The 57671-nt window shown below is 60.4% G+C and carries 46 protein-coding genes and 2 tRNA genes (1 of these 48 running past the window's edge); 35 read left to right on the top strand and 13 right to left on the bottom strand.

Features of this window, described 5'->3' with window-relative positions:
- The first annotated feature begins 236 nt into the window (after positions 1–236).
- The 8 genes from acpS (at position 237) to I1969_RS02815 (ending at position 12099) form a co-directional block, all read left to right on the top strand.
- Complete coding sequence (acpS, locus tag I1969_RS02780) at positions 237–776, top strand: holo-ACP synthase (protein WP_195232659.1); 540 nt, start codon at positions 237–239, stop codon at positions 774–776.
- Positions 777–2393 carry an NAD(P)H-hydrate dehydratase gene (locus I1969_RS02785; protein ID WP_082222952.1) on the top strand — a complete coding sequence of 539 codons (1617 nt, stop codon included), beginning with the start codon at positions 777–779 and terminating at the stop codon, positions 2391–2393.
- A 2-nt stretch (positions 2394–2395) separates the two neighbouring features.
- On the top strand, positions 2396–3541 hold the full coding sequence (gene alr, locus I1969_RS02790; protein WP_035137770.1) for an alanine racemase: 1146 nt from the start codon (positions 2396–2398) through the stop codon (positions 3539–3541).
- An 8-nt stretch (positions 3542–3549) separates the two neighbouring features.
- The gene (locus tag I1969_RS02795) at positions 3550–4170 is read left to right on the top strand and encodes a uracil-DNA glycosylase (protein WP_006235848.1); all 621 of its coding nucleotides are present in this window, start codon (positions 3550–3552) and stop codon (positions 4168–4170) included.
- A 12-nt stretch (positions 4171–4182) separates the two neighbouring features.
- Entirely contained in the window at positions 4183–4689 is a 507-nt protein-coding gene (tsaE, locus tag I1969_RS02800; RefSeq protein ID WP_138113463.1) for a tRNA (adenosine(37)-N6)-threonylcarbamoyltransferase complex ATPase subunit type 1 TsaE, read from the top strand.
- Complete coding sequence (gene tsaD, locus I1969_RS02805) at positions 4676–7060, top strand: tRNA (adenosine(37)-N6)-threonylcarbamoyltransferase complex transferase subunit TsaD (protein WP_195232667.1); 2385 nt, start codon at positions 4676–4678, stop codon at positions 7058–7060. The genes tsaE and tsaD overlap by 14 nt, the downstream gene beginning before the upstream one ends.
- Before the next feature lie 790 nt (positions 7061–7850).
- On the top strand, positions 7851–9740 hold the full coding sequence (locus I1969_RS02810; protein WP_195232669.1) for a carbon starvation CstA family protein: 1890 nt from the start codon (positions 7851–7853) through the stop codon (positions 9738–9740).
- A 184-nt stretch (positions 9741–9924) separates the two neighbouring features.
- A complete protein-coding gene (locus I1969_RS02815; protein ID WP_195232671.1) occupies positions 9925–12099 on the top strand; it encodes a hypothetical protein in 2175 nt (724 codons plus the stop codon).
- A gap of 396 nt (positions 12100–12495) precedes the next feature.
- Here I1969_RS02815 and I1969_RS02820 read toward each other — a convergent pair.
- The 4 genes from I1969_RS02820 to I1969_RS02835 all read right to left on the bottom strand — a co-directional run bounded on the left by I1969_RS02820 (position 12496) and on the right by I1969_RS02835 (position 17242).
- Positions 12496–12570: transfer RNA gene (locus tag I1969_RS02820), tRNA-Gln, on the bottom strand.
- A 38-nt stretch (positions 12571–12608) separates the two neighbouring features.
- A complete protein-coding gene (locus I1969_RS02825) occupies positions 12609–13514 on the bottom strand; it encodes a peptidoglycan-binding domain-containing protein (protein ID WP_195232673.1) in 906 nt (301 codons plus the stop codon).
- 138 nt (positions 13515–13652) lie between these two features.
- Positions 13653–14666 carry a polyprenyl synthetase family protein gene (locus I1969_RS02830; RefSeq protein WP_271747976.1) on the bottom strand — a complete coding sequence of 338 codons (1014 nt, stop codon included), beginning with the start codon at positions 14664–14666 and terminating at the stop codon, positions 13653–13655.
- A 125-nt stretch (positions 14667–14791) separates the two neighbouring features.
- Positions 14792–17242: a PTS transporter subunit EIIC gene (locus I1969_RS02835; protein WP_195232677.1), complete on the bottom strand. Its 2451-nt coding sequence runs from the start codon at positions 17240–17242 to the stop codon at positions 14792–14794.
- Positions 17243–17471: 229 nt separating this feature from the next.
- On the opposite strand from I1969_RS02835, the gene I1969_RS02840 reads away from it, so the two are divergent.
- The 5 genes from I1969_RS02840 to I1969_RS02860 all read left to right on the top strand — a co-directional run bounded on the left by I1969_RS02840 (position 17472) and on the right by I1969_RS02860 (position 22863).
- The gene (locus I1969_RS02840) at positions 17472–18191 is read left to right on the top strand and encodes a GntR family transcriptional regulator (protein ID WP_055285612.1); all 720 of its coding nucleotides are present in this window, start codon (positions 17472–17474) and stop codon (positions 18189–18191) included.
- Between the two features lie 306 nt (positions 18192–18497).
- On the top strand, positions 18498–19814 hold the full coding sequence (locus I1969_RS02845) for an ABC transporter substrate-binding protein (protein WP_006235863.1): 1317 nt from the start codon (positions 18498–18500) through the stop codon (positions 19812–19814).
- An 87-nt stretch (positions 19815–19901) separates the two neighbouring features.
- The gene (locus tag I1969_RS02850) at positions 19902–20756 is read left to right on the top strand and encodes a carbohydrate ABC transporter permease (RefSeq protein WP_006235864.1); all 855 of its coding nucleotides are present in this window, start codon (positions 19902–19904) and stop codon (positions 20754–20756) included.
- Positions 20756–21595 carry a carbohydrate ABC transporter permease gene (locus I1969_RS02855; protein WP_195232678.1) on the top strand — a complete coding sequence of 280 codons (840 nt, stop codon included), beginning with the start codon at positions 20756–20758 and terminating at the stop codon, positions 21593–21595. The genes I1969_RS02850 and I1969_RS02855 overlap by 1 nt, the downstream gene beginning before the upstream one ends.
- 68 nt (positions 21596–21663) lie before the next feature.
- The gene (locus I1969_RS02860) at positions 21664–22863 is read left to right on the top strand and encodes an ABC transporter ATP-binding protein (protein ID WP_022095054.1); all 1200 of its coding nucleotides are present in this window, start codon (positions 21664–21666) and stop codon (positions 22861–22863) included.
- 376 nt (positions 22864–23239) lie between these two features.
- Here I1969_RS02860 and glgP read toward each other — a convergent pair whose 3' ends face one another.
- The 3 genes from glgP to galE all read right to left on the bottom strand — a co-directional run bounded on the left by glgP (position 23240) and on the right by galE (position 28422).
- Positions 23240–25507 carry a glycogen/starch/alpha-glucan family phosphorylase gene (glgP, locus tag I1969_RS02865; RefSeq protein WP_229028218.1) on the bottom strand — a complete coding sequence of 756 codons (2268 nt, stop codon included), beginning with the start codon at positions 25505–25507 and terminating at the stop codon, positions 23240–23242.
- A gap of 128 nt (positions 25508–25635) precedes the next feature.
- On the bottom strand, positions 25636–27153 hold the full coding sequence (gene malQ / locus I1969_RS02870) for a 4-alpha-glucanotransferase (protein ID WP_271747978.1): 1518 nt from the start codon (positions 27151–27153) through the stop codon (positions 25636–25638).
- 207 nt (positions 27154–27360) lie between these two features.
- A complete protein-coding gene (gene galE, locus I1969_RS02875; RefSeq protein ID WP_195232682.1) occupies positions 27361–28422 on the bottom strand; it encodes a UDP-glucose 4-epimerase GalE in 1062 nt (353 codons plus the stop codon).
- A 266-nt stretch (positions 28423–28688) separates the two neighbouring features.
- Between galE and I1969_RS02880 the strand changes: the two genes are divergently transcribed.
- Entirely contained in the window at positions 28689–29879 is a 1191-nt protein-coding gene (locus I1969_RS02880; protein ID WP_195232684.1) for a coiled-coil domain-containing protein, read from the top strand.
- A gap of 228 nt (positions 29880–30107) precedes the next feature.
- Here I1969_RS02880 and murB read toward each other — a convergent pair whose 3' ends face one another.
- Positions 30108–31070 (bottom strand): UDP-N-acetylmuramate dehydrogenase, encoded by a 963-nt coding sequence (gene murB / locus I1969_RS02885; protein WP_161144584.1) that lies wholly within the window; start codon positions 31068–31070, stop codon positions 30108–30110.
- 183 nt (positions 31071–31253) lie between these two features.
- On the opposite strand from murB, the gene I1969_RS02890 reads away from it, so the two are divergent.
- From I1969_RS02890 to I1969_RS02910, 5 genes are all read left to right on the top strand, one after another.
- Positions 31254–32282 (top strand): LacI family DNA-binding transcriptional regulator, encoded by a 1029-nt coding sequence (locus I1969_RS02890; RefSeq protein WP_006235873.1) that lies wholly within the window; start codon positions 31254–31256, stop codon positions 32280–32282.
- Positions 32283–32530: 248 nt separating this feature from the next.
- Positions 32531–33022, top strand: a complete 492-nt coding sequence (locus tag I1969_RS02895; RefSeq protein WP_161144583.1) for a hypothetical protein — start codon at positions 32531–32533, stop codon at positions 33020–33022.
- A 35-nt stretch (positions 33023–33057) separates the two neighbouring features.
- On the top strand, positions 33058–33825 hold the full coding sequence (locus tag I1969_RS02900) for a GntR family transcriptional regulator (protein ID WP_195232686.1): 768 nt from the start codon (positions 33058–33060) through the stop codon (positions 33823–33825).
- A complete protein-coding gene (locus I1969_RS02905) occupies positions 33810–34523 on the top strand; it encodes a GntR family transcriptional regulator (RefSeq protein ID WP_006235877.1) in 714 nt (237 codons plus the stop codon). Before I1969_RS02900 ends, I1969_RS02905 begins: the two co-directional genes overlap by 16 nt.
- Positions 34524–34798: 275 nt before the next feature.
- Positions 34799–35860: an SIS domain-containing protein gene (locus tag I1969_RS02910; RefSeq protein ID WP_161144580.1), complete on the top strand. Its 1062-nt coding sequence runs from the start codon at positions 34799–34801 to the stop codon at positions 35858–35860.
- 439 nt (positions 35861–36299) lie between these two features.
- On the opposite strand, the gene I1969_RS02915 is transcribed toward I1969_RS02910, so the two are convergent.
- Both I1969_RS02915 and I1969_RS02920 read right to left on the bottom strand, forming a co-directional pair.
- The gene (locus I1969_RS02915; RefSeq protein WP_148332609.1) at positions 36300–38729 is read right to left on the bottom strand and encodes a YhgE/Pip domain-containing protein; all 2430 of its coding nucleotides are present in this window, start codon (positions 38727–38729) and stop codon (positions 36300–36302) included.
- Between the two features lie 32 nt (positions 38730–38761).
- On the bottom strand, positions 38762–40888 hold the full coding sequence (locus tag I1969_RS02920; RefSeq protein WP_148332611.1) for an efflux RND transporter permease subunit: 2127 nt from the start codon (positions 40886–40888) through the stop codon (positions 38762–38764).
- Positions 40889–41283: 395 nt separating this feature from the next.
- Between I1969_RS02920 and hisG the strand changes: the two genes are divergently transcribed.
- The 9 genes from hisG (at position 41284) to hisE (ending at position 49390) form a co-directional block, all read left to right on the top strand.
- Positions 41284–42999 (top strand): ATP phosphoribosyltransferase, encoded by a 1716-nt coding sequence (hisG, locus tag I1969_RS02925; protein ID WP_195232688.1) that lies wholly within the window; start codon positions 41284–41286, stop codon positions 42997–42999.
- 106 nt (positions 43000–43105) lie between these two features.
- On the top strand, positions 43106–44542 hold the full coding sequence (gene hisD / locus I1969_RS02930) for a histidinol dehydrogenase (protein ID WP_195232690.1): 1437 nt from the start codon (positions 43106–43108) through the stop codon (positions 44540–44542).
- A gap of 1 nt (position 44543) precedes the next feature.
- Positions 44544–45659, top strand: a complete 1116-nt coding sequence (gene hisC / locus I1969_RS02935) for a histidinol-phosphate transaminase (protein ID WP_195232692.1) — start codon at positions 44544–44546, stop codon at positions 45657–45659.
- Positions 45660–46247 carry an imidazoleglycerol-phosphate dehydratase HisB gene (hisB, locus tag I1969_RS02940; protein ID WP_195232694.1) on the top strand — a complete coding sequence of 196 codons (588 nt, stop codon included), beginning with the start codon at positions 45660–45662 and terminating at the stop codon, positions 46245–46247.
- An 80-nt stretch (positions 46248–46327) separates the two neighbouring features.
- Positions 46328–47029, top strand: coding sequence for an imidazole glycerol phosphate synthase subunit HisH (locus I1969_RS02945; RefSeq protein ID WP_195232696.1), 702 nt, complete (start codon positions 46328–46330; stop codon positions 47027–47029).
- Entirely contained in the window at positions 47026–47769 is a 744-nt protein-coding gene (locus I1969_RS02950; protein WP_195232698.1) for a 1-(5-phosphoribosyl)-5-[(5-phosphoribosylamino)methylideneamino]imidazole-4-carboxamide isomerase, read from the top strand. Before I1969_RS02945 ends, I1969_RS02950 begins: the two co-directional genes overlap by 4 nt.
- Positions 47770–47772: 3 nt before the next feature.
- Entirely contained in the window at positions 47773–48555 is a 783-nt protein-coding gene (gene hisF, locus I1969_RS02955) for an imidazole glycerol phosphate synthase subunit HisF (protein ID WP_117654877.1), read from the top strand.
- 142 nt (positions 48556–48697) lie between these two features.
- Positions 48698–49027, top strand: a complete 330-nt coding sequence (gene hisI, locus I1969_RS02960; RefSeq protein ID WP_148332627.1) for a phosphoribosyl-AMP cyclohydrolase — start codon at positions 48698–48700, stop codon at positions 49025–49027.
- A gap of 45 nt (positions 49028–49072) precedes the next feature.
- Positions 49073–49390, top strand: coding sequence for a phosphoribosyl-ATP diphosphatase (hisE, locus tag I1969_RS02965; protein WP_148332629.1), 318 nt, complete (start codon positions 49073–49075; stop codon positions 49388–49390).
- A gap of 120 nt (positions 49391–49510) precedes the next feature.
- On the opposite strand, the gene I1969_RS02970 is transcribed toward hisE, so the two are convergent.
- On the bottom strand, positions 49511–50422 hold the full coding sequence (locus I1969_RS02970; protein ID WP_195232700.1) for a PHP domain-containing protein: 912 nt from the start codon (positions 50420–50422) through the stop codon (positions 49511–49513).
- A 331-nt stretch (positions 50423–50753) separates the two neighbouring features.
- On the opposite strand from I1969_RS02970, the gene larC2 reads away from it, so the two are divergent.
- From larC2 to I1969_RS03000, 6 genes are all read left to right on the top strand, one after another.
- Positions 50754–51239: a nickel pincer cofactor biosynthesis protein LarC2 gene (gene larC2, locus I1969_RS02975; protein ID WP_195232708.1), complete on the top strand. Its 486-nt coding sequence runs from the start codon at positions 50754–50756 to the stop codon at positions 51237–51239.
- Between the two features lie 60 nt (positions 51240–51299).
- Complete coding sequence (gene yfcE / locus I1969_RS02980; RefSeq protein ID WP_195232710.1) at positions 51300–51848, top strand: phosphodiesterase; 549 nt, start codon at positions 51300–51302, stop codon at positions 51846–51848.
- Positions 51849–51850: 2 nt separating this feature from the next.
- Positions 51851–52711 (top strand): nucleoside triphosphate pyrophosphohydrolase, encoded by an 861-nt coding sequence (mazG, locus tag I1969_RS02985; RefSeq protein WP_195232712.1) that lies wholly within the window; start codon positions 51851–51853, stop codon positions 52709–52711.
- Positions 52712–52903: 192 nt separating this feature from the next.
- The gene (gene eno, locus I1969_RS02990; RefSeq protein WP_195232714.1) at positions 52904–54193 is read left to right on the top strand and encodes a phosphopyruvate hydratase; all 1290 of its coding nucleotides are present in this window, start codon (positions 52904–52906) and stop codon (positions 54191–54193) included.
- 196 nt (positions 54194–54389) lie between these two features.
- Positions 54390–55151, top strand: coding sequence for a hypothetical protein (locus I1969_RS10990; RefSeq protein ID WP_229028219.1), 762 nt, complete (start codon positions 54390–54392; stop codon positions 55149–55151).
- A gap of 20 nt (positions 55152–55171) precedes the next feature.
- Positions 55172–56173 carry a Ppx/GppA phosphatase family protein gene (locus tag I1969_RS03000; protein ID WP_195232716.1) on the top strand — a complete coding sequence of 334 codons (1002 nt, stop codon included), beginning with the start codon at positions 55172–55174 and terminating at the stop codon, positions 56171–56173.
- A gap of 321 nt (positions 56174–56494) precedes the next feature.
- Here I1969_RS03000 and I1969_RS03005 read toward each other — a convergent pair.
- Positions 56495–56579, bottom strand: a tRNA-Leu gene (locus tag I1969_RS03005).
- A 31-nt stretch (positions 56580–56610) separates the two neighbouring features.
- Positions 56611–57234, bottom strand: a complete 624-nt coding sequence (locus tag I1969_RS03010) for a hypothetical protein (protein ID WP_148332640.1) — start codon at positions 57232–57234, stop codon at positions 56611–56613.
- A 163-nt stretch (positions 57235–57397) separates the two neighbouring features.
- Here I1969_RS03010 and I1969_RS03015 point away from each other — a divergent pair, with 163 nt between their 5' ends.
- A protein-coding gene (locus I1969_RS03015) for a PTS sugar transporter subunit IIB (RefSeq protein ID WP_195232718.1) crosses the window boundary here: on the top strand, positions 57398–57671 show its 5' portion. It continues 14 nt past the right edge of the window; 274 of the gene's 288 nt are visible here — the first part of the coding sequence; its start codon is at positions 57398–57400; its stop codon lies off the right edge, out of view.

Here is a 57671-nt window from a genome sequence, read left to right on the forward strand (position 1 = left end):
CCATCGCGCCGAGAGTACTGCGGGGTCAGCCCGTGGGAGGCCAGGGCGCCGCTGACCGGTGGACGGCACCGAGCCGTGCGCTTGAACTGAGAAGGGGGAGGCCTCGCGGCCTCCCCCTTTTTTGCGTTTACGGGCTTTTGTCTCACATAGTAGCTGTGTTTTATAACCCTCGTTTGTCGCATCTTCTGCGAACGGGCTACAATAACTTAGTCTGTGCGATATGGAGGTGAATGAACATGGCTGAAGCTGGTATCGGCGTTGATATCGTCGAGATTTCCCGCATGAAATCAATTCTTGAAAAGACGCCGTCGTTTGCTCGGCGTGTGTTTACCGAAGAAGAGCGTGCTTATTGCGATGCATCATCGCGTCCCGCTGCTCACTATGCCAGCCGCTTTGCTTCGCGCGAGGCGGTGCTTAAAGCTCTTGGCACGGGTTTTAGTCAAGGCGTGGGTCGCAAGGATGTTTCGGTAACGCGTGATAAACTCGGCAAACCGAAGGCGCTGCTTTCGGGCCGTGCACTCGAGATCGCTCAAGAGCTGGGTGTTGTTGAGGTCGCTCTTTCCATTACGCTTACAGGAGACCTAGCCGTTGCGAATGCCATCGCGATTACCGAAGATGCTCGACCTAAGCCTAAGGAAGAAAAGGTGAGCACCAAGGAACGCGTAGCGCAGACATTTAAAGAGGCTCGCTCTGTTTTAGATGAGCTTGAGCAGCTGCAGAATTCAGCATTGACGGAGCACCTGGGCGATGCTTCGCTAGATACGCTAGGAGCATAGATGAAACCGGTTTTGAGTACCGAAGAAGTCGTTCGTCTCGAGGATATCATCGAACGCGAAGGGACTTCGAAGGCCGAGCTTATGGAGCTAGCGGGTGAGTTTGCCGCCAACGAGGTCTTGAAGCTCAATCCCGATCGGGTTCTCGTTCTGGTCGGTTTTGGTAATAATGGCGGCGACGGTTGGGTTGCCGCCGATATCCTGAGCCATAAGGGTGTGGACGTGGATATCGTTTCTCCGGTTGAGCCGGATGAGATTCCTGCTGCTCTGGCACGTCATGTTGCTCGTCGTACTGCCGGCCGCGATGTGCACGTTTGCGTCGGCCCCTCGCGTGACGAACTCGAGGTTTTGATCGATAAGGCCGATGTTGTTGTCGATGCCATTTTTGGTACCGGTTTCCACGGAAATCTGCGTGCGCCGTTCTCCATCTGGATTCCTACGGTCAATGAATGCGCCGATTGTGTCGTATCCATTGATGTTCCCTCGGGCCTGAATGCCGAGACGGGCGTTGTTGATGACGACTGCATTCGTGCCGAGCATACGGTGACGATGATTGCGCCCAAGATTGGTCTGTATAGCGCTGATGGTCCTGAGTATGCTGGCGATTTGATCTGCGGCAATCTTTACGACCGTCTTGACGAGGTCATCGATGATGTCGACCACGCCGCCGAGATTGTCGAGCCCGGTGACTTAGTTGATTACTTTGCCCCACTACCTACGAATATCGATAAGTATTCCCGTGGCTCTGTGCTTATTGTCGCCGGATCTGCGCAATATCCTGGTGCTGCCATTATGGCGGCCAAGTCTGCAGCTCGCGCGGGTGCTGGTTACGTGGCAGTCGCGGCTCCTGACGCCTGCGCCAATCTTATTCGCATGGCACTTCCTTCGATTCCCGTCTTTGCTATTCCGTCTGATTCCCGCGGCTCCTTTGGCGCCGCTGCGCGCATGACGGTGTGCGAGATTGCAAAGAAGTACAGCTGTGTACTGTGCGGTCCCGGTATGACGACATCTGCCGGCGCTATGCAGGTGGTTTCGGGCTTGCTCGAGCTTGATGTGCCGCTTATCTTGGACGCCGATGCACTCAACTGCCTTGCTAAGATTGCCATTGACGGTATTGATAGTAATCCCGAGATGTATCGTCGCGAGCAGCCGTTGGTTATGACGCCGCACTATCGTGAACTTTCGCGTCTGGTTGCCGGTGACGAGGTGAACGACCTTGGTACTGCGATTGCAGCCGCGCAGAAGGTTGTCTGGGCTGCAGGCTCCGACAACCTGGTTGTCATTGCCAAGGGGCCGACGACGGCTATCTGTGGCGTTGAGCGTGTGCTGCTGCCGCTCTCGGGTCCGGCTTCTCTGGCAACTGCCGGTTCGGGTGATGTTCTCGCGGGTATTTTGGCCGGCACGCTTGCCACCATGCGCGACGAGATGGATCGTTGGGAGTTGCTGTATTCGTACGCCGTCGCACTTCACAGCTACGCCGGTTTTGCCGCGGCGACGGAGTATGGTGAGAAGAGCGTCATCGCGACCGATCTTATCGACTTGATCGGTCCGGCCATGGAACTGGCGGCAAAGGATGCGCTCGAAGATCTGGGAATCATGGACGAAGGGTCGGATGACTAATCATGAATAAAGCCGATTTGACGCGCTGGTCCTGGGTCGAGATCGACCGCGGGGCGCTCCGTCGCAACACGAGGGCCTATAAGAACTTGCTGAATCCACGTCAGCGCCTGTGCTGCGTGGTCAAGGCCGATGCTTATGGTCATGGAGCTGTTGAGTGCGCCAAGATCATGTATTCGGCCGGTGCCGACATGTTTGCCGTGGCGACGGTTAACGAGGGCGTTGAGCTCCGACAGGGCGGGATTACGAAACCCATCCTCATCCTAAGCGAGCCGCCTATCGAGGCCATTCCGACGTTGCTCGAGTTTGATATCATGCCTTCGGTCTATACGTCTGATTTTGCTCTTGCGTATGGCGAATGTGCCGTCGCGGCGGGCAAAGTGGGCAAGTATCATCTCGCCATCGAGACGGGCATGAATCGTATCGGCGTTCACTACACGCAGGTGCTCGACTTTGTCCGCGGTATAAATTTCCATCGCGGTATTCAGTGCGACGGCGTATTTACGCACTTCGCCACGGCCGATGAACCTTCGGGCTGGGACTACAAGCTGCAGTGTCAGCGCTTTACCGAGGCCGTTCAGGCCATTAAAGATGCGGGTTTTGAGTGCGGTATCGTGCACTGCGCCAACACGCCGTCCTCGATGCTCGACCCCTCGATGCATTTTGATATGATTCGCGCCGGCGTTGGCTTGTATGGCATGCAGCCGTGCGAGCTGAGTGGCCGCGTGATGCAGCTTGACCCCGTTATGAGCGTCCATGCGCGCGTGACGCGCGTGGCACACCCTGCGATGGGTGAGGGCGTGGGCTACGGTTTTACCTACCGCGTACCGCGTACGCGCGTTCAGATCTGCACGCTGCCGATCGGTTATGCCGATGGCCTATCGCGTACGCTTTCCAATCGTATGGATGTGCTGTATCGCGGCGAGCGTGTGCATCAGGTTGGCAATATCTGCATGGACCAGTTTATGGTCGCCATTCAGTCCAACCCGGCACACGAGATTCCCGAGGCCGAGTATGGTGACGAGATGATCATTGTCGGCCGCGATGGCGATGCCGAGATCACTATGGACGAGATGGCCCGACTGCGCGGAACGATTAACTACGAGGTCGCCTGCGGCTTTGGCATGCGTCTCGACAAGGTCTACGTGTAGGAGCCGCTATGGGCGTCATGCACATCCCCGGCCATACCCATCAGGCACCACGTGAGGTCGCACTCGAGGAAATTGAGGCCGTTCTGGGCGATTGTCACCTCTGCCAGCTCTACCAGTCGCGTCACAATATCGTGTTTGGCGTGGGAAACCCCCGCGCTCGCGTGATGTTTATTGGTGAGGCGCCGGGCCGCAATGAGGATTTGCAGGGCGAGCCCTTTGTGGGGGCGGCAGGCGAGGACCTCAACGGCATTTTGTCGCTGGCGGGGCTCAAACGCGAAGACGTCTACATTGCCAACGTGCTTAAGTGTCGCCCGCCGGGAAACCGCAATCCACGTCCCGAGGAAGTGCTGGCTTGCTCGCCGTTTTTGCGTGAGCAGATTCGAAGCATCTGGCCCGATATTATCGTGACGCTCGGCAACCCCGCGACGCACTTTGTGCTTAAGACCGAGATTGGCATTACTAAGCTGCGCGGCAGGTTCCACCAGATGGGGCATTTTGTAGTAATGCCCACGTTCCATCCGGCAGCAGCGCTGCGCAATCCGGCGTGGCAGGAGCTGCTGGAGGAAGACTTTAAGATGCTGGGCGATTATCTGGAGCGACATCCCGCACCAGAGGACGCCTCGGAATAATAAGGAGCATATATGTCCCTGGAGCGCCTGGGGGTAGGTACTTACAAAACGACTTGCGCTGCCGATACGGAGTACTTTGGCGAGCTAATTGCACCGTGCCTTGAGGACGGCGATGTGCTCATCCTGACCGGTGGCCTGGGAGTGGGCAAAACTCACTTTACCAAGGGCGTCTCGCGCGGGCTGGGCGATGGGCATATGGTTACGAGCCCTACGTTTGCGCTCATGGCCGTTCACGATCAAGGCCGTATTCCGCTGTTTCACTTTGATCTATACCGCCTGGAGCATGCCTACGAGCTCGAGGATACGGGCATTTTCGATGTGCTGGGCTATGAGGGTGCTTGCCTGCTGGAATGGGGCGAACAATTCCAGGACGAGCTGACGGATGAGTATCTTTCGGTGACGCTCAAGCGTGATGAGGGCGACAGCGATGTGCGAACGATAACGCTTGAGGCGCACGGTGACCGCGCAATGGAGCTTTCCCATTTGATTGATAGGGCTGTACAAGATGAGCTTGCATAACGACAACGCGCTGGTGGTGGCGCTCGATACCTCGACCGACATGCTTGCCTGCGCGGCAAGCTGGATTGATGGGCAGACGGGCGAGACGAAGCTCGTGAGTGGCGACCACATGTGTCGCCGTCACGCCAACGTTGAGCTCGTGAATACCGTTGATGGCGTGCTGGCTCAAGCCGGTCTGGATCGCAGCGATGTTGGTTGCTATGTGGTCGGCCGCGGCCCGGGGTCCTTTACGGGTGTGCGCATCGGCATCTCCACTGCCAAGGGCCTCGCGCGTGGTGCCAATGTTCCGCTGCTGGGCGTGTCGACGCTCGACGCCTGCGCTTGGACGGCGTGGAAGGCTGGCGTGCGCGGCAAGCTTGGTATCTTGGCCGATGCTATGCGCGGTGAGGTATATCCGGCGCTGTATATGCTGGTCGATGAGGGTCCCGAGCGTCAATTTGAGCGCGAACACGTGGTCAAGGCCGCCGTGGCGCTCGATGAGTGGCGCCAAGCAGCGGACTGGGACCAGGTTCAGCTGACCGGCGACGGTCTCGTGCGCTATGGCAAGCTGCTGGGTGAGGACGAGATCGCCCGCTGCGTGGAGCGCGACCTGTGGTGGCCTTCGGGCGAGGGCTTGCTGCTCGCGCACGCTGCGGGTGACGGCGATCCGGCTCGCGTCCTGCCGATTTACACGCGCCTTTCGGATGCCGAGGAAAACGAGCGCAAGCGTCTTGGTCTTGCCGAGAGTGCGCAGAGCGAAATTACGGGCGTTGCCGATGAGCTCGCCGGTCGTCATCTGCAGTTCCGTCCCATGGGCGCGGCGGATGCCGAGGGCGCGAGCGCGTTAGAGGCTGCCTGCTTTGAAGGTGCCGGACACAAGGCGTGGACGCCGGGCATGTTCCTGTCCGAACTGGGCGAGGACGTCGCTGCGCCGCGTAGTTGGTGGGTGGCACACGACGACGGCAAGCTGCTGGGCCTTGCCGGCGGTATGGTCGTGGACGGTGATGTGCAGATTCTGGATGTCGCCGTCGACCCGGCACATCGCCGTGAGGGCATTGCCCGCAAGCTGCTGTCGCATGTGAGCTATGATGCCCAGATGCTCGGCTGCACCACGGCTTCGCTCGAGGTCGAGGACGGCAACGAGGGAGCGATCGCGCTTTATAACGCTCTGGGCTTTACCGAGGCTGGCCGTCGCCGCGGCTACTATGGTGCCGGCAAGGATGCCATCGTCATGACGGCTCCGCTGCCCCTCGTGCTTCCGGTCGACAATGCTTCGCCCGAGCCGACGGCGGCAGAGCAGCGCGTATGGCCGCTGCCTGCGCCCGGGCGCTCCGAGGGGGAGCGTGCCGAAATTGAACGCCGCCGCCTAGTGCTCGCTATCGAGAGTTCCTGCGACGAGACGGCCGTGGCGATTATCGATGCGGATGGCAATATGCTGGCCAACCAGGTGTCGACGCAGATTGATTTCCATGCCCGTTTTGGCGGCGTGGTGCCCGAGATCGCCTCGCGCAAACACGTTGAGGTGATTGTGAGTGTCGTGGATGCGGCGCTCGAGGATGCCGCAGCATCGCTTGGTCTTGAGGGTGGAGCCATTGCCCCCAGCGAGCTTGCCGCCGTGGGCGTGACACAGGGTCCGGGCCTGGTGGGCGCGCTCGTGGTTGGCGTCGCCTTCGCCAAAGGCTTTGCCTACGCTGCCGGCAAGCCGCTCGTGTGCGTCAACCATCTGGAGGGGCACCTGTTTGCCAACTTGCTAGCGCAGCCCGACCTCAAGCCGCCGTTCATCTTCACGCTTGTCTCGGGCGGGCACACCATGCTCGTGCACGTGAAGGCATGGGGCGACTACGAGGTACTTGGTGAGACACTCGATGATGCTGTGGGCGAGGCCTTCGACAAGGTAGCCAAGGCGTTGGGTCTGGGCTATCCCGGTGGCCCCATCATCTCCAAGCTGGCCGAGACGGGCAATCCCCGCGCGATCGATTTCCCCCGCGCGCTTAACAGCAGGGGAGACTATCGTTTCTCGCTTTCGGGCCTCAAGACGGCGGTGACGCTCTACATCGAGCAAGAGACCAAAGCCGGGCGCACGATTCACCTGCCCGATCTGGCGGCTTCGTTTGAGGCGGCTGTCTTTGACGTGCAGTACAAGAAGGCCAAAAACGCATTGCACGCTACCGGATGTAAGGAATACTGCATCGGCGGCGGCGTCTCGGCCAACCCGCATCTGCGCGAGATGATGATCAAGAAGCTTGGACGTCAGGGGATTCGCGTAACGGTGCCGCCCTTGTCTGCCTGTACCGATAACGCAGCCATGATCGCGGAGGTCGCCCGCCGTAAATTCGACCGAGGTGAAATCTCGCCGTTCGACGTCGACGCCGATCCGAACATGACGCTGTAGCTGGTACGGCGCGGTCCCCGGACGGAGGGGCCGGATATAAGGTTTCCTGCTCTACAGTTCTGCGCAAGACGAAGGCCACATTAAGTGGCCTTCTTTGCGTGCGGAACTCGCGATAAACCTTATATCCGGCCCCTCCGGTCGGGGACCTTTCTGTATCGATGCGGCTTCTGAGCCGGATCGGCGTCGACAACGTTCGACAAGGTTAGCCAGCTGCGTCGAATTTCCGGCATGCTTTAGCTGAAAGAAAAGTTAGCGTGCGGAGCTTTGCTCCGCATTTGGGATGGGAGCCCCTCGGGAGCGGGCGGGCGTATACAAGGTTTATCGCGAGTTCCGCACGAGCCGGAGAGCACTTAATGTGCTCTCCGTGCGAGCAGGACTGTAGAGCAGGAAACCTTGTATACGCCCGCCCGCTCCCGAGGGGCAACTCTCATGCAAAAACTTTTGTCGGGTAAAGTCCGAGGTCAGTGGCGTTTTATACCAAGAAATTCAAAAAAAGCTGAAAATTCATTACATATTTGCGTTGACTTTAGGCAACTAAAGTTTCATACTCCTTTTCATCCACTGGGGGATGTGAACACGCACGGATCGTTCACATCATGATTGAAGAGGATTTCTCAGACATGTTCACGCATCAGCTAAACATTATCAGCGTAGTAATTATCTGATGCGGGTTAGCACATACAGCTAGCCCGTACGATAACGGGCGGCTGATGAAGATGAGGGCCGTCGAGCGCAACCGACGACCCTCATTTTTTATGTCTGGGAAGTTCTTTTTAGAGGAGGAAATGTAATGAACGGAGTTTTGCTCATGGTTGTGGCCGCGGCGGTGCTCGCCTGCGGCTATCTGGGCTATGGCCGATGGCTGGCCAACAAGTGGGGCGTTGACAAAGAGGCCCTCACGCCGGCCAAGCGCATGAAGGACGGCAACAGCTTCTCGCCCGTCTCCGCCTTCACCGCGTTCTCGCACCAGTTCAGCTCGATCTGCGGTGCTGGCCCTGTTACGGGTACGATCGTCGCCATGGCCTTTGGCTGGCTGCCCGTCGTGCTCTGGGTCCTCGTCGGCGGCATCTTCTTTGGCGCCGTCCACGACTTTGGCGCCCTGTACGCCTCGATGAAGAACAACGGCAAGTCCCTGGCTCAGCTCATCGAGAAGTACATCGGCAAGACCGGCCGTCGCCTGTTCCTGCTGTTCTGCTGGCTGTTCTGCATCATCGTCATCGCCGCCTTCACCGACATGGTCTGCAAGACGTTCATGTTCACCCCGGCCGTTGACGCTTCTGGTGCTGCTACCGGTGCCGTCGACTTCACCAAGTCCTATGCCGCCGGCTGCGCTGGTACCATCTCCATCCTGTTCACCTTCGTCGCCATCGCCTTTGGTTGGGCCCAGAAGAAGTTCAACCTCACCGGCGCTGCCGAGTTCGTCACCGGCGTGGTCCTCATGGTTCTCATGTTCGCCGTCGGTATGCAGTTCCCGGTCTACCTGGATAAGTTCCAGTGGTTCGCCGTCGTCATGGTCTACCTGGTCTTCGCTGGCGCTATGCCCATCCAGATGCTCAAGACTCCGCGTGACTACCTCACTTCCATCATGATGATCGTCATGATCGTCTGCGCTGTCCTCGGCATCGTTGTCCTGGGTGTTAACGGCCAGGCTACGATGACCGCTCCGGTCTTCACCGGCTTCTCCAGTGCCTCCGGCATGATGTTCCCGGTCCTGTTCGTCTCCGTCGCTTGCGGTGCTCTCTCCGGTTTCCATAGCCTCGTTTCTTCCGGTACTTCCTCTAAGCAGGTCGAGAAGGAGCAGGACGCCGTCAAGGTCGGTTATGGCGCCATGATCGTCGAGTCCTTCGTCGGCATCCTTGCCATCATCGTTGCTGGCATCATGTTCTCCGACATGAACACCGCCGGTACCGGCGCCCTTAACGCCGGCGTCGCTTCCACCCCGTTCCAGATCTTTGCCGCTGGCATCTCCCGCGGTATGCAGGCCTTCGGTGTTGACGGCACGCTCGCAACCGTCTTCATGACCATGAACGTCTCCGCTCTGGCCCTGACCTCGCTCGACGCCGTCGCCCGCATCGCCCGCACCTCGTTCTCCGAGTTCTTTGCCCAGACCAACGACGCCCTGGCCGTCGAGTCCAAGGCCGGCTACATGAAGGTCCTCGGCAACCCCTGGTTCGCCACGGTTGTCACCCTGCTTCCTGGTCTCGCCCTCGCCTTTGGCGGCTATGCCAACATCTGGCCGCTCTTTGGTGCTTCCAACCAGCTGCTCGGCGGTATGACCATGATCACCCTCGCCGTGTTCTGCAAGTGCACCGGCCGCAAGGGTTGGATGCTCTACGTGCCCGTCGTCTTCCTGCTCTGCTGCACCTTCACCTCGCTGGTCCAGAGCGCCATGGGCTGCATGACCGCCGTCCAGGCCTACGGCTTCTTCGGTACCATCCCGGCCACCGCTACCACGGCTGCCGTCTCCGTCGCCGCTACCAAGGGCCTGCAGCTCGTCTTCGCCGTCCTGCTGATGGTCCTGGGCCTCATCGTTGCCGTCAACTGCCTCAAGGAGTTCTTCGGCAAGGAGGCCGGCTCCATGCCCGACGAGGAGCCCGAGTGGTCCGAGATGGGCAAGGCCGAGTATGGTCGCGCCGCTGCCGCCGAGGCTCCTGCCGACGCTGAGGCCGCCAAGGCCTAGTCAGCTTGATGGACTAACCGTTCCATCCATATGACTCGGAAAGATCGGGTCCGCGACTTCGCGGGCTCGGTCTTTTTTTCATGCGAAAGCGGGTGACGCTCGAGTGTTCTCGCAGATGTTTTGCGTGGATAAGGGCGCGCGTTGTACCATATAGACGTATATGTGTACATATGAAAGGGGCCCCGTGGCCAAGACGGTATATTCCGATAATCAAAACAATGTCGATGCTTTGGCTGAGCGCCTGAGCAGCCAGACGTCGCTTTCTGCTGAGCGTGCCAAGCTGGTTGCCTACGACCTGCTTTGCCGCAAGGCGCTCAAGATTAAGTCGAGTGCGCTGGCGCAGATTTTCCGCTCCGTCGATAAGGAGTGCGACACCAAGGCGATGCGCGATGAGCTTATCGCGGCAAAGATCGTGACCAAGATCGAGGGTAGCGGCATTAACGGGCGCCCGGCGTTCTATACCATCAATGCCGAGATCCGCGATGTCCAGGAGCAGCCTGCCGAGTCCGTCGAAGATTTTGTCGTCGAGGATTCCGCCGACGTGCCTGCTGTGGAAGAAGCTGCTCCGTGTGAGCATGTCGATACCGATGAGTTGCTCGATGAGAACGTCGTGCGTGCCTTTACGGCCAAGGCAGGACGCGGCGGTTTTGGCGGGGGCGGCAAGCGCGATGCACAGCGCCGCGCCCAGCAGGAGCGCTTCCGTCGCGCCGTTGCTCAAAAGGGTGAGACGGATGCCGAGGCTGTTGAGACCGAGGTTGCTGCCGAGTCGCAGAAGCCCACGAAGGAGCAAAAGCCCGTGGAGGCCCAAGAGCCCAAGCGCCGTCGCGGTGCTCACTTTAAGGCTGCACAGCAGGATGCCGCGCGTGAGGTCGAAGAGTCTTCTGAGGTTGCAGACGATGTTGAGGAGTCTGCCAAGAAGGCTCCGAGTTCGTGTCGTCCCGGCCGCGGTTTTGCGGGACGCGCGTATCCCGTAAAGCATCAGGGGAAGGGCGAGTCGGTTTCGACCACCCAGGACGAGAAGGTCGTTGAGCCGGCGGCTCGCGAACAGAAGCCTGCTGAGCCGCAGCTTGAGGTTGATGCCGAGGCTAGGGGCCAGCAGCCTACTGATGAGCAGGCGGAGCAGGGCGCGTCGAGCAAGTCTCGCCGCCGTCGCCATCGTGGGGGCCGCAGTTCCCATGCCGAGACTGCAGCCGAGAAGACCACGCCGCAGGACGAGGATGCGAAGGTCGAGGTTTCTTCGGGGCAGCCTAAGCGCCAGCCGGCGAAGGAGAGCAAGTCCGATTGTCCGCAGAAGCAGGCGCCTATGCCGAAGCGCGAGCGCAATTCCCAAGGCGATTCTAAGCGCAAGTCTCAGAAGAAGCCGGAGTCTACCGCAGCAGATACTGCTGCCCAGCAGCCCAAGTCGGCAGTCCACGGCGAGGTCTCGGCGTTTGCCCTTGCCCGCGTTTTAGGCAGGCAGCTGCTCAAAGTTGTCCCTACGCCTACGGCGCTCTCTAAGATCAAGGAGCAGCAGACACAGATCGTAAAGGTCGAGGGCAAGGACGGCAAAAAGGCTCCGCAGCGCACTCAGCACAACGAGATGTCCAACCGCAAGATTGCCGAGGAAATCGCAATCATCCAGGCTTGGATCGAGCAGAACCGAGGTGCCGATACGCCGGTTGCCTCGCGCCGTCAGCGTGCCTACCAGATCTTTAACGACGAGAAGGCTTTTGACGGCAAGCACGGTGAGCGCCTGATCAGGCGTATGACCGAAAAGGGCATCAGCATGCAGGCGATCAAGGTCGCCCCCAATCGCCCCGTGCATTTTACGGGCTTCTTTACGCTGGGCGCCGACAAGCCGTTCATTATGGTCGAGAACCTGGACACCTACGACGAGATCGTCAAGCTGCTGCGTGGCCGCAAGCACGCCAAGCTCTTTGGCATCAAGGTGGGCGGCGTGATTTTTGGCGGCGGATGCAAGGCGAGCGTCTCGCATGCCCTGGACGATTATCTGGCCGAGATTGGCTATCGCTTTAACTACGTCTACTACGTAGGCGATATCGATCGCGAGGGCGCGCGCATTGTCGAGCAGACTCGCAATGCCAATGTGGTTGAGATTCGCCTGCATGCCGGCATGTACCGCGCCATGCTCGCCGAGCATAAGCGTCGCGTGAAGGCCGGCGGCGAGTGCGAGCCCGCGGCTGCCAACCAGGGCGTGCCGCAGAACCTGGCGGCGACGATCAAGGATCTGCCCATGGTTACGCGCGTGCAGTTCCGCAACGTGCTGCGCGAGGGCGGGCGCATTCCGCAGGAGATTCTGATGACCGCAGACTATCGGGATGGCGACTCGGGAAGCTTCGACCGCATGCTGAACAATTAGGGACGCGTGGCCCCGGCGGGCCGGGCATTAAGTTTGCTGCTCTACAGTCCTGCACAAGACGAAGGCCACATTAAGTGGCCTTCTTTGTGTGCGGAACTCGCGACAAACTTAATGCCCGGCCCGCCGGGGCCACGCGCCATTTTGTAGATGACGGCTCGCTTTTCGGAACTGGGCTGATAATTCTAGATGTAAGGCGCTCTCGGCTGATATGGGACGGAGGGATTCCGCGTCCGCCTTTTCGGCGGCCGCGCCCCGCTGCGTCGCTTTGCTCCTTGCGTGCTGCGCTGGAAAACGCTTTGCGTTTCCTCAGCTCCGCACCCTTGCGGGTTCGAATCCCTCCGCTTGCCCACAAGAAAGCGCCCTGGGCCGTTATGGGCTCAGGGCGCTCAATTTTAATGGCTGGGACGGAGGGATTCGAACCCCCAACAGCCGGCACCAAAAACCGGAGTTCTACCGTTGAACTACGTCCCAATGTGTGGTGTTGCCCAAAAGCAACTCGTTTAGTTTACCTAATCTGCGAGGGCATCGCAAACACCATCGAGCAGGCGTACGGCGAGTGTCTGCGCGTCGCTGGCCGTGAAAGTGCCGTTGTAGCGCGTCATGCCCGTGAGCTCAATGCGAATGTGAGCCGGCTTCTGCTGCGCGGCGACATTGGCAGTGCGGATGCGCTGGGCCAGGTTGTGGCACTCGGCGAGGGCAATCGTGGCGCGCGGTGCGGCGTCGGCGGGCAGCTCGTCGCTTGCGATTTCGAGCACCAGGTCAACGTCGGTTGGGACCTCGGAGTCGCAGAGCATCATGCCGCTGTTGTCGGTCGTTGCCGTGGCGATATTCCACATGCGCGACGCAACACTGCGCGCGATGGGGTCCTCGCCGATAACGGCAATCTGGAAGCGCTCGAGCACGTTGGCGGCGCGAGCAAAACCGATGCGGGACTCGGCTTCGGTGACCGAGGGCTTGCCCTCCCACACATGGTGCAGGCGGTTGATGTAGGCGTAGGTGTCCTGGAAGGCCATGCCGTCGGCAAACAGGCCGACATTTTCCTGGAACTGCTGCAGGGCGGCCTCGGTATGCGGACCAAAGTAGCCGTCGTCTTCGCCACAGGCAAAGCCCAAAACGTTGAGAGCGCGCTGCAGGGCCTGCACATCGGCGCCATGGAAATTGGGCATGCGCAGATAGAGGGTGCGGTCGCCCAGCTTATACGAAGCGTCTACAAGGGCGCTCCAACAGGGGATATCGACGGCACAGCCAGCGGCAAGGCCGCTATCGAGCCTAAAGGTGCCAACAGCCTGCTCGGTGGTGGTGCCAAAGCGCTTGTCGGAGACCTCGGCGTCATCGATTGTATAGCCGAGCTGCAGAAGGCGGGACTGGACGTCCTCGACGGCTGCTCCCTGCATGCCCGTTGTAATAGGTTCCATGAACGAACCCCTTTCGGCGTACCATTCGTACTATTTGAGCGTCTGTCGGATAGACAACGCAAAGGGATGCATAAACATGCACTCAACAGTGTAGCAAGTTGTGCCTAAATACGCTGCTGACAGGTTTTATAACACCCGTTAGTTAAGGCGCTCCACAAAGAAATCTGCCATGGAGAGGAACAGCTCGCGTGCGTGCGGATCAAGCTCAACGTTCTCGATGGCCGCTTTGGCCTTAGCGGTCAGGTCGAGCGCGTAAGTGTGGGCGTAATCGATAGAGTCGGTCTCCTGGAAGATCTCCACGGCGCGCGCGAGCTGCGCGGGATCATCGGTGCCCGAGGAAAGAATCGCCTCGACCTCGTCGTGGTGGCGCTCATCAGAGAGGGCGTGTACGGCGACAAGCGTGCGCTTGCCCTCGGTGATGTCGGTGCGGAAGTCCTTGTTGGCGGCTTCCTTAGTGCCGACAAGGTTGAGCAGGTCGTCCTGAATCTGAAAGGCGAGGCCTGTGTGTAGGCCAAAGGCGCGCAGCGCTTCGATTTGCTCATCGCTGCCGCCGCCGATAATGGCTCCGGCGGCAAGCGGCGTGGCTCCGCTGTAAAACGCGGTCTTGTGCGTCGCCATGTCCAGGTAGTCATCAACCGAGATATCAAAGCGCCCGTCACGGACCCAACCCAGGTCGAGCGCTTGACCCTCGATGGTGCGGACGATCATCTCGGTAAGCTCGTGGAGCACGCGCAGCTTCACGTCGGACTCCAGCGTAGGGTCGTCGAGAACCGTCTTGGTGACCATGGTGAGCGCCAGGTCGCCACAATTGATGGCAAGGCCCGTGCCCTCGGTAAGGTGCATGCAGGGCTTGCCTCGACGAAGCTGTCCGTTGTCGGCGATGTCGTCGTGGATCAGCGCGCCCGACTGGAAATGCTCGATGGCTGCCGCGGCGCTGCGGGCGCTCTCGAAGCTACTGCCCACTGCGGTTGCGGCGAGCATGCAGATAAGCGGGCGGTGGCGCTTGCCGGCGTTGGCCGTAAAAGCCGAGAGCGGCGCATACAGGTAGCGCTCGATATCGGCAGAGGTCGCCTGTCCGTCAAAGAACGTGGCCAGATAGTCGTTAATCTGGTCAAAGTGCTGGGCTAAAAAGCTGGTAAACGGACTGGACACGGGTTCTCGCATTCTTTCTGAGGTTGCATTGATGCAATATGCAGACAACATATTGCCACATCAGGGCGTTTGGCGCGGCAGTTTTGGCGATTTAGGACAACAGGCGTGCGTTTGATGGAGTGTGCCTAAATCAGCCTAAAATGCTCGAGCGCCGCAACGACACCGTCGTGATCGACGGTGTCGGTCACGTAATCGGCCTTATCCTTGAGATAGTCCGGCGCATTGCCCATGGCGATACCGACATCGACGGCGTTCATCAGCGAGACGTCATTGCTGGCGTCGCCAATGCCGTATACGGTTCCGTGGTGGGGGTCGAGGGCGTCGAGTACAGACTGGATGCCCCCGCGCTTCGTGCATTCGCGGGGCGAGATTTCGGTTACCTCGAGTTCGAGCTCGTTAAAGCACAGCAGCGGCTCAAGTGCCTTATCTTGAGCGATGTGGTTGGCGAGCGATGTAGACATCAAGATCTTGTAGACACTGTAATGTTGCAGCTGCGTGACTGCGTCGCCCAGGGTGCGCGCGTATCCGGGGGCATCGGGGGCATCGGCACTCATGCGCACGACGCCGTTGAGGCCCTCAAAGCGGATGACCTCGCCCGATTGCTCAAGATAGGGGGCAAGATGCTGCAGCATGCTGGGCGTCATCGACAGATCGCGAATTGCGTGTCCGTTGATCTCGGCGTAACCGCCCGCAAGACAGACGATGCCGGTCCAGGGCAGCTCAAGAAGTTTGGGGTGGATGCAGCTGAGGGTGCGCCCCGTGCAGATAAAGGCCATGTTGCCGTTGGCGACAAACTCGCGGATTGCCTGCGAAACCGCCTCGTTGGGATAGGGGGAGAGGTCCCGCTCGTCTTCGGGAAGGTCTTGGGCGAGCCTGGGGTTTTGCCAGGCGAGCGTTCCGTCGATATCGAAGAAGCAGATATCGCCGCGCTTATGGGCTGCGCTGGCGGCAGGGGAGGCCGAGGCGGTGGGCACAAATCCCGGCTCGAGGCCCATGATCTGGTCAAAATGCTCTTTAACGCGGGGAACGGAGATGCCGATGATCACCTGGGCGGTCTTGCCCGTAATGATGAGGCCCTTGGCGCCCGCCGCGACAAACGCCGCGTTATCTGCAACGATGGAAGGGTCTGCGACCTCGACGCGCAGGCGCGTGCCGCAGTTGGTTGCGCCCACAATATTGCCAACGCCACCTAAAAGCTGAATTGCCCGCTCAGCGAGGACGTGATCTTGATCGGATCGACTATCGACCTCGTCATTGGGGGATTGCTCTTTGGCAAAGTCGCTTCCCGTTAAACAATCGATTGCCGCGCGATTGGCAACATGATCCTCGCGGCCCGGTGTCTTAAGGTCATAGACCAAGATGAGTGCTCGAAAACTAACAAAAAAGATGAGGCTAAAGGCAAGGCCGATACCGAGCGCCAAAAGATAGGCACCGGCATGCGTGCGCATGAGCGGAATAAAGTTGAAGGCTGCCATCTCCATGAGGCCGCCCGAGAAGATGCCGACGATGCCAAAGAGATTCATGGTTGTGGCAAGGCAAGACGATAAGACGGCGTAGAGCAAAAAGAGCCCGGGGTGGGTGAACATAAAGAGAAACTCGAGTGGCTCGGTAACGCCGCAAACCACCGAGGCGACGATGGCGGGCAAAAGGATGACCTTAAGGCCGGCGCGGCGCTCTGGTTTTGCGGTGGAGTAGAACGCGGCTGCGATGGCGGGAAGGCCAAAGAGCTTGACCCAGCCGGTGGCGGTAAAACCGGCCCACGGCGCAAGTTCATTAAGGGGGCGCGTGCTATGGGAGAGGATGGGGAGCAAGCTGCTCCACGTGGCGTAGATGCCGTCGTTAATGACCAGGTTGTCGTAGTAGATCGGCATGTAGAGCAGGTGGTGCAGCCCCATGGGCTCGAGCGCTCGCTCCAAAAGCACAAAGATGCCCACGCCAAAGGGGCCGACGCTCGTAAGTGCATGGCGCAGCGTTTCGGTCATTGCGTATACGGAGGGCACGATGGCGGCCGAGATAGCGGCAAGGGCAAACACGGCAAAAAAGCTGATGAGGTAGACCAGCGAGGAGCCCGAGAAGGTGCCGAGCCAATCGGGAACCTTGGCATCGTAGAAGCGGTCATGGATGGCGACGACGGTTGCCGATACCGCCAGCGGGCCGATAATGCCGGTGTCGAGCGTCTTGATGCCGTCGATGATGGTGATGCCGCTAGCGGAGGTCAAAGACGACGGGTACTTAAGTCCAAGATTGTCTCCGCTCAGCTTAATGATCTCGCTCAAAAAGAAGCAGTAGGCAAAATAGGCGACGAGAGCCTCGAGGCAGCAACGAGCCGGTTGTTTTTGGGCAAGACCGATGGGCAGCGCTACGGCAAAAAGGAGCGGGAGGCGTTTAAAGACCGTCCACGAGCCGCGCTGGATGATGGTCCAAAAAGCGTACCAAGGGGTTCCGTATACGGCGAGATCGCCGACGATGTCCGCAGTCGTTGCGAGAGCGGAGACGCCGACCATGAGGCCTGATATAGAAAACAGCATGGCGGGCGCGAACATTGCCCCGCCAAAGCGTTGGATTTTTTGCAGCATGTTCTGCCTTCCGAATATCGAGGCGCGTTGCGCGTGGGGAAACGTTTAAACAATGGATTCATTGTAGAGGACCAGACGAGTGTCGTACCGGCAGTTTTGAGCGAAACCGATTTGGGCATGACAGAAACCGTCAACGGCTAAATCCTGTCGCTTCACCGATATTCGGTTTAAACAACTTTAAGAAATGCTATCGTGCCTAGCCGGAAATGAATAATGTAGAGGTGAAACAATGCCAAAAGCGATATACGAAGGAATCTACCGAGAAATACGCTCGCGCATCATTAATGGGACCTATGCGTTTCAGGAGATGCTGCCAACCGAAGCCGAGCTGACCGCGGAATTTGGCTGCACGCGCAATACCGTCCGCCGCGCTTTGAGCATGCTGGCCGACGGGATGTTTGTGCAGCCCATACACGGCAAGGGCGTGCGCGTTATTTGGCTTAAGGGCGAAACCGACATGTTGGGCGCACTCGAAGAGGTTGAGTCGTTTGGCGAGTTTGCAAAGCGCAACAATGCCGTTGCATCGACGGACGTTAAGTCTTTCGAACATCTGGTTTGCACCGAGCAACTCTCTCGTCACCTGGGCTTTAAGGTGGGCGAGGAGTTGATTCGCGTAGTGCGTGTCCGAAGCCTCAACGGCAACGCGCGCCAAGTGGACCATGGCTATTTTTTGGCGTCGATCGCCAAGGGCCTGACTCCCGAGATCGCGGCAGATTCTATTTACGGCTATCTGGAGCACAAGCGCGGTGTCAAAGTGATGGCGAGCCGTCGTACGGTGAGTGTCGAGCTCGCCAACGATGAGGACTGCAGCTATCTTGACCTCGGCAAATACAACTGCGTTGCCGTCATGGAGAGTCAGTCGTACACCTCGGATGGCATCTTGTTTGAGGTGACGCACACTCGCACACACCCCGAGATCTTCCATTACCGCGTCAATTCCAAGCGATAGCCGGCTAGCTCGCAGCCTGACGAGACTCATGGCCTCAAAGAGAAAACGCCCGGTCAAACCGACGGTACATCGGCTTGACCGGGCGTTTTCTCTGCATTAGATAACAAATAATTGTTTATACAAAACTTGTCAAGCATCAAGTTGAAATTACCGTTCACCGAAGTTTTTCTACCGCTCTAGTAATACTTGTTCAAACAACTAGCCAAATAGCGTATCGTTCAAATCAGCAAAAGGGGCAAAGTCCCCGAGCCAATCTCCGAAGGCGGCGGCAAAGGGTGCCGCCACGGTGTGAAAGGGTGGATTGTAATGAAGAACGAAATGAGCAGAAGGCAGTTCCTGGGCTTTGCTGGTTCCGCGGCTGCAGTTCTTGGTCTGGGCCTCGTGGGTTGCGGTGGTTCTGCCGGCTCCGGCTCCTCTGCTTCTGGTGACGCTGCCGAGGTCTACTTCCTCCAATTCAAGCCCGAGGTCGACAAGGAGTGGAAGGAGATCGCCAAGGCTTATAAGAAGGAGAAGGGCGTCGAGGTCAAGATCGTGACCGCTGCCTCCAACACCTACGAGGAGAAGCTCAAGTCCGAGATGTCCAAGAGCTCCGCTCCGACCCTGTTCCAGGTCAACGGCCCCACCGGTCTTAAGAACTGGAAGGATTACTGCGCCGACCTGTCCGATACCAAGCTCCGCGGTGAGCTCATTGACGACTCCCTGGCTCTGCAGTCCGACGGCAAGGATGTGTGCATCGACTGGGTTCAGGAGAGCTTCGGCATTATTTACAACAAGCAGCTGCTCGAGAAGGCTGGCTACAAGGCCGAGGACATCAACTCCTTCGACAAGCTGAAGGCTTGTGCCGACGACATCCAGGCCCGCAAGGACGAGCTTGGTGTCGAGGGTGCCTTCACTTCCGCCGGCATGGACGACTCCTCCAGCTGGCGCTACACCACCCACCTTGCCAACATGCCGCTCTACTACGAGTTTGAGAAGGAGCACAACCAGGAGGACGACGAGATCAAGGGTGAGTTCCTCGACAACTACAAGCAGATCTTCGACCTGTACATCACCGACTCCACCTGCGATCCTTCGCAGCTTGCTTCCAAGACCGGCGACGACGCCACCAACGAGTTCGCAACCGGCAAGGCCGTCTTCTACCAGAACGGCTCTTGGGCCTACTCTGACCTCGTCAAGGCCGGCATGACCGACGATCAGATTGGCATGATGCCGATCTACATCGGTGTTGACGGCGAGGAGAACCAGGGCCTGTGCTCCGGCGGCGAGAACTACTGGTGCGTCAGTTCCCAGGCTTCCGAGGATGCCCAGAAGGCCACCGAGGACTTCATGTATTGGTGCGTCACCGCTGACACCCCGACCAGCATCATCGCCGACAAGATGGGCCTGACCGCTCCGTTCAAGAGCGCCAAGGAGACCACCAACGTCTTCTCGCAGCAGGCCGTTGCCATGGCCAAGGACGGCAAGAAGACCGTCGCTTGGGACTTCGTCTACATTCCCTCCGAGGAGTGGAAGAAGAACCTCAAGCAGGCTCTGATTGCCTACGCTGCCGATAACAGCAAGTGGGACGGCGTCAAGAACGCCTTCGTCGATGGCTGGAAGACCGAGAAGGCCGCTTCCGAGTAAGCAGTTGCTGCCCAAGCTATCTGATTAGCGACAGGGGGCGGGCAGACGTTGGTTTGCCCGCCCCCTGCATATTGAAAGGACCCTTTTATGGGCAAAGCACTCAAGCGCTGGTGGCCGCTCTTTATGCTGCCCACGTGCCTGGCGTTTATGATCGGGTTCGTGATCCCTTTTATCCAGGGCTTCTATCTCTCGTTCTGCCAGTTTATTATCATTAGTAACGCGCACTTTGTCGGTATCGAGAACTACGTGCGCGCGCTGTCCGATCCGCAGTTCTCCACGTCGTTCTTCTTTACCGTGGCGTTTGCCTTCCTGTCGACGGTGCTCATCAACGTGATCGCCCTGGCCATTGCGCAGGCGCTCACCCGCAAGGCGCTCAAAGGCACCAACATCTTCCGTACGATCTTCTTTATGCCTAACCTGATCGGCGGCATCGTGCTGGGCTACATTTGGCAGATTCTGATCAACTGCCTGCTCTCCAACGTGGGCGCCCAGCTCATCGCTCTTAACTCTGCTGCTGGCTTCTGGGGCCTTATCATCCTGACCCTGTGGCAGCAGGTCGGCTACATGATGATCATCTACATCGCTGGTCTGCAGTCCATTCCGTCCGACTACATCGAGGCCGCCAAGGTCGACGGCGCTACGGCATGGCAGACGTTTTGGAAGGTTAAGATCCCTAACCTGATGCCGACCATCACCATCTGCCTGTTCCTGTCCATCACCAACGGCTTTAAGCTGTTCGACCAGAACCTCGCCCTTACCGGCGGCGCCCCCGCGCACTCCACCGAGATGCTCGCCCTGAACATCTACAACACGTTCTATTCGCGTGCCGGTATCGCATGGCAGGGCATTGGTCAGGCCAAGGCGGTTATCTTCTGCATCCTGGTCGTGGCCATCTCCATGATCCAGCTTAAGGCCACGAGGTCCAAGGAGGTGCAGCAGTAATGAAACGCGATAAGGTTATCAACCGCGCGCTCTCGATTTTCTTTACGATCCTGTCGCTCGCGTGGATCTACCCCGTGTTCATGATTGCGCTTAATTCTTTTAAGAAAGCGACCGCAATCAGCACCACCACGGCATTCGATCTGCTCACGCCCGAGACGTTCAACGGCCTCGCAAACTACATGCACGCCCTTAACGAGCAGGGCTTTGCCTCGGCATTTATGTGCTCGCTCATCATCACGGTCACGTCGGTCGTGCTGATCTTGGTGTGCTGCTCCATGTGCGCTTGGTACGTGGTTCGTGTCAACAACAAGATCTCGAACTTCTTCTATTACCTGTTCGTGTTCTCGATGGTCGTGCCGTTCCAGATGCTCATGTTCACGCTGTCCAATTTGGCGGACCGCATCGGCTTTAACACGCCGTTCAACATCTGCTTTATCTATCTGGGCTTTGGCGCGGGCCTGGCGGTCTTTATGTTCGCCGGTTTTGTAAAGAACATCCCGCTCGAGATCGAGGAGGCGGCCATGATTGATGGCTGCAACCCGGTCCAGGTGTTCTTTAAGATCGTCCTTCCCATCATGAAGCCCACCTATCTTTCGGTCGGCATCCTCGAGACCATGTGGGTCTGGAACGACTATCTGCTGCCCTACCTTACGCTCGACTCCACCAAGTACAAGACCATTCCTATCTTGATCCAGTACTTCCGCGGCGGCTACGGCCACGTCGAGCTCGGCCCCATGATGGCCTGCATCATGATGGTCGTTATCCCCATCGTCATCATGTACATCCTCTGCCAGAAGTACATCATCGACGGTGTGGTGGCAGGTGCCGTCAAGGGCTGATGCCGTAACTGTTTTGCAAGTTTCTGCGGCGCCCCTCAGCGCGGCGCCGCATATCGAAAGGTAAAGACATGGCCGAGATCGTTCTCAAGCATGTTCAGAAGGTGTATCCCAACACCGAGTCCAAAAAGAAGGGCTTCTTTGGCAAAAAGAAGAAGACCGAGGAGAAGAAGCACAACCTCAAGGTTACCGAGGACGGTGTGCTCGCTGTAGAGGACTTCAACCTCACCGTTCACGACCAGGAGTTCGTCGTCCTCGTTGGCCCCTCTGGCTGCGGTAAGTCCACGACGATGCGCATGGTCGCCGGCCTGGAGGACATTACCTCGGGCGATGTGCTCATCGACGGCAAGCGCGTCAACGACGTGGCGCCCAAGGACCGCGACATCGCCATGGTGTTCCAGAGCTATGCTCTGTACCCCAATATGACGGTGTACGAGAACATGGCGTTTACGCTCGAGCTCAAGAAGGTCCCCAAGGACGAGATCGACCGCAAAGTTCGCTCTGCTGCCGAGATTCTGGGCATTACCGAGTACCTCGACCGTAAGCCCAAGGCGCTTTCGGGCGGCCAGCGCCAGCGTGTCGCTATCGGCCGCGCCATCGTGCGTGACCCCAAGGTCTTCCTGATGGACGAGCCACTGTCCAACCTGGACGCCAAGCTTCGTAACCAGATGCGTGCCGAGCTCATTAAGCTGCGCCACGAGATCAAGGGCACGTTCATTTATGTTACTCACGACCAGACCGAGGCTATGACCCTCGGTGACCGCATCGTGGTCATGAAGGACGGCGTCGTCCAGCAGATCGCCACCCCGCAGGAGGTCTTCAATCATCCCGCGAACATCTTCGTCGCCGGCTTTATCGGCGTGCCGCAGATGAACTTCTTCGATGCCCAGCTGGTGCGCTCGGGCAACGGCTTTACCGTCAAGACCGAGGATATGAACGTGGCGCTCGCCCCCGAGACCTGCGCTCAGCTTGCCCTCAACTGGGACGGCGGCGACGTGAAGGAGATCACGGCCGGCGTGCGCCCCGAGCAGATTCTGCTTGCCGACAAGGACGAGGAGGGCGCGCTCCAGGGTACCGTCGAGGTGACCGAGCTCATGGGTTCGACCGAGCATGTCCACGTGACCGCTCCCGACGGCCAGTTTGTCCTGATTATCCCCGTCGTCGACCTCGAGGCCAAGGGCGCGCTCAAGGCTGGCGACACCATCTGGTTCAAGTTCGAGAAGAACGCGACCCACCTCTTCGATAAGGTCTCTGGCAAGAACCTTATCTAGGCCCGGTGCATCCAGGCCCTTCCTTTGGGCGACTGCGGTATTGCCATCCTTTTGCCGCGGTCACATATAAGGCTCCCCTCCCGTCCACTGGGCGAGAGGGGAGCCTTTCTTTGTGTTGGGGCTGTCTGACCGGTCGTTTGTCTCGATCTGTAACGGGTAGGGCCGATTTCGGACGTTAGATGTTACAGATTGAGATAAACCCAAGGGAAGGGGCCGGTATGTCTCAATCTGTAACAGCTGGGACCGTTTTTACCGAGTAGCTGTTACAGATCGAGATTGTTTGGTCGAGTCGGGTCACAGGGTAACGTGCGGGCACAAAAAACGGAGCCGTGTTGCCACGACTCCGTTTCTCAAGAGGATGGGTAAGGGAAGCGAATTAGTTCAGGTGCCAGATCTCGTCGTTGTACTGGGAGATGGTGCGGTCGGACGAGAAGGTGCCGGCGTTGGCGATATTGATCAGCGTCTTGCGCATCCAGGCGTCCTGGTCCTCGTAGTCGGCCAGCACGCGCTCCTTGGTCTGGATGTACTCCTCAATGTCGAGCAGGGCCATAAACCAGTCCTTGCCCTTAATGTCATCGTGCAGGCGCTGCAGGCGCTCGGCGTTGCCGGTCGCCATAAAGGCCGGGTTGGTGATGAAGTCCACCAGCAGTTTAATACCGGGCTTGCGGTAGAGCACACCGGCGTCATAGGTGCCGTCGGCATAGAGCTGCTCGACCTGTTTGGACGAGGCACCAAAGGTGTAGATGTTCTCGTCGCCCACGAGCTCGGCAATCTCCACGTTGGCGCCGTCAAGCGTGCACAGGGTTAGGGCGCCGTTGAGCATGAACTTCATGTTGGAGGTGCCGCTCGCCTCCTTGGAGGCCAGGCTGATCTGCTCGGAGATATCAGCGGCGGGGATCACGCGCTCGGCGGCGGTGACGTTGTAGTTCTCGATCATGACGACCTGCAGGTAGGGAGCCACGTCGGGGTCGTTTGCAATCCACTGCGACAGCGTCAAGATCAGATGGATGATGTCCTGCGCGATAGTGTAGGCAGGCGCCGCCTTGCCGCCAAAGATGATGGTGACGGGGTGCTTAGGTCTGTTGCCGTTCTTGATATCGAGGTACTTCCAGATGATGTAGAGCGCGAGCATCTGCTGACGCTTGTACTCGTGGATGCGCTTGACCTGGACGTCGATGATGGCGTTGGAGGGAATGGTCACGCCCTGCTCGAGCGCCATGAACTGGCGCATGATGGCCTTGGCTTCGACCTTGGTGGCGGCCAGGCGCTCAAGAACGTCCTTGTCGTCGGCGAACTTGGCGAGTTTGCTCAGATCGCCGGTGCTGCGCCAGTCGGTGCCGATCACATCGTCGAGCAGGCTGGCGAGCGCGGGGTTGGCCCCATGGATCCAGCGGCGGAAGGTGATGCCGTTGGTCTTGTTGGAGAACTTCTTGGGATAGATCTCGTAGAACGGATGAAGCTCGGTGTCCTCCAGGATCTTGGTGTGGAGGGCGGCTACGCCGTTGATGGAGAAGCCAAAGTGGATGTCCATGTGGGCCATGTGGACGGTGTCGTGCTCGTCGATGATGGCGACGCGCGGGTCATCGTGCTCGGCCTTGGCAACCTCGTCGAGCTTGACGATAATGTCGGCGATGGCAGGGGAGACCTTCTGCAGGCTGGCGAGCGGCCACTTCTCGAGCGCCTCGGCAAGAATCGTGTGGTTAGTGTAGGCGACCATGGAGCGTACGATGGTCACGGCCTCGTCAAACTCGATGTCATGCTCGGTGGTGAGCAAGCGAATGAGCTCGGGGATGACCATGGTGGGGTGCGTGTCGTTAATTTGGACCACGGCGTAGTCGGCCAGATCGTGCAGGTTGCTGCCGCGCTCGACGGCCTCGTCGATCAGGAGCTGGGCGGCGTTGCTCACCATGAAGTACTCCTGATAGATGCGAAGTAGGCGGCCCTGCTCGTCGGAATCGTCGGGGTAGAGGAACAAGGTGAGGTTCTTGGCGATCTCGGTCTTGTCGAAGTCGATGGAGCTGCCGGGGACCAGGCCGTCGTCGACGCTTGCCAGGTCGAACAGGCGCAGGCGGTTCTTGGTGGGCTGGCCGTAACCGGGCACATCGATGTTGACGAGCTTGGAAGTAACGGCAAAATCGCCGAACTCGACGGTGTAGGAGCGGTCATCGTCGACTAGGATGTCCTGCTCACCGAGCCACTCGTCGGGGACGGCCATCTGCTGGTTGTCGACAAAGCGCTGACGGAACAGACCGTAGTGATAGTTGAGGCCCACGCCATCGCCGGTCAAGCCCAGCGTGGCGATGGAATCCAGGAAGCATGCGGCCAAGCGGCCCAGGCCGCCGTTGCCGAGTGACGGCTCGACCTCGAATTCCTCGATCTTGTTGAGGTCGTGACCTGCGGCGGTGAGCTGGTCCTTAACCTCGTCGTAGATGCCGAGGTCGATCATGTTGTTGATGAGCAGCTTGCCGATCAAAAATTCGGCGGAAATGTAATAGAGCTTTTTCTTGCCGTTGTTGAGCGGGCAGGCGGCGGAGCGCTCCTGCACGAGTTTGACCAGCAGCTTGTAAATGCGACGGTCGTCGAGCTGCTCGAGCGAGGTGCCAAAAGACTGCTCGGCGAGTTCCATGAGGTTAATTTGGGGCATGTTTTCTCCTGTGATGGGTTGTTTCATGTCTGCAATTCATAAGAAGCCCGCGCGAGGGGATTGGGGTGGCCTCACGCGGGAAAAGCAAGCGCGTCCGCACGGTGGGGAGGGGTCGGGCGCGGTAGCTCCTATTGAGGAAGCTCGATTTCGGCTTCCGACGGGATGCGGAAGTAGGTCTCGGTCCAGTCGGTGAGTTTGTGCTCGAGCTCGCGGGTGATGGCGCCGTCGAGCATGCGCCAGGTCCAGTTGCCGCCCAGCGTGGCAGGGGTGTTGATGCGCGCCTCGTTGCCCAAGTTGAGCAGGTCCTGCATGGTGTAGATGCACGTGTCGCTCACGCTGGCGGCGATGGTGCGGTTGAGTGCATCTGCCATGGGTTCGCCGGCCTGCTGATGGGTGTACAGGGCTGCCTGCTCGCGCTGACGGGGGGTGGCCGTTCCCTCAAACCAACCGCGCGCCGTCTCGTTGTCGTGGGTGCCCACATAGGCGACGGTGTTGGCGATGTAGTTATGCGGCAGGTAGTACGAGTTGGTGCCCTCAAAGGCAAACTGCAGGATCTTCATGCCGGGGAAGCCCGAGTTGTCGCGCATGTCGATGACGCCGGGAGTGAGGAAGCCCAGGTCCTCGGCGATGATGGGCAGCGTGCCGAGCTTTTCCTCGAGCGTCTTGAAGAACTTGAGGCCGGGACCCTGCGTCCACGAACCGTAGGACGAATCGGGCGAGGAGAACGGCACCTCCCAATAGGCCTCGAAGCCGCGGAAGTGATCCAGGCGGATGACGTCGTACATGTCGAGGGCGGCGCGAATGCGGCCCTCCCACCAGGAGAAGCCGTCGGACTCCATGGCGTCCCAGTCGTAGATGGGGTTGCCCCAGTACTGGCCGGTGGCCGAGAACTGGTCGGGCGGCGTGCCGGCGACGCTCACGGGATTGCCGGCGGCGTCGATCTTAAAGAGCTCGGGTGTGGCCCACATCTCGACGGAGTCACGCGAGACATAGATGGGCAGGTCGCCGATGATGAGAATGTCGCGCTCGTTGGCATAGGCCTTGAGGCGGCTCCACTGGCGATCGAAGAAGTACTGCGTCATCTGGTGATACAGCATGCGCTCGGGATGGTCGGCGCAAACCTTGCTGCTGGCGCCGCCGCGGCAGCGAAGCTCCTCGTGCCACTCCCAAAACGCCCTAAGGCCGCACTCCTCCTTAACGGTCATAAACTCACAGTAGGGGATGAGCCAGTCCTCGTTGGCCTGGATAAAGTCATCGAAATCGGCCGGCTTGTCGGCAGCAAAGCGCTCAGCGGCGCGGTCGAGAATCTGACGGCGGCCGCCAAAGATAGCACCGTAGTCGACATTGCTGGGGTCGGATCCCAGATACACGCCATCGATATCGCGCTGCTCCAGATACCCTGCCTCGATAAGCTCGGCAAAGTCGATAAAGTTGGGGTTGCCTGCGCGGGCCGAGAACGACTGATAGGGCGAATCGCCATAGCTGGTCGTCGTAAGGGGCAGAATCTGCCAGTAATGTTGTTTGCACGAGGCGAGAAAATCGACGAAGTCGTAGGCATTCCAGCCAAAGCCGCCGATTCCGTATGGTCCGGGCAGAGATGAGACGGGCATGAGGACGCCGCTTGCACGCTCCATGAATGCGCTCACCAACCTTCTTGTTGTGGGGTCGGCCTGCCGATGGGTGTGCAGTCCGCCTCCGATGTTCTGATTCGATACGCCTATTGTAAAACATGTTGTTTAAACATGTACAGGCAAGATAAAAAAGTTGGTCGATTTTCGGCGAATGGTTACATGCCATGAAAAAGCCCCGACCTCACAACGTGAGATCGGGGCAAGAGCGGTATGTAGGTTTTGCTACTCGGCGTCGGCGAAGCCGTTGGGGTTGTGGCTCTGCCAGTTCCAGCTATCGCGGCACATGTCCGCGATGTCGTACTGGGCCTTCCAGCCCATCATGCGCTCGGCCTTGGAGGCATCGCACCAGTTGGCAGCGATGTCGCCGGCGCGGCGCTCGCGGATCACGTAGGGCAGCTCCTTGCCACAAGCCTTGGAGAAGGCAGCGACGACCTCGAGTACCGAGGTGCCGGTGCCGGTGCCCAAGTTAAAGATCTCGACGCCGGTCTTGCCGTTCATCCAGTTAAGGGCGGCCACGTGACCAGATGCCAGATCGCACACGTGGATGTAATCGCGCACGCCGGTGCCGTCGGGGGTGGGGTAGTCGTTGCCAAAGACCTGAACGGCCTCGAGCTTGCCCACGGCGACCTGGGCGACATAGGGCACCAGGTTGTTGGGGATGCCCTTGGGATCCTCGCCGATCAGGCCCGACGGATGGGCGCCGATGGGATTGAAATAACGGAGTAACACGACGTCCCACTCGGGGTCGGCGGTGTGGACGTCCATAAGGATCTGCTCGATCATCCACTTGGTCCAACCATAGGGGTTGGTCGCGGGCTTCTTAGGATCCTCCTCGGTGACGGGCGGGTTGTCCGGGTCGCCGTAGACGGTCGAGGAGCTCGAGAAGATGATGGACTTGCAGCCATGGTTGCGCATGACGTCGATGAGCACCAGGGCGTTCTCGATGTTGTTGTGGTAGTACTCGACGGGCTTGCTCACCGACTCGCCGACGGCCTTAAAGCCGGCAAAGTGGATGACGCGGTCGATCTGATGGGTATCGAAGATCTTGTTCATCGCATCGCGGTCGAGCACGTTGGCCTCGTAGAAGGTGAGGTTCTTGGCGGCCTCGTCGCCCACGATGGTCTTGACGCGGTCGACGGCGACGGCGCTGGAGTTGGAGAGATCATCGACGATGACGACCTGGTAGCCACCCTCGAGCAGCTGAACGACGGTGTGCGAGCCGATAAAGCCGGCGCCACCGGTAACGAGGACACAGGTGTCTTTGGGGTCGAGTGCTTTGGACATGTAGTCTCCTATCGAATCAGGAACACTTCTTCAGGGGAGTATAGCGCAGGCAGGGACGCCCAAATCGTGCGCTGTAGGAAAAGCAGAGGATTGTGCTAACGTGCTCATAGAAGAGCTTGCGTACGCATAACCTGATCTTTGGCATTTGCTTACGAGCCGCTGACCTTGCAGTTTCCTGCCGTTCGTGGAAATCGTTGGGACGCGCCATATGTACGCTAATATGTATGAGTTGAGCGACATATAAATAAGCATGTAACGGAGTACATATGTCACCAAACAGCGATTCCATCCTTTCCCAGGAGCTCTCGCGCCGCACTGCCCTCAAGGCCCTGTTCGGCGCCGCTTCTGCGGCAGTTCTTTTTGGCCTGCCCGCTCGCGCCTATGCGGCGGAGGCTTCCAAAGAAACCACCGATAAACTGAATGCCGCCCAGGCCCAGCTCGACGAGGTTCAGGCCCAGCTCGACAGCATCGCAAATGAGTATGCGGCGCTGGCCAACAAGAATGCCCAGACCCTCAACGACATCGAGAATGTCCAGGGCAAGATTGACGACACGCAGGCCCAGATCGATGAAAAGAAGGCCGAGCTCAAGAAGAAGCGCAACGACCTTTCCGATCGCGTGGCCGCCAGCTACAAGTCCGGCGGCACGAACATCCTGTCGCTGCTGCTGGCCTCTGGCTCGTTTGAGGAACTCGTCGCCAACGCGCATTACGTTGAGAAGATCAACAAGAGCGACCGCGACGCCATCGAGGACATTCAGACCATCCAGGAAGAGCTCGATGCGCAAAAGACCGAGCTCGAGTCGCAGAAGGCCGACTTAGAGAAGCTCAAGGACCAGCAGACTGCCCAGATGCAGGACATGCAGGCCAAGCAGCAAGAAGTCCAGACCGTGCTGAACGGTCTTTCCGACGACGTCAAGGAGCTCATGGCTCAGCGCGATTCCGAGATCCTCGCTGCCGCCCAGGCTGAGGAGGCCGCTAGGAAGGCTGCCGCTGCCGCGGCTGCCGCGAACAAGAACAATTCCTACTCGGGTGGTGGATCGTACGCGCCCGGAACTCCGCAGCAGAATGCCGGCTCGGGCAAGCAGCAGGCTGTCGTCAACGCGTGCTACTCCACGCCTTCGCCGGGTCAGAACTGGTGCGCGGCGTGGGTCACCAATGTCTTCCGTAACGCCGGCGTTGGCTACTTTGGAGGCAATGCGTGCGACATGTTTAACGCCTGGTGCTATAGCTCCGACCGCTCGGCGCTGCAGGTGGGCATGATCGTGGCCGACTCATCGCATAGCGGCACGGGTGCTCCGGGCCTTATCTACGGTCATGTGGGTATCTACGTTGGCGGCGGCATCGTTATGAGCAACGAGGGTGCCATTACGTCTAAGTCGCTCGATTCGTTTATTAGCTTCTATGGCACTGGCTCTGGCGTGCGTTGGGGCTGGCTTGGCGGTATTGCGCTGTCGTAGCTGCGGTTTGAAGTAAGTTGGTCCGGGACCGCGGGCGAGGCATAAGGTTGCCTGCTCTACAGTCCTGCGCAAGACGAAGGCCACATTAAGTGGCCTTCTTTGCGTGCGGAACTCGCGACCAACCTTATGCCTCGCCCGCGGTCCCGGACCTTCCGGGTTCGGGGCGCGACACACCGGACTGGGTTATCTGAATAAATATGGCGAAGGCCCCGAAAGGGGCCTTCTTTGTTAAAGGAATTCGCCTACTCGGTGGACTTCGGGTTCTAGGTCTACGTTGAATTGGTCTTTGACGGTTGCCTGGATGTGGCGGATGAGTTCGTCGACATCGGCGGCGGTGGCGTGGTCGGCGTTGACGATGAAGCCGCAGTGCTTCTCGCTCACCTGCGCGCCGCCAACGGCGTGTCCTCGCAGGCCGGCATCCATGATGAGTTTGCCGGCAAAGTAACCCTCGGGGCGCTTGAAAGTGGAGCCGGCACTCGGCATGTCGAGCGGCTGCTTGTCCTCGCGGCGCTGGCGGTAGTCGTCCATGTCGGCCTTGATCATCGCGGCGTTGCCCGGGGCGAGATTGAAGGTGGCCGAAAGCACGATAAAGCCGTCATCGGCGATGCGGCTCTTTCGATAACCCAGGTTGAGCTCGTCGACATCGAACTCGATGATATTGCCGCTGCCGCGGGTGCCGTCGTCGAGCTGGCGAGCGGGTTTGTAGACGCGCACGGACTCCAGCACATCGGCCATGCAGGCACCGTAGGCACCGGCGTTCATGTAGCAGGCGCCGCCGACCGATCCGGGGATGCCCGAGATGGGCTCCATGCCGGTGAGACCGGCCTCGGCTGCCGCCGCGGCGACATCGGAAAGCAAGGCGCCGGCCGCCGCCGTGACGTGCGTGCCGTCGACCGTAATGTCGGAGAGGCCTTCGCCCAGCGCCACGACGACGCCACGGATGCCCTTGTCGCCGACGAGCAGGTCGGAGCCGTTGCCCACGATGGTAAGCGGCAGGTCGCAGCGATAGCAGGTATCGAGCGTGGCGACGAGGCCCTGCTCAGTATCGGGCGTGACAAAGACGTCGGCCGGGCCGCCGATCTTAAACGTGGTGTGCTCGCGCATGGGCTCGCTCATCAACACGTTGTCCTCGCCGGCAACGCCAGCAAGTGCGCACAGCAGGTCCTCGTTAAAAAAGTCGTTCTCGTGCATACGAATATCCGCCTTTTGGTGGTCGTTGTCATCAATCGATTGCAATATACCCCACCCGGACGGATTTGGTGCGCTGGCGGCGATAAAACAGCCGTCTACCGGATTGGTAAAGTGTTTATCACCGAGGTAGAGGGGTAGTCGCTATACTTTCAAGAGATTGCGCGTAAACCCGGAAGGAGCGAGATGGCCAACAAAGTCACCCTCAAGCAGATCGCCCAGGAGGTGGGGCTTTCCCCCTCGTCGGTCTCGCTTGTGCTCAATAATCGGCCCTGTCGCATCTCGGAAGAAAACCGCAAGCTCATCAAAGAGGTCGCGGCGCGCAACCACTATGTTCCCAACCAGATTGCGCGTAGCCTGGTCATGCGCGAGTCGCGCACGCTGGGCCTTATCGTCCCTAACATCGAGAGCCGCTTTTTTGCCTCGCTTGCCGGCAGCTTGGAAAAGCGCTGCCGCGAGGACGGCTATGCGCTCTTTATTACCAGCTCGGGCGGAAGTGCCGACGACGATCTGGAGCTGCTGCGCCAGCTGGTGACGCGCGGCGTCGACGGTGTCTTTCTGGTGGTGGGTGACGAGTTCTCCGACGACCGCGCCCTGCGCGAAGAAGTCAGCCATCTGCCTATCCCTGCCGTGATGGTCGACCGTGCCATTGAGGGGCTCGAGTGCGACAAGGTGATGTTCGACCACGAGATGGGCGGCTACATGGCCACCCGCTATCTGATCGAGCAAGGCCACCGCCGTATTGCTTGCCTGGTTAACGCACGCCGCTCCAATACGGGTCGCAAACGACTTGCCGGCTATGAGCGCGCACTGCGCGAGGTTGGCTTGCCTATCGACGCGCGTTTGGAGTTTGAGAGCGAGTACTACATTCCAAGTGCATACGAGGCCTCGGAGGCGGTGCTCGCAACTGATGCCACCGCCGTGTTCGCAAGCTCGGATAACATTGCCCTTGGTTTGCTCAAGCGCCTGCACGAGATGGGGAAGAGCATCCCGGGCGATATTTCGGTCGTAAGCTATGACAACTCGGCGGCCGACGTTCTCTTTGAGCCGGCGCTGACCGCCATTGAGCAGGATCCTGGTGTCCTTGCGGAGCATGCTTTTGGCTGCATGTCCAAGCGTCTTGCCGGTAGGGGCGGCAGGCGCGCCGAAGAGGTCGTCCTGGAGCCGGCGCTTATCGTTAAGGGCAGCGTGCTCGAACTTACCGAATGTAGCTAAGCGTACTTGTTTGTTTGCATAGATTGCATGCGGAGTGTCCGCTATTTGCCGGCGGGGCCGGGGCGCCTGCCTTGTTTTGAGGAGTTCGCGGAGCCCACTTCTCAAAACAAGGCAGGCGCCCCGGCCCTCGTCCGTTAACTCTTCCGCTGGGCGAGCCATAGACGCCGCGCACCGATAGGGTAAGGCAGCGGCTTGAAATTGGTGCTATATTCAGCTTGAGTTGTTTAATGCTAGTACGGGAGGCTGATATGGGGCTGTTCAAGAAGAAAAACCCGCAGGATGCCTTTGATCCCGATGTGTTTACCATCACGGATACGATTTTGGACCCGCCGCGGTTTACGTTTTTGCCGGCTATCTACCAGGATGCCACGCGTCGCAAGTGGGCCGTGCATCAGCGCGGCGGCGAGCCGAAGATTTTTGACTATGCGGACGTGCTGCAGTGCGAGATTGTCGAGACCGGAAATCCCGAGGATGTGCCGGAGGTTAGCAAGCGCGAACTAGCTCAGCAGATTTTGATTAATCCAGCTCAGGCTACCAAAAACAACGCTGCCAAGCGTAATATGTGCCTTGGTATGGGTGTCATCGTTGCCGTGCAAACCGGCGAGGATGAGATTTCGAAGCTTGAGATTCCGGTGACCGCGGGCGAAGTCAAGCGAGACTCCGGCCTATATCGATCGTATCGGAACGTTGCGGAGCAGATCAAAGAAGCCTTCGACGCCATGGGGCGTCCGGAGCAATGATGCCCGCAGCATCAAGCGGTTGAGGAGCCTTGCCCATGTCGAGTGAACCATATGCGATTCCGCCCAAAGATCGCGCCTTTGAGGGCATTCTTTGGTATATCAAACATTATGACCTGCAGGGTGGTGACCGGCTGCCCGCCGAGCGTGTGCTCTGTGAAGAGCTGGGCGTGTCGCGCACGGCGTTGCGCGCTGCGATCACGCGTCTTATTTCGTGCGGAACTTTGGAAAGCCGCCGCGGTTCGGGCACCTATGTGTGTCCTCCCAAACCGCTGAATATCTTTCAGGAAACATGGAACTATACGCAGGCGGTGGAGAGGGTTGGCTCAAAGTCGACCGCACGCCTGGTTTGGTCCAAGGTCGTGTACGCCGATATCGATCTGGCCCAAAAAGCCCAGATCGACCTGGACATGCCGCTCTTCTGCATTCGGCGCGTGCGCGTGGTTAATGGTTCCCCGGCGTCGATTGAGACGGCTCACGTCAATCTGTCTTTGTGCCCCTCGCTTCCCGATCACGATTTTGAGCAGGAAAGCCTCTACGACGTTTTGCTCAAAGAGGGGAATGTCCATGTGGCGCACGGCAAGGAGCATATTTCCATCAGCCGTCTGAACGCCGACGAGGCCAAGTTGCTGGGTGCTCAGGAGGGCACGCCGGTGTTTTACAAGGCTTCGCACGAGCGTGACGAGAACGATGGCTTTGTCGAGTATTGCAAGTCCGTGATTCTGCCGACCAAGTATCGTTTTGCCGATAACGGCGAGGCAGACGGCGTTGCGACGAAGGTGGGTGTCGAATGGCTGATGCAGTAGAAGACTTGCCGGTTTACAAACAAATTCGCCGCTGCATTGCGGAGCGAATCGAGCGCGGCGACTACCCGACGGGCTCGATGATTCCGTCCGAAAACGAGCTGGCCGAGGAGTTTGGCACGACACGCCTGACAATCCGAAGCGCCATGGACGAGCTGGTCAAAAGTGGCCAGATTCGTCGCGTGCAGGGCAAAGGCGCCTTTGTGGGACACAAGTGGTTTGACGAGCACGAACGCAAGGGCGGCTTCCGCCAGTCGGTTTTGGCATCGGGCGCGACGCCGTCGGTGCGCATCCTGGCGCGCTCCAAACGCTACGCCGGCCCGTATTATGCCGACTTGTTTGGCATCGCCGAGGACGATCTGCTTTACTCGGTGCGCCGCCTCAACTGCATCGATGGTGAGCCCGTATCGATCGAGATGACACTGATTCCGTGCCTGCTGTTTCCGGGCATCGAAGACGTGGACATTTCGGTCTTCAGCCTGTTCGAGACCTACGATATGTTGGGACGCAAGCCAGATCAGTCGGTAGAGAAACTCGATATCGAGGCGCTGGGCGCACGCGATGCGAGTTTGCTCAATCTTGAGCCGGGCGATCTGGCGCTCGTGCTGGAAGGCCTGACCTATGACTCGAGTGGGCAGGCAATCGAGCATGCCAAGTCTTTTACCCGCGGCGACGCCGGCGGATATACCTACAACTATTAGCGTCTAGAGCGTCCCTGCGCATGGCGGGGGCGCTCGTTTTTACGGATATATGTCGCTTGACCGATGAGCGGCAAAAACTGACCGTCTACCGAGAGGGGAGGATGAAATCATAAAATCGGTATTAAAAACGGCTAACCTGTAATCGTTCACTGGTATTAAGAACCTTTGAATTGTTGAGCTTGGGGCCAAGATGTCCACAAGGTTAAGCGGTGCGACGGGGCGGCAAGCCCGTTCATTCCGTGCGACAATTCAAACTGCTCGTGAAAGGAGCGGGAATGAAGGAGACCGAGAAGATCGAGATCATGCACTTCGACCAGGAGGGCTACCTCGAGGACGGCAGGAACGTCTACGAGGCCGGCAAGAAGATGACCGCCCTGGCCGACCGCGTGCACGAGGAGGGCTACGACGCCGTCTTCCTGATGGGCGTCGGCGGCACCTGGGACGAGTTCATGCAGCTCGAGTACCTCATGAACAAGTTCGGCGACCGCGACCTCGAGGTCTACCTGATCCACGCCGCCGAGTGGAACGTCATGGGCCACAAGCGCATGACCGACAGGTCCGTCGTGCTGACCGCCTCCGAGTCCGGCACCACCCCCGAGGTGCTCGAGGCCGTCGGCAAGATGAGGGAGATGGGCGTGCGCGTCTTCGCCATGACCAACCCCGAGGGCAAGATCGGCCAGGCCGTGGGCGCCGAGAACTGCGTCATGATGGCCTCCGACCACGGCGCCGGCGGCTGCGAGAAGGGCTACTACCTCGCCGACTGCTTCGGCCTGCGCCTGCTCAACCGCCGCGGCTGCTTCCCCAAGTTCGACCTGTTCATCGAGCAGACGAAGGACGTCTGGAAGGACATGCTCGACATCCGCAAGCGCTTCGAGCCGCGCGCCGAGGAGCTCGCCAGGAAGTACGCGCTGGCCGACTACACCATGTTCATCGGCTCGGGCGCGCTGTGGGGCGAGACCATCCTGTACTCCATGTGCCTGCTCGAGGAGATGCAGTGGAAGCGCATCCGCCACATCACCTCGCACGACTTCTTCCACGGCACGCTCGAGCTGCTCGAGCCCGGCGTCCCGGTGTTCCTGTTCATGGGCGAGGACGAGTGCCGCGCCCTCGACGAGCGCGTCCGCGCCTTCCTCACCAGCGGCGTGACCGGCGACGAGGACTACGTCATCATCGACACCGCCGAGTACGCGATCCCGGGCCTGGACGACGACTTCCGCGTCATCGTGTCGCCGTGGATCCTGTCCGTGCTGACCACCGACCGCCTCTCGCGCAACTACGAGCTGGTCACCAAGCACAACCTCAAGTACCGCCGCTACTACCACCAGTTCGACTACTAAGAGCTGGTCACGGGTCCGATATCTTGGCTGGTTGATATCTCGATCCTGCACAAGGGCGTCCGCATTCGCGCGGGCGCCCTTTTTGCGTTGCCGTCGGCGCAGGGTGTCCTCGGCGGAAATCTCATCCCGGAATTTCGGCTCAGAGTGGGATGCGGTTTCCGGATGCGTCCCATTCTGAAGCCCCGAAACGGGACGCGCTTTCCGCTTGGGGTCCGATCCGGAAAGCTCATCCCGTTCCGAGCATCAAATCCGGGACATGCTTTCCGCGCTCCGCCCCTTGCAGAAAGCGCGTCTCCTTCCAAACACAAATCTTGCGGTACAGCTTCTGCAAAGACGCGAAGTGGCCGCTGACAGCAAAGAGGGGCTGCCGAGACAATGCCCGACGGCCCCTCCCCTCATAACTTGCTATCGATGCCAATCGCCACAAGGGCGCGGCTGCCTACTTGCTGATCGCGCCCGTCATATAGATAAACTGCACGCGATTTATATGTCCGCCCTGCTCGCCGTTGACAAAGTCCGTCGGCGTAAAGCCGGGGTTGAGCATTTCCTCGATCTTGTCCTTAACGGTGTCGATGACCTGAGTATCGAGATTGCTCGTTCGGTCGGTAAGCTCCTGCATGCCGTTGCCGAGCTCGGATGCGCCGCTGGCAAGCGTACCTGCACCCGAGGAGAGAAGATTCATGCCGCTAGCAAGGCTAGCAGCACCTGTCTTGAGCTGCGCCGCACCGTTGTTGAGCTGTGATGCGCCGTTGGCAAGCGCGGGCGTGGCACCGTTGAGCTGCTGTGTGCCCGCAGCAAGCTGGTCGGTGCCCGCGGCAAGAGCCGCGGCGCCATCGCTCAGCTGACCCGCGCCCGTTGCTGCAGAGCCAACACCGGCGACAAGACCGGGGTTCACGGCCGTGGGGTTTGCCGGGTTGATCGCGCTGTTCATATAGGCGATGGCTCCGGCCAGGCTCAGCTGTTGGCCATCCTGGACAGTGGTGTAGCCCTGAATGGCGCTATCGAGCGCGGTGACGGCACCCTGGGCGCCGCCCTGGGCGCCGGCCGCCTGGGCCAAAGTCGTAACCTGATCGGTAAGCGTGCCAAACATGGACTCGGCACCCTTAAGGCCCTGCGACACCTGCGTGTTAAGACCCTGCGCGCCCGCAACGGCATTGGATGCAGAATCGAGAAGCGCGGTAAGACCCGTCGCATCGGCGCTCGATGCCGCCGTGGCGGCGGCACCCGCGCTGGTAGCAGCACTGCCGGCACTTGCGGTGGCGGCATCCAGCTGTGCCGTAGCCTCGCTTAGCTTGGCTGCCGCAGCCTTGGCGGAGTCGAGATCGGCCGCGTTATCCAGCGCGTCCTGAGCATCGGCGACCGCCGCCTTGGCAGCGGCAATAGATGCAACGGTGCTCTCGGCGCCAGCCTTTGCGCTCTCGGCGTTAGCCTTTGCCGCATCGTTGCCCATGGCGCTCGCGGCCTGCTTTGCCCCGCCGAGCGCCTGCTGTGCACCGGCAAGGTACTGCCCCTCGCCGCTGAGCGCCGCCGTAAGACCCTGCGGCCCGTACAGCGCGCTGTAGGCGTTGCCCGACGTAGCGGTCACGGCGTCCTGGGCCGCCTTGGCCGCAGCCTGCGCCTTGGCAAGGTTTGCCTCCTGAGCCTGCTTGCCCAGCGTCAGCGCGTCGACGTACGTATCGGACCCAGCGGCAATTCCACTTATGCCGCCCGAGATCTGCTGTGCGCTCCCCTGCAGCTTGGAAAGGCCCGCCGAAAGATCGGACGCACCGCCCTTAAGCTGCACGGCACCGGCATTAACCCCCTCGGCACCGGCATTAAGGTTGCTCACGCCTTCGACCAGCGTGGGGACCTGCGCGTTGAGCTGACTCGTACCCGCCGCGAGCGCAGCGGCGCCACTGGACAGCGTGCCGGCACCGGTATTGGCCGTGGCAAGCGAGGCCGCGAGCGTCTTGACACCGTCGGCAACCTGGCCAGCACCGCTATTGGCCGTAGCAATACCGTTGGAGAGCTCCACGAGCTGGCTCGTATCCATGCTGCTCGAGTCCACATCGATGGCAAGATTCAGCGGCACGCCGACAATCTGCCAGCCATCAAACTCAAAATCCTCAACATCGGTCGTAATGGTGTAGTCTCCGGTGCTGCCGGGAATCACCATGTAGGTAAGCTGCGTGTTGGAGCCGTTGGCAGCAACCGTGGCGCCCTCAGCCTCAATATCGTGTGCCTCGGCATCCTTAAGCTGACCGGTAATCTGAACCAGGTAGTTATCGGCATAATCGCCACCGGTATAGTCGTCATTCTTTTCGACCTTGAGCTTCATGGTGAGCTTGCCGCTCTTGCCCGCCAAATCCTTGGCGTCGATATCGCGGCCATCGAGCTGGTATGCCACGGTGACGTTCCACGGCATCTGAGTGTTCTTGTCCAGATCGCCCTGGTAGACAAAGTCCTGCACTCCCTGGCCCGTAACGGCAACCGACCCGCTGTCGTCCGTTAGTTTTTGAGTCGTCGATAGGTTGGTCACTTTGTTATAGGTGCCGGCATCGTCGATCTTGACGCCCTTATTGGCCTCGAAGCTATTGACCACGTAAACACCCGTGCGATTGCCGTCGGCATCGGTTTTGACGTATACGACCTGGTTTTTCTTATATCCCGGCGTGCTGTTATCGGAGTCCGTCGCCATCTGTTCACTCGTAGCCGAGGCAGCGCTCGTCGACCCTACGCCGTCGGCGAACACAACGGCACCGGGAACGGTAAGGGCCACGGTCAGACCGGCGGCAAGAGCGAGCGCAGCGATGCGCTTATGGGGACGACGTACAAGATCGCGTTGGGCTTTGAGCTCTTTCGAAGCGGTATCAGTGGTATGGGTATGCATTGCGGTATTCCTTCCAACTGCTTTGTAAAACGTTACTGAGCGGAGCCGTCCGCAGCCGATGCCTCGGTGGTATCCGAAACCGGATCCTGGGCATCCTTGGGCAAAAAATGAGCTTTGAGCGTGGTCTTGCCGATGAGGCCATCGAGCACATACAGGAAACCCGGCAGCGCAAAGAGTACGGCGACTAGGGAGATGCTCACGCCGACGCCCAGGAACCAGCCGATCTGCTTGAGCACGCCGTGGCTCGAGATCGCATGGATCAGGAAGCCACTGATTAGCAGAACCGATCCAGAGGTCAAAACAGGAATCGTGCAAGCTTCCATGGTCTCGAGTAGCGCTTCGCGCTTATGCATGGTCACGCGGTCCTCACGATAGCGGTCAGCAATCAGGATGCCGTAGTCGACGGCAACGCCCAGCTGGATGGAGCTCACAATTAAGTAGGCGAGGAAGAACTCGTGCATACCGGTGTAGAGCGGTGCAGCAAAGTTGACCCAGATCGAGGTCTCAATCACGAGCACCAAGATGATCGGCAGGCTCAGCGACTTGGTGGCCAGCAGCAAGACCGCGAACACGGCCACGACGGCGATGAGGTCGACCTTGCCCTTATCGACGGTGATGGTGTCCTTAAGGTCGGTGGTGCTCACGCCCTCGCCGGCGAGCATTGCCTTACCCGGATAATGTTTGTCCGCGATACAACGAATCTTCTTGACCAGCTTAAATGTACTCGGACCCTCGTAGGGCGCGGTAACCGTGAGCACCAAACGGCTGTAGTGCTCTCCCTCCACCAGATCGAGCGTGTCCTTTTCGGCCATGCCCGTGGGGATATAGGGACTCGCAACGTCAACATAGCTCTGGATGGACTTGACCTCGGGGAGCGCCTTGAGCTCATTGGAGAGTGCCTGCTCCTCGCTCACCTCTCCACGGGGAACGAGCACAACGTAGGTATCGGAGTTGCCAAAGACCTCCTTGACCTTGTCCATATCCTGACCAAGCCGCGTATCCGAACCAAAAATGTGCGAAGTGCCGTAGTAGTACGTGATATCGCTGGAGGTCGATGCCACACGCGCAGGGTAAACCACGGCGAGGATCACGACGGCAGCGGGGATACAGACCTTGAGCACCAGACGGGCGAACTTACCCAGCGGCGGGACAAAGGGCCTGTGCTGCGATTTTTGCACAAAGCCATCGAACTGAACGAACATCGAAGGAACAAAGGTAAAGACCGATACCAGGCTGATGGCGATACCCTTTGCAAGGGCAAGACCAAGGTCGGGGCCGATCTTAAACTGCATGGCGGCAAGCGCGATAAAGCCGATGCAGACCGTGCAACCGCTCGAAAACACGGCGACCGAGGACAGGCAGCACGACTGCACCATGTCTTCGGCAACGCTGCCGTGGCGGCCACGCTCCTCGTTAAAGCGGTGCAGCAAAAAGACCGAGAAGTCCAACGCGATGGCAACCTGCAAAATGGAGCCCGCAGAGTTGGTGACAAAGCTAATCTCGCCAAAGATGAGGTTGGTGCCCCAGTTGATAAACACCGAGACGCCCAGGCCCAGCAGCACCAGGATGGGTTCGGCCCAGCTGGTAGTCGTGATGACCAGAATCACGAAGATAATCGCTATGACAGCGACCGTGATAATGCTGATCTGCTGCTCGGTCGATGTGGTGGCGAGCGCGTTAGACATGGCCGAGCCCGTAATGGCGCCCTCGTCGCCCACGATATCTCGAATAGCGTCGGTTGCCTCGATCTCCTTTTCGGAATTAACCGTCACCGTAAACAGGGCGTTGTTCTTTTTGTAATAGGTCTCAACGGTGTCTTTGTCTTGCGTGGCAAGCGGCTGATCGATATCTGCCGCGTCGTCAAGCCATAGGACCTCCTCGACGCCGTCGACCTTTTTGATTTTGTCCTTGTATTTGAGCGCCTGAGCGATCGAGACATTGGGCACCATAACGCGACAGTTGGGAATGTCACCCTCAAACTCATCACCCATGGTATTCAGAGCGACGGTCGACGCCGCTTCGTCGGGCAGATAGCTCGTAATGTCGTAGTTAACGCCTACAAACTGGCGCAGGAACAGGCATACCAGTGCTGCCACCGCATAGAACGCGATGATGGGTTTGCGGTGCTTCACGACCCATCGAAATAGCTTCTCTTTCAACCTCAATCCTCCATAACGCTCAGCCTATGTTTTGCTCTTTGTTATATTCCACATTTGGTAGTTATACAACATGTGTAGGATAAAGGCGCCATAAAGATATGCGATTGACGCGGTCCCGGAGCCAAAACAGCCGCTGCAGAAGCAGTTCGGAAAAGGTCCTCAGCGGAAACTGCATCCCAGTTTTTAGACGAAAAACGGGATATGGTTTCTGGTTGGCCTAGATAATCGTCAGATTTAGCTGAGCGTCTGCCCCTATGTTTCCAAATGAATACGGTGTGAGCTGCGGACAAGGATTTTCCCCGCAAGCACTCTAGTATGCTAAAGTACCCAAAAGACCGGCGGAGCTATGCCGGTCGTTTGTTCTGTATGCAACACAGCATGAGGAGGCTCACCAGATGACGGCCACACCGTGGGGATTCCGGGACATATTGCCCGAGGAGGCTCAGGCGCGCGAGGAGATCGCGCTGACGGTGAAGGGCTGCTTTAGGGAGCATCATTATCTGCCGGTTGAGACGCCGCTGCTCGAGGACAAGGGCTCGCTCGAGGAGGGCGGCCGTATCGCGGACACGCCGTTTAAGCTTTTTGACGATGACGGCCGCTTGTTGGTGGTTCGTCCCGACAATACGTTGCCGATCGTGCGTTTGGTCTCGACCCGCATGCGCGCGGCCGACTTGCCGCTGCGCCTGCGCTATGAGGCGCCGGTGGTTCGCGAATGCCAGCGCAATGCCGGCGGTTCGCGTCAATTTACCCAGCTGGGTTTTGAGCTCATCGGCGCGGGCGATACCGCGGGCGATGTCGAGATCGTCTCGCTGGTGGCCGAGGCCGTTCGCAAGTTGGCGCTGCCCGATGCGCGCATTATCGCAGGTAGCGTGCGCCCGTTTAAGGAGCTGCTCGCGGCGTGCGAGGATCGCGAGCTGGCTGCCGAGGCATTGCGTTGCGTACACGTCAACAACTTTGTGGGCCTCGATGCCCGTGTGGCGGCAAGCGCCGAGCCCGAGGCCGTCAAGGCTGCCATCAGCGAGCTGCCGCGCTTGCACGGCGGCGCTGAGGTACTCGACCGCGTCGACGCGCTTCTGGCGGCGGTGGGCATTGTCGCGCCGCTCACGCGCGAGCTGCGTGCCCTGGTCGAGGGCCTGGCTCCCGAGGACGCCCAGGTGCTGTCCTTCGACTTCTCCATCATGAACTCGTTTGATTACTACACGGGTCTGGTCTTTAAGGCCTATGCCGGCGGCCTGCCCGATCCGGTGGGTTCGGGCGGACGCTACGACTCCATCTTTACCGGTGCATTTGGCGACGGCATCGAGGTGCCGGCGGCGGGCTTCGCCTTTTCGCTCGAGCGTCTAGAGGCCGCGCACACCTCGGCCGAGGACGCTGCTTCCGATGGCGATCACGCCGCGGGCCGTGGCGCCGAGGGTCCGCTGCGCATTGCCGTGCCCAAGGGCTCGCTTAAGGCCGACACGCTCGACGTGCTCGAGGCCGCGGGCTTGGATGTCTCTGAGCTGCGTGACCCCGGTCGTCACCTCATCGTGCGCGGCCGCGACACACAGGCCGGTGAGGGTGCGGTCGGCGATATCGAGTTTGTCATCGTGCGTCCCAGCGACGCGCCCGCCTTTGTGGGCTGCGGCGGTGCCGACTGCGGCATCTGCGGCTGGGACTCGCTTATCGAGGCAGACCTCAACCTGCTGCAGCTGGTCGACCTGGGCTACGGCCTGTGCACGTTTATCGAGGCGGAGCCCGCGTGGCGCGCCGGCCAGGCCGAGCGCAACTATGCCCGCCGTGGGTCGCTTCGCGTGGCAACCAAGTACCCGCGCATCGCGAGTGCCTGGTATGCCGAGCGCGGCGTGAACGCCGACATCGTCTCGCTGCACGGCAACATCGAGCTGGGCCCCATTGTCGGCATGACCGACCGTATCGTGGACATCACCGCCACGGGCGCCACGCTGCGCGATAACGACCTCGTTATTACTGGTCGCATTATGGACTGCACGGCCCGCTTCTTTGTCAATCCGGGTGCCGCACGTCTGGATCCGCGCGTGCGCAATCTGGCAGATCGCTTGGCGGCAGCCGTGAAGGACAAGCATTTTGAGCCCGTTGCGGGCTCGGCACAATAGCGCGAGCACGCACGGGCGCCCCAATGTCCGGGCTGCGGGCCGACTGGCGCCGTCGCCCGGTCTCTCGTTTTTCGAACAAAAACCTCGACCGATAGGGGATACCGATATGAAGACCATCAAGCTTGCTCCCGGTGAGCGCCTCGTTACCAACCAGCTCAACCGTAAGGGCGTGCTGCCGCAAAACATCGTCGACGCCGCCCGCGATATCGTGGCCAACGTGCGTGCCAACGGCGATGCCGCGGTGCGCGATTACTGCCAGCGTTTTGACGGTGTCGAGCTGCAGAGCTTCCGTCTGCTGCAAGAGCAGATCGATGCCGCGCTCGAAGGCCTCGATCCCGCTTTTGTCGCGGCGCTCGAAAAGGCTGCACGCCAGATTCGCGAGTTCCACCAGCGCGAGGTCGAGCAGAGCTGGTTTACCACGCGCCCGGACGGCACGATGCTCGGCGTTAAGGTGACCCCGCTTGCTGCAGCTGGAATCTATGTGCCGGGCGGTCGTGCGCAGTACCCTTCCACCGTGCTTATGAACGCCATTCCCGCCAAGGTCGCTGGCGTTGAGCGCGTGGTCATGGTGACCCCGCCGCAAAAGGACGGCCTGATCAGCCCCTACACGCTCGCCGCGGCAAAGCTCGGCGGCGTGGACGAGATCTATATGGTGGGCGGCGCCCAGGCCGTGGCCGCACTGGCGTACGGTACCGAGACCATTCCGCGCGTCGACAAAATCACCGGCCCGGGCAACGCCTTTGTCGCTGCGGCCAAACAGATTGTCTCGGGTGACGTGGGTATCGATATGGTCGCCGGTCCCTCCGAGGTCTGCGTGCTGGCCGACGCCACGGCCAAGCCCATGGTGGTCGCGGCCGACCTGATGGCCCAGGCCGAGCACGATCCGCTGGCGGCCTGCTATCTGGTGACCTGCGACGAGCAGTTTGCGCGTGAGGTCGAGGCGGGTATCGATATTCTGGTAGCGCAGTCGCCGCGTGCCGAGATCACGCGTGCCTCGCTCGACAATGAGGGCACCATCGTGGTGGCCGCCGACATGGCTGCCGCCGTCGAGGCGGTGAACACCGTGGCGCCCGAGCACCTGGAGCTGCACTGCAAGGATGCGATGGGTCTGCTTGGCGGTATTCGCAACGCCGGCGCCATCTTTGTGGGCGCTTGGAGCTCCGAGCCGCTCGGCGATTACGTTGCTGGCCCCAATCACACGCTGCCGACCGGCGGCACGGCCATGTTCTCCAACCCGCTTTCGGTGGAGGAGTTCGTCAAGCGCTCGAGTGTTATCTGCTATACACCCGAGGGCCTGCTCTCGGACGCTCCCGCCACGCAGCGTCTAGCCGAGGCCGAGGGCCTGTGGGCGCACGCGCTTTCTGCTGCCCTGCGTCGTCGCGTGCTGGAGCAGGGCGAGGATGCCGTGAGTGCCGAGTCACTGGCTGCGGCCGACCTGACCAAGGTCGCCTGGCCGGGCGACGCCGTGGCGACGGTTGCTGAGGGCGTGGACCTGGCGGCGGCTGCGGGCGGTGCCGCTGGCGCGACCGGCGAGGAGGCCTAATATGGCCGAGCTGACGCCCCGCATGAAGGAGCTCGTCCAGCCCTACTTGACCGGCATCGAGCCCTACGATCCCAACTTTACGCCCACGCGCATCAATCTTTCGGCCAACGAGAACACCTATCCCGTGCCGGCCGGCGTGCGCGAGGCGGTTGATGCGGCCTTGGCTGCCGCACCGCTCAACCGCTATCCCGACCCCATGTCCAACGACCTGCGCGACGAGCTTGCTGCCTGGCATGGCGTGACGCGCGAGAACATCTGCGTGGGCAACGGCGGCGACGAGCTACTCTATAACTTCCTGCTGGCGTTTGGCGGCGCGGGGCGGACCCTGCTCAACTGCCCGCCGTGCTTTAGCGAGTATGCGTTCTTTGCGTCGCTGTGCCAGACCGAGGTGCGCGACGTGTGGCGCGACCCGGCGACCTTTGAGCTCGACCAGGCGGCGGTGCTTGTGGCGGCTCCCGAGTGCAATCTGGCGATCGTGACCTCGCCCAACAATCCCACGGGTGACGTGGCGCCGCTCGACTTTGTTGCGGCTCTGTGCGATGCCTGCCCCGGCATGGTCATGGTCGACGAGGCCTACGTGGAGTTTGCCGACGATTCGTTTGGCGCGGCAACTACGGCGCAAGGCCTTATTGCCGAGCATCCTAACCTGGTGATTCTGCATACACTGTCCAAGGCGTTCGGCGCCGCCGGCACGCGCCTGGGCTATGTGATCGCGGCGCCCGAGGTCATCGACGTGTTCGCGGCGATTCGCCAGATCTATTCGGTCAACGTGTTGAGCCAGGCGGCGGCGCTTGCCTGCGTGCGTGCCCGCGATGCGTACGCGCCCGTGGTGGCACAGGTCGCATCCGAGCGCGAGCGCGAGTTGTGTGCCCTGCGCGCAATGGCTGCCGAGGGTCTGCCCGTGGAGGCGTGGCCGAGCGCGGCGAACTTTGTGCTTGTGCGCACTCCGCATGCCACGCGCGTGCGCGAGCGTCTGCGCGACGAGTATTCAATTTTGGTGCGCGACTTTAGTTACGCGCCGGGGCTCGCGGACTGTCTGCGCATTACCGTAGGCGCCCCGCAGGAAAACGACGAGGTGCTGGCCGCGTTTGCCGCGCTGGTGAAGGAGGAGATGTAGATGGACCGCTATGCCGAGGTGACCCGCAAGACGGGGGAGACCGACATTGTCGTAAAGCTCGACCTGGACGGATGCGGCGTGTGTGATATCTCGACCGGTGTGCCGTTTTTCGACCACATGCTCAACGCTTTTGGCCGCCATGGCCTGTTCGATCTGACGGTGCACGCGGTGGGCGACGTGGAGGTCGATGCGCATCATACCGTCGAGGACACGGGCATTGTGCTGGGCGAGGCGTTTTGCCAGGCGCTGGGCGACAAGGCGGGCATTACACGCTTTGCCGATGCAGCGATTGCCATGGACGAGACACTCGTGATGGCTGCCGTTGATATTTCGGGCCGCGGGCAGGCCTACTGTGAGCTGCCCGTGCCGACTGAGCGCGTGGGCAGCTTCGATACCGAGCTGGCCGTCGAGTTCTTCTGCGCCTTTGCGCGCGATGCCAAGCTCACGCTGCACGTGCGCGAGCTGGTGGGCGGCAACTCGCATCACATTATCGAGGCTGCCTTTAAGGCCGTGGGCCGCACGATGCGCCACGCCTGCGAGCTCGATCCCCGCGTGCAGGGCATCCCCAGCACCAAGGGATCGCTGTAACCGTTACAAGGGTAAAACCACCACAGAGGTGCCTGTCTCCTTTGTGGTGGTTTTGGATGATGAGATAAGGGAGGGGTCGCGTGGGCGAACCGAAGATCGTGGTGGTCGACTACCACAAGGGCAACTTGTCGAGCGTTGCGCGCGGGCTTGCGCGCGCCGGTGCCGCCGCCTGCACGTCGGACGATCCGGAGCAGATCCGCAACGCCGACGGCCTGGTCATCCCGGGCGTGGGCGCGTTTTACGACGCGGTCGCCTTTATGCGCGAGGGCGGCGAGGCGGACGCGGTGCTCGACGCCGTTGCCGCCGGAACTCCGTTGCTCGGTATCTGCCTGGGCCTTCAGTTGTTTTTTGAGCGCGGCAACGAGGGCGTTCCTGCGAGCGAGAGCGCGGTCGCCGACGGCAACGCCTCCGAGCGGGCCGGTGCCCTCTGGGTCGATGGCCTGGGTATTATGCGCGGTTCGTGCACGCGCCTGGAGTCGAGCCGCCTGAAGGTGCCGCACGTGGGCTGGGACCAGGTGCACATGACGCCCGCCGGTGCGGCCGATCCGCTGCTTACTGGTTTTGCCGAGGGTGCCAACATGTACTTCACCCACAGCTACGCGGTGGCCGACGATTCCGATGCCGCCGATGTGCTGGCGCGCACGCACTATACGCGGAGCTTCCCGTGCATCGTGCGCCATGGCAACGTGTGGGGTTGCCAGTTCCATCCCGAGAAATCCTCCGCGCTGGGTCAGCGCATCCTTAAGAACTTCGTGAGCATCGTCGAGGGGGCCGGCCGATGATTCTGTTTCCCGCAATCGATTTGATCGGCGGCAAGGTTGTGCGCCTGGAGCGCGGCGACCGGAGCCGCTGCAAGGTATATTCCGACGACCCCGTTGCCGTTGCCCGCTCGTTTGCCGAGCAGGGCGCAAGCTGGGTGCACATCGTAGACCTGTCTTCTGCCTTTGGCGAGGACGAGGACACGTGCGCTGCCAACTCGGCGGCGATAAAGGCTATCTGCGGCGTCGACGGCCTGTCTGTGGACGTGGGCGGCGGCGTCCGCTCGCTCGCGCGCATCGACGAGCTGGCCGGCTATGGTGCTCGCCGTATTGCGCTGGGCACCGTGCTGGTGACCGAGCCGGGTTTTGCCGAAGTGGCAGCCCAAGGCTTTGGCGAGTTGCTGGTGGCAGACATTGCCGCGCGCGACGGTCAGGTCAAGGTGAATGGCTGGCGTGACGGTGCGGGTGTGGCGCTCGACGACGCCGTGGCGCAGCTTTCCGAGCTGGGTTTTAAGCATCTGGTGTATACCGACATCGCGCGCGACGGCATGCAGACGGGCATCGACGTAGCGGCGTATCGCCATGTGGCCGAGGTCGCGGGCTTTCCCGTCGTGGCTTCGGGTGGTATCTCGACGCTCGATGACATCCGCGCACTGGTCGCGGTGGGTGAGGGCGCGATTGAAGGTGCCATTACCGGTCGCGCGCTCTACGAGGGCAACTTTACGCTGGCCCAGGCACTGGTCGCCGCCCGAGGGGAGGAGTAGCCCATGCTTACCAAACGCGTGATTCCCTGTCTGGACGTCAAGGACGGCCGTGTGGTTAAGGGCGTCAACTTTGTGAGCTTGCGCGATGCGGGCGATCCGGTGGAGCTGGCGCGCGCCTATGACCGCGAGGGTGCGGACGAGGTCGTATTTTTGGACATTACCGCGACGAGTGACAACCGTGCGACGACCATCGAGATGGCGGCGCACGCGGCCGAGGAGCTCGCTATTCCCTATACCGTGGGCGGCGGCTTTCGCGACCTGGCGGGCATGCGGACCATGGTTGCCGCCGGTGCCGACAAGGTGTCGCTCAACTCGGCGGCCGTGCGCGACCCGTCGCTGATTAGCCAGGCTGCCGCGGCTTTTGGCAGTCAGGCCGTGGTCGTGGCGATCGATGCCAAGCGCGTCGGTTTGCCCGGAGAGCCGGGTGCCGACAAGTGGGAAGTCTTTACCGCAGGAGGCCGCAACGCCACGGGCATCGACGCGGTGGCGTGGGCCGAGGAAGCGGCTCGTCGCGGCGCCGGCGAGATCTTGCTGACCAGTATGGATCGCGACGGCACCAAGGCCGGATTTGACCTGGCGCTCACCCGCGCCGTGGCGCGCGCGGTGCCGATTCCGGTGATCGCGAGCGGCGGTGTGGGCACGCTCGAGCATTTTGCCGAGGGCGTGATCGAGGGCGAGGCCGATGCCGTGCTGGCGGCAAGCGTCTTTCACTTTGGAACCTTCAGCATTCGCCAGGTGAAGGAGTATATGGCCAGTCAAGGTATTCCTGTGAGGCTGGACTTCTAATGCTGCGGCTTGCCCAGGCACCCGACCTTCCGGCTCCAACCCTCCTCGCGTACTTAAGTACGCGTCGTCGGGCTTGTCGCTCGGAATCTCGGGCACCTGGACAACCCTCGCCGACCTGCGAAGTTTGAATTTGGGGAGAGAAATGGAAGAGATAACCGATCCTTCAAAGCTTACATACGACGCCAAGGGGCTGATTCCTTGTGTTGTTCAGCAGTATGACACCGGCGAGGTGCTTATGGTTGCCTGGATGAATGAGGAATCGGTGGGGCTGACGCTCAAGACCGGGACCACGTGGTTTTGGAGCCGCAGTCGCCAGGAGCTCTGGAACAAGGGCGCGACGAGCGGCAATATGCAAGCGGTCAAGGAACTCTGGGCCGACTGCGATAGCGATACGCTGCTGGTCAAGGTCGACTCGCCGGGCCCGGCCTGCCATACCGGCAACCGTACCTGCTTCTTCAAGAAACTCGCGTAGGGCGGGCGCTCGATTAGACGCTCGGCCACCAGAAAGGATTGAACCATGGGTGTGCGCACCGCAAACGTTCAGGATGGAAATATCGGTGAGACGCTGACGGGGCTCGCCGAGGTGATTCACGGTCGTCGTGATGCATCGCCGCAGGAGAGCTATACCGCGCGTCTGCTGACCGACGTCGAGGACGAGCTGCTCAAGAAGCTTGCCGAGGAGTCGAGCGAAGTGATCATGGCCTGCAAGGATAACGATCACGATCACATCCGCTACGAGGCCGGCGACCTGGTCTACCACCTGCTCGTAACCCTTGAGCGCTACGGTATCACCCTCGACGAGCTTGCCGGCGAACTCAACGCCCGCCGCCACTAGTCGTTTGGGACAGTCTTTGTTGGTGTAACGGGGTCATGGAAGTTGCGGTGAAATAGGGACTGTTTAAGCGCTTCATCAGGCAAAACAATCCCTATTCCACCGCAACTTATGAAGGGATGGCTAGTCGAGGGGTGTGGGTTCCCATTCGCCGGTGGGGTGGGGGATGTCGAAGGTTCGGTAGCCGCAGTCGTAGGCGTGGGCTTGTGCCTCGCGGATATTCCAGCAGATGTCGCAGGCGCGGTGCGCGTCCGAGCCAAAGGTGATGGGTACCTCGGCGTGGGCAAAGCAACGCAACAGCCCCGTCGAGGGGTAATAGTCGTCGAGGCCCTTGCGCGGCGCGGCGGTCGAAACTTCAACGCGGCGGCCTGTATCGTGTGCGCACTCTGCCATCTGCTCCCAAAACGGTGCCGTATCAAAATCGGGCGCAAAGCCTTCCTTCGAAAAGCGCATGAACAGGTCGGGGTGAGCCATCACATCAAAGTTAAGCGGGCTTTCGCAAGCGCGGCACCAGTCGTCGACGTAGCGCTCCCACACGCCGCGTACCCCCAGGTTTTCCCAAACGTGCAGGTCGGTGTCATCGTCGATCCAACCGCAAAGGGAATCGGGTGTATCGGGGCGAGCGACGTTTTCCGTTCCCGCCATACCCGCGGCACCGGCCATGATATCGCCTGGGTTGCCAATCCAATGCACGCTGCCCAGGCGTACCACGGCGCTCTGGGACCAGCGCTCAACCAAAGGCTCGCAGCCCTCGTACCAATCGCATTCAAAGCCATAGATAAGCTCGAGCTCCGGCGCAATCTGCGCGGCGAGTTTGCGGGCGTCCTCAAAGGCCAGACGATGTGCCGGCAGGTCGCCCTCAGTAACCTGCACTTCGCAGTTGGCATCCATGCTGGCAGGCAGGGTGAGATGGTCGGTCGAGACCATGACGCGGCAGCCGGCCGCAGCAGCGGCGCGAACGTTGTCCTCAAACGAGGCATGTCCGTCCGAAAACGAGGTGTGGGTATGGCAATCGACCAGCGGGCAGACAGACATGGCAGCTCCTTTGTGTCAAGCGAATCCGCTCCATTGTAATGGCGCAGCTCTCAACACGCCGGACACGCCGGGGGTCGAAATCGATTGGAAAGGCTGCGCGACGCGCGGTGCGGCCTCGCTTGCGCTCTCAAAACATGTACATCAGCCTCCAAAAGCTGCAAAAAATGACATGTTTGGAGGCTGATGTACATGTTTGGATGAGGCGGTGGAGTGTCGGTTTCTTGCGGGCAAGGAAAATCGCGCTCATCGCGCGCCGTCACATCCGCGCAGCCCGCGATGTGCTAGCGTTTGGGTGAACAAAACGAGCCCGCGCGGAAAGGATCCGGACCGTATGCAATGCGATAGCACATCCCCGCTGTCCCGCGAGACCGATGCGCCCGAGACCATCGTCAAGCTGGAATGCGACATCGACGACGCGTCGCCCGAGGTGCTCGCCTACGCTGCCGACCGCCTGCGCGAGGCGGGTGCGCGCGAGGTGCATTGGCTGCCCCTCTATTGCAAGAAAGGCCGTCCCAGTTGGCAGCTACAGGTAATCTGTGCTCACGAGGATATCGAGCGCCTGCAGACGATTATCTTTTTGGAAACCACGACCAACGGCATTCGTCGCCAGGTCATGGAGCGCGTTTGCCTGCCACGCCGCTTTGAGCGCGTAACGACGCTATGGGGCGAGGTGTCCGTCAAGGTGGCAACCCTGCCCGACGGCAGCGAGCGTGCAGCGCCCGAGTACGAGGACTGCGCCCGTCTCGCCCGCGAGCACAATGTGCCGCTCCAGCGCGTGATGCAGGCGGCACAAGCCGTGGCACTGCGATTTGAATAACGCGGCTGGTGGCGACATCCTGCGCCCAGCCATATCAACCCCATTCGAAAGGATCTCCCCATGAAATACCTCATCGCCTCCGACATCCACGGCTCGGCATATTGGGCCGAGCGCCTGGTTGCCGCCATCGAGTCCGAGCAGCCCGACCGCATCGTGCTGCTGGGCGACCTGCTCTATCACGGTCCGCGCAACGACCTGCCGCGCGATTACGCCCCCAAGCGCGTGATCCCGCTGCTCAACGCCCTGGCCGACCGCATCATCGCGGTACGCGGCAACTGCGATGCCGAGGTCGACCAGATGGTCCTCGACTTTCCCGTCATGGCCGACTACGCCACGCTGTTCGACGAGACCGGCCGCGAGCTGTTCCTGACGCACGGCCATGTCTTTGGCGCCGGCATGCACAACAGCGTCGACCACGCGCCCGCGCTGCCCGAGGGCTCCGCGCTCGTCTACGGTCATACGCACATCAAGGTCAACGAGGAAAGTGCCGCGCACCCGGGCCTGTGGCTCTTCAACCCCGGCAGTGTGAGCATTCCCAAGGACGGCACGCACAGCTACGGCATCTACGAGGGCGGTGCGTTCCGCCACGTGATCCTGGAGGAGGAATAACCATGGCGCAGCATATGGCTCAGCAAAATGCCGAGGGCTCGCGCGATCTGTCCACGCTGATAGACGCGTCGGCCGAGCTGCAGCATCTGGTGCAGACCATCTGGCGTCTGCGTCAGCCCGATGGCTGCCCGTGGGATCGCGAACAGACACACCGCAGCATCGGCAAGAACATGATCGAGGAGGCCTACGAGGCACTCGACTGCATCGAGGCGGACGACGCGGTTCACCTACGCGAGGAGCTGGGCGACGTGCTCATGCAGGTCGTGCTGCATGCGCAGATTGCGGCGGATGCCGGCGAGTTTACGCTGGCCGACGTGGCGCGCGATATCGACGCCAAACTCATTCGCCGTCATCCGCACGTGTTTGGCGATGTAGATGCCGACAGCTCCGACGAGGTACTCAAGATTTGGGACGAGGTCAAGCTTGCCGAGAGGGCTGCCAAGGACAAGGCCGTGGCAGCAGGCGAGGCTGCGCCCGAGGGCCTGCTCGACGGCGTGCCCACGCATCTGCCGGCGCTGATGCGGGCTCAGAAGGTGTCGCGCAAGGCGGCTGCCGTGGGCTTTGAATGGGAGACGGTCCAGGATGTGTGGGACGAGGTTGCCGAGGAGCGTGCCGAGTTTGAGGCCGAGGTCCCTGGCTCGCCCGAGCGCGAAATGGAGTTTGGCGACCTGCTCTTTGCTTTGGTCAACGTCGCGCGCAAGGAGGGCATTGACGCCGAGAGCGCCCTTCGTGCCAGCACGGCAAAGTTCCGCCGTCGCTGGGCCGCGATGGAGCAGATGGCGGCCGATGCTCACGTGGATCTTGCCGAGCTTTCGACCCACGGCCTCAACGACCTGTGGGATGCCGCAAAGGCGGAGGAGTAAGACTGCGGGAACGACGGGCTGACACGCCTCATCGTTTCCGCTAAATTTTTCGAAAATCAAGTGTATCCCTCGGCTAGCTTAGGGCATAATGCAAAAAGTGCGACATGGCTAACTTATGAACCTGCGCGCCTCTACAGCGTGCAAGCCGCGTCGCCAAGCATTCAACCCGTTTCCAAGTGAGAGGGAGACAACATGAGCGATATTTTGGACGTCTACGGTCGCGAGGTGCTCGACAGCCGCGGCAATCCCACCGTCGAGGTCGAGGTCGTGCTCGAGGACGGCAGCTTTGGCCGCGCAATGGTGCCTTCGGGTGCTTCGACCGGAGCCTTTGAGGCCTGCGAGCTGCGCGATGGCGACAAGGGCCGCTACCTGGGCAAGGGTGTTTTGCAGGCCGTCGAGCACGTCAACAACGAGTGCGCTAACGCCGTCGTGGGCCTCGACGCCTTCGACCAGCGCGCCGTCGATGCCGCGCTGATTGCCGCGGACGGTACCCCCAACAAGACCAAGCTCGGTGCCAACGCCATCCTGGGCGTGTCGCTGGCCGTTGCCCGCGCCGCTGCCGAGTCGGCGGGCCTGTCGCTGTACCAGTACCTGGGCGGCGTCAACGCTCACCTGCTGCCCACGCCCATGATGAACATTCTCAACGGCGGCGTGCATGCCGACAACAACGTCGACTTCCAGGAGTTCATGATCATGCCGGTGGGCGCCCCGAGCTTTGCCGAGGGCCTGCGTTGGTGCGCCGAGGTCTACCACACCCTCAAGGGCGTGCTGCACGAGGCCGGCCTGGGCGGCGGCGTGGGCGACGAGGGCGGCTTTGCCCCCAACCTTAAGACCAATGCCGAGCCGTTCGAGTACATCACCAAGGCCGTGGAGAAGGCCGGCTTTAAGCCCGGCATCGACTTCATGTACGCCATGGACCCGGCCTCGACCGAGTTCTACAACGCCGAGACCGGCATGTACGAGCTCAAGGGCGAGGGCGTGGAGTACACGAGTGCCCAGATGGTTGATTACTGGGAGAAGCTCGTCGACACCTATCCCATCATCTCCATCGAGGACGGCATGGCCGAGGAGGACTGGGACGGCTGGGTTGAGCTCACCCGTCGCATTGGCAACAAGGTGCAGCTGGTGGGCGACGACCTGTTCGTCACCAACACCGAGCGCCTCAAGAAGGGCATCGAGCTGGGTGCCGCCAACGCGATCCTGGTCAAGGTCAACCAGATCGGCACGCTCACCGAGTCGCTCGAGGCCATCGAGACCGCCAAGGAGGCCGGCTACGCTTGCATCGTGAGCCACCGTTCCGGCGAGACCGAGGACTCCACGATCGCCGACCTGGTCGTGGGCGTCAACGCCGGCCAGATCAAGTCGGGCGCCCCGTGCCGCAGCGACCGTATCGCCAAGTACAACCAGCTCATCCGCATCGAGGACGAGCTCGAGGGCAGCGCGCGTTACGCCGGCAAGGCCGCGTTCTACAACATTCGCTAGGCACGCGGAGGTCGCGGGGGCGGGGAAGACTCGGATTTGCCTTGCTCCAGCCGGGCGCTGTTGAGCACCATTGGGCGCTGGGCCATATGACTCAGCGCCTTTTTTATGTCGAGCAAAGGCTGGCGAAGGCGGTGCGGGCGCTCGTGCTATAACTAGAATACTTAGCGCAAACAAACCTCAACCGCACAAGGCGCACATGGATCAGATTTACGACAACAGGTACTATTCCGCCGGTTCGCGTGAGCCGTCGCCTCGCCGTGCGCGCACGGTGCAGCTCGGTGGATCCGCCTACGCCGGCGCCGACCGCTCCATGCAGCGCCCGACAAGTACCTCGCGCCCCAATGCTCAAGTGAATACTTCGACAGATGGACCAGTGCGCCCGGCACGTTCGTCGCATGCTCAGCGCTCGTCGGCTCAAACGCACGATAGGTCGAGCAGGCCTTCGAACCGTTTTTCGGGCTCGGACTTTATGCACTACGCCAACGACAACGCGGTGGTCAAGGCGATCTACGACTTTACCCACGGTCCTCAGCGAGGGCTATTCATCGGCATTGTCGTTGCCCTGGTGCTCGTGAGCCTGTATTTCCCCGTGCGCGATCTGTACGTGGCAAAGCGTTCGAGCGATATCTTGGCCAAGCAGGTCGAGATTCGTCAGCAATACAATGATGAGCTGCAAAAAAGCGTCGACAAACTGCTCTCGGAGGAGGGCATTAAGGATGCGGCGTCCGAGGATCTGGGCCTGGTGATGCCCGGCGAGAAGAGGGTTGAAGTGCAGGGCCTGGACGACGATTCGGATTCGTCTTCGAGCAAGAAGTCGTCGAACGCCAAGAAGGCCAGCGAAGTTGCCAAGGAAATCGAAGAAGTCGGTAAGGACGCCCCGTGGTACATCCAGGCGCTCGACATGCTGTTTGGGTTTAACGGTGTCGAGGGCCAGACGGTCGTGTCCAACGGCAAATAGCGCCCGGAGGGGAGCCCGCAATGGCAGATTGCAAACGATATAAGGTGGCGGCGATCGATCTGGGAACGGTGTCGTCGCGACTGGTGCTGGCGCAGGTCGAGGGCGGGGCGATCGTGGAATCGTCCAAGCATACCGAGATTACCGACCTGGGCGAGGGTGTGGACGCGACGGGTCGCTTTTGCGAGGCGGCGGTCGAGCGCGTGCTCGCTGCATGCCGCATGTTTGTGGACGAGGCGCGTGCCTTTGGGGCCGCGTGCATTTGCACCACATGCACGAGCGCCGCGCGCGATGCATCCAATGCCGCACTGCTGCTGGACGGTCTGCGTGAGCTGGGGCTCGAACCGCAGGTGATTCCGGGCGAGGTCGAGGCGCGCCTGACGTTTTTTGGCGTGGCGCACGACTTTGCCGGCGAGCGCATCATTGTTGCCGATTCGGGCGGCGGATCAACGGAGCTCGCGACGGGCGTCTATGCGCCGGAGCGTGGGGTCTTTGCGCTGGAGGGCACGCGTTCGCTGGACATCGGTTGTCGCCGTGTGACGGAGCGATTTTTCTCGGCACTGCCGCCCGCACGCGGCGAGCTTACTGCCGCTGCCGCGTGGGCGGGCGAGCAGTTCGCTGCCTATTTTGAGGGCCTGCCGAGCAATTTTGAGCGCGCCGAACGCTTGGTCGCAGTGGGTGGCACCGTCACCACACTCGTGGCGCTCGTTCATGAGCTGGAACCGTACGATTCGAGCTTTGTGCACCTGCGCGAGCTTTCGCTGGATCAGGTTTCGGCCGCTATCGAGCGCATGTCTGCGTTGGATGCGGACGGCATCGCCGCTCTACCGGGTGTACAGCCCAAACGCGCGGGCGTGATCTTGGCTGGTGCCGTGGTAATCCGCGAGCTTATGCGAGCCGGCGGCTACAAGACGCTCACTGTAAGCGAGAACAGCTTACTCGCCGGCATGGCCGCCACCATCAACGAGGCTCTCGACGGTGCGACCCCCACCATCTCCTGGACCCCAGAGCTCAGCACCCTCTAAATAAGTTGCGGTGAAATAGTTCCTAAATAAGCTGGTAAACGGTATAAACAGGATCTATTCCACCGCAACTTCTAAGGGACCGAAGCTGTCTTTTTAGCCCGTCCTAAATTAGTTGGCTTTCTGAAGCGCGGGGCGGTGGGACGTCTGCGTATTTGCTGCGCAAATCCGCACCGGCTTCGGACGCCTGCTGGCGCCCTCGCCGGCTCGCTGCGGACGCTGCGCGTCCGCTTGACGCTCGCCCCCCTCGCGGGTTCGAGTCCCACCGGCATCTAAAAGAAGTGAGCCCGCATCCCTTGGGGACACGGGCTCGAAAGCTCCATATGGTAGGGGCGGTGGGACTCGAACCCACAATCCTTGCGGCGAGAGATTTTAAGTCTCCTGCGTATGCCAATTCCGCCACGCCCCCGTGAGACTAGAAGTCTAGCACAAGCCGTCCGTTACGCGTTGACGGCCATCGAGTGTTGCCCCGACTTCTCCAGGAACTCCTGGAACTTGGCTTCGTCGCCCTTGTTCTTGTACTGCAGAGCCAACAGATACTCCAAGCGGCAGCTCTTGACCTTGTCGTCACCGGCCTCCTTGAGCATGCGCTCCAGCTCGGGAATGTCGTTGTGGCGCTTGAGGATCATCGTGTCGTACATCAGTTGGCATTCGTGTGCGACTGCCTCGGCCTGGCCGCCCTCAAAGCCTTTGATCTCGTGCAGCAGCTCCTTGGACTTTTTGCGGTCCTCCTGGCCAACGTAGTAGTTAAAGGCCTTAATCACCAGGTCGACGCGCTGCATCTTGGGCAGATTGAGTCCCAGCAGCAAATCGAACATCTCGTCGGCGCGCTTGTGGTCCTCGCGCAGCAGATAGGAGTTCAGGCGCAGGTAGTCGCGGTTATAGCGCGGGTACAGCATGCTGGTGAGTTTGCCATCGAGCAAACGATCGAACTCGTCCCACTGCTTGGCAGCCATAAGCTGTTGCAGGCGCTTAAACGTGGTGCGTTTTTTTACGCTAAAGAACACCGATATGGCGATACAAATAATGACGACGGCGGTCCAGAGGGTGCGGGAATCGGGCATTTTAGAGTCCTTAGTCGCTCGTAAAGCGAGCGGTATGACAACACGTGCTAGATGTATTATACGCGGCGTGCAAGCAAACTGGCATAAAAGCGCATCGAGGCCGAGCGCCATCGCTCGCTGCGGTACACTTACCTAAAGTAAACCATGAAGGGAGACATTACCTATGAAGAAGATCGTTTTGGCTTGCGGTGCTGGCGCTGCTACTTCCACGCTCGTTGCCCAGAAGGTCGCCACCATGCTCGACGCCAACGGTTACGCCGACAAGTACGAGATCGTGCAGTGCGCCATCTCCGAGGCCAAGGACTACTGCGACGAGGGCGCCGATCTGCTGATCGCCACCACCGTTGCCCCCGAGGGCCTTACCTGCCCGTACGTGAGCGGCGTGCCCTTCATGACCGGCATGAACCGCGTCGCTGCCGAGAAGGCCGTTCTTGACG

Origin of the sequence: Collinsella aerofaciens, from assembly GCF_015548375.1 — a bacterium.
GTDB lineage: Bacteria > Actinomycetota > Coriobacteriia > Coriobacteriales > Coriobacteriaceae > Collinsella > Collinsella aerofaciens_AB.

Bases quoted from the DNA above. Each gene is read 5' to 3' on its own strand.
- I1969_RS02970 (WP_195232700.1), bottom strand. From the start codon at position 50,422: ATGTCTGTCTGCCCGCTGGTCGATTGCCATACCCACACCTCGTTTTCG.
- yfcE (WP_195232710.1), top strand. From the start codon at position 51,300: ATGAAATACCTCATCGCCTCCGACATCCACGGCTCGGCATATTGGGCC.
- I1969_RS02860 (WP_022095054.1), top strand. From the start codon at position 21,664: ATGGCCGAGATCGTTCTCAAGCATGTTCAGAAGGTGTATCCCAACACC.
- I1969_RS02905 (WP_006235877.1), top strand. From the start codon at position 33,810: ATGGCTGATGCAGTAGAAGACTTGCCGGTTTACAAACAAATTCGCCGC.
- hisB (WP_195232694.1), top strand. From the start codon at position 45,660: ATGGACCGCTATGCCGAGGTGACCCGCAAGACGGGGGAGACCGACATT.
- I1969_RS03010 (WP_148332640.1), bottom strand. From the start codon at position 57,234: ATGCCCGATTCCCGCACCCTCTGGACCGCCGTCGTCATTATTTGTATC.
- I1969_RS02840 (WP_055285612.1), top strand. From the start codon at position 17,472: ATGCCAAAAGCGATATACGAAGGAATCTACCGAGAAATACGCTCGCGC.
- hisC (WP_195232692.1), top strand. From the start codon at position 44,544: ATGGCCGAGCTGACGCCCCGCATGAAGGAGCTCGTCCAGCCCTACTTG.
- alr (WP_035137770.1), top strand. From the start codon at position 2,396: ATGAATAAAGCCGATTTGACGCGCTGGTCCTGGGTCGAGATCGACCGC.
- I1969_RS02810 (WP_195232669.1), top strand. From the start codon at position 7,851: ATGAACGGAGTTTTGCTCATGGTTGTGGCCGCGGCGGTGCTCGCCTGC.
- hisI (WP_148332627.1), top strand. From the start codon at position 48,698: ATGGAAGAGATAACCGATCCTTCAAAGCTTACATACGACGCCAAGGGG.
- I1969_RS02950 (WP_195232698.1), top strand. From the start codon at position 47,026: ATGATTCTGTTTCCCGCAATCGATTTGATCGGCGGCAAGGTTGTGCGC.
- I1969_RS02825 (WP_195232673.1), bottom strand. From the start codon at position 13,514: ATGGAACCTATTACAACGGGCATGCAGGGAGCAGCCGTCGAGGACGTC.
- tsaD (WP_195232667.1), top strand. From the start codon at position 4,676: ATGAGCTTGCATAACGACAACGCGCTGGTGGTGGCGCTCGATACCTCG.
- murB (WP_161144584.1), bottom strand. From the start codon at position 31,070: ATGCACGAGAACGACTTTTTTAACGAGGACCTGCTGTGCGCACTTGCT.
- hisE (WP_148332629.1), top strand. From the start codon at position 49,073: ATGGGTGTGCGCACCGCAAACGTTCAGGATGGAAATATCGGTGAGACG.
- I1969_RS02845 (WP_006235863.1), top strand. From the start codon at position 18,498: ATGAAGAACGAAATGAGCAGAAGGCAGTTCCTGGGCTTTGCTGGTTCC.
- I1969_RS02910 (WP_161144580.1), top strand. From the start codon at position 34,799: ATGAAGGAGACCGAGAAGATCGAGATCATGCACTTCGACCAGGAGGGC.
- I1969_RS02900 (WP_195232686.1), top strand. From the start codon at position 33,058: ATGTCGAGTGAACCATATGCGATTCCGCCCAAAGATCGCGCCTTTGAG.
- galE (WP_195232682.1), bottom strand. From the start codon at position 28,422: ATGTCCAAAGCACTCGACCCCAAAGACACCTGTGTCCTCGTTACCGGT.
- I1969_RS03000 (WP_195232716.1), top strand. From the start codon at position 55,172: ATGGCAGATTGCAAACGATATAAGGTGGCGGCGATCGATCTGGGAACG.
- I1969_RS02915 (WP_148332609.1), bottom strand. From the start codon at position 38,729: ATGCATACCCATACCACTGATACCGCTTCGAAAGAGCTCAAAGCCCAA.
- I1969_RS02895 (WP_161144583.1), top strand. From the start codon at position 32,531: ATGGGGCTGTTCAAGAAGAAAAACCCGCAGGATGCCTTTGATCCCGAT.
- I1969_RS02855 (WP_195232678.1), top strand. From the start codon at position 20,756: ATGAAACGCGATAAGGTTATCAACCGCGCGCTCTCGATTTTCTTTACG.
- mazG (WP_195232712.1), top strand. From the start codon at position 51,851: ATGGCGCAGCATATGGCTCAGCAAAATGCCGAGGGCTCGCGCGATCTG.
- I1969_RS10990 (WP_229028219.1), top strand. From the start codon at position 54,390: ATGGATCAGATTTACGACAACAGGTACTATTCCGCCGGTTCGCGTGAG.
- I1969_RS02850 (WP_006235864.1), top strand. From the start codon at position 19,902: ATGGGCAAAGCACTCAAGCGCTGGTGGCCGCTCTTTATGCTGCCCACG.
- I1969_RS02835 (WP_195232677.1), bottom strand. From the start codon at position 17,242: ATGCTGCAAAAAATCCAACGCTTTGGCGGGGCAATGTTCGCGCCCGCC.
- eno (WP_195232714.1), top strand. From the start codon at position 52,904: ATGAGCGATATTTTGGACGTCTACGGTCGCGAGGTGCTCGACAGCCGC.
- acpS (WP_195232659.1), top strand. From the start codon at position 237: ATGGCTGAAGCTGGTATCGGCGTTGATATCGTCGAGATTTCCCGCATG.
- I1969_RS02785 (WP_082222952.1), top strand. From the start codon at position 777: ATGAAACCGGTTTTGAGTACCGAAGAAGTCGTTCGTCTCGAGGATATC.
- I1969_RS02880 (WP_195232684.1), top strand. From the start codon at position 28,689: ATGTCACCAAACAGCGATTCCATCCTTTCCCAGGAGCTCTCGCGCCGC.
- tsaE (WP_138113463.1), top strand. From the start codon at position 4,183: ATGTCCCTGGAGCGCCTGGGGGTAGGTACTTACAAAACGACTTGCGCT.
- hisD (WP_195232690.1), top strand. From the start codon at position 43,106: ATGAAGACCATCAAGCTTGCTCCCGGTGAGCGCCTCGTTACCAACCAG.
- I1969_RS02890 (WP_006235873.1), top strand. From the start codon at position 31,254: ATGGCCAACAAAGTCACCCTCAAGCAGATCGCCCAGGAGGTGGGGCTT.
- glgP (WP_229028218.1), bottom strand. From the start codon at position 25,507: ATGCCCCAAATTAACCTCATGGAACTCGCCGAGCAGTCTTTTGGCACC.
- hisF (WP_117654877.1), top strand. From the start codon at position 47,773: ATGCTTACCAAACGCGTGATTCCCTGTCTGGACGTCAAGGACGGCCGT.
- I1969_RS02795 (WP_006235848.1), top strand. From the start codon at position 3,550: ATGGGCGTCATGCACATCCCCGGCCATACCCATCAGGCACCACGTGAG.
- hisG (WP_195232688.1), top strand. From the start codon at position 41,284: ATGACGGCCACACCGTGGGGATTCCGGGACATATTGCCCGAGGAGGCT.
- larC2 (WP_195232708.1), top strand. From the start codon at position 50,754: ATGCAATGCGATAGCACATCCCCGCTGTCCCGCGAGACCGATGCGCCC.